This window comes from Cellulosimicrobium sp. KWT-B, from assembly GCF_002127155.1.
Lineage (GTDB): Bacteria > Actinomycetota > Actinomycetes > Actinomycetales > Cellulomonadaceae > Cellulosimicrobium > Cellulosimicrobium funkei.
On the sequence record NZ_NEDO01000004.1, the window covers coordinates 57,672 to 115,342 of the forward strand.

The following is a 57,671-nucleotide window of genomic DNA, read 5'->3' on the forward strand; positions in this document are numbered from 1 at the left end:
CGCGCAGCACCTCGGCCGCCTGCGGCAGCACGTCCGCGAGGTCGCCGACGACCGCGAAGTCCGAGATCTCGAACAGCGGGCACTCCGGGTCGTTGTTCACCGCGACGATCACCTGCGAGGCCTGCATGCCGCCGCGGTGGTGCGGAGCGCCCGAGATGCCCGCGCCGATGTACAGGCGGGGCGCCACGGTGACGCCCGTCTGCCCGACGAACTGGTCGTGCCAGCCCTCGTAGACGGCGTCGCGCGTCGCGCCCACGGCGGCGCCGAGCGCGTCGGCGAGCTCGACCACGGGGCCGAAGTCGCCGTTCGTGCCGCGGCCCCCGGCCACGACGATCGCGGCCTCCCCGAGCGCGGGGCGCCCCGCGCCCGCGGACGCGTCGACCGTGCGGGACACGACGCGCGCCGCGGTCGCCGCCGGGGTCAGCTCGACGCGCAGCGCCTCGACCTCGGTCGCGACGGCGGCGTCCGCCGGCTGCGGCACGACCGAGTTCGCGCGGAGCGTCAGCACCGCCGGGTCGGTGAGGATCTCGCTGCGCACGTCCCACGAGCCCGCGAAGACGCGCTTGTCGGCCACGAGGTGGGTGCCGTCGTCGTGCAGCGCGGAGGCGTCGACGACGAGGCCGGCGCCCGTGAGGAACGCGAGGCGCGCCGCGGCCTCCTTGTTCGGGAACGACGACGTCAGCAGGACGGCGTCGGCGTGCGACGCGCGCGCGGCGGCGGCGAGGACCTCGGCGACGACGGGCGTCAGGTGCAGCGCGTCGCCGGTGACGACCTCCCCGCCCGACGACGGCTCGGCCTGGCGCACGAGCGCGACGCCGTGCGCACCGAGCTGGGCGAGGACGCCGACGCTCGGCGCCTCGAGCGCGACGGCCTCCACGCGCCCCAGCGCGCGGCCGAGGGTGATCAGCTCCAGCACGGGCGTCCGCAGCTCGGTGGCCGCGGAGTCGAGGAGGACGAGGACGGTACGGGCCCCGGGAGTGCTCATGTGCGGACGCCTCTCAGACCAGGTCGTTGCGGATGAGGAACTCGGCGAGGGCGCGGCCGCCCTCGCCCTTGTCGACGACGATCTCGGCGTCGGGGCGCGGCGGTCGCGGCGACGCGTCGAGCACGCGCGTGCGGGCTCCGGCGTCGCCGACGAGCGCGGCGTCGACGCCGAGGTCGGCGAGGCTCCACGCCTCCACGGGGCGCGTGCGCGCCGCCATGATGAGCTTGAAGTTGGGCATGCGCGGGTCGTTCGCATGGTCGGTGACCGACACGACGGCGGGCAGCGGCGCCTCGAGGACCTCCTCGACGCCGTCGAGCTCGCGCGTGACGCGCGCGGTGCGCGCGCCCGGCTCGCCCTCGACCTCGAGCTTCCCGGCCAGCGTGAGCTGCGGCAGGCCGAGCTCGGCCGACAGGAGCGCCGGCACGACGGAGCCCAGGCCGTCGAGCGCGGCCATGCCCGTGACGACGACGTCCACCGGGGCCTCGTCCGCGAGGCGGCGCACCGCGGCGGCGAGCACGCGCGCGGTGCCGAAGTAGTCGGAGCCCGCGATCGCGTCGTCGCTCACGCGCACGCCGCGGTCCGCGCCGAGCTGGAAGGAGCGGCGCACGGCGCCGTCGGCGTCCGGCCCCGCGACGGTGAGCACGACCACCTCGCTGGTCTCGCGCTCCGCCTCCGGCAGCGCCTCCTTGAGGCGCAGCGCGGCCTCGACCGCGTTCTCGTCGAGCTCGTTGAGCGTGCCCTCGTCGGCCCGGCGCACCACGCGGCCGTCCTCGAAGCCCCGGTCGGCGTGGATGTCCGGGACGTACTTCACGGCGACGACGATCCGCATCGGCTGCTCTCCCTGTGCGCTGGGCGGTCGGCCGGAGAGGTACCCGGCCCGCTCCGCCGAAGCCTACCGGCGGGCGACCGGAGGAGCCGGTGACACCCGCCACAATGGACGGGTGCACGAGCCGTCGCCCGACCCGAGACCCGCCCCGCCGACCGCGCCCGGGAGCGTCGACCGGCACGCCCTCGTCCCGCCGCTCGGGGTGCGCCCCGCCGGGGACGGCGTCGACGTCGCCGTGCTCGCGTCGCACGCGACCGCCGTCGAGCTGTGCCTCGTGGACGTCGTCGACCCGGCGCTGCCCGCGCACGACCCGGCGCGCTACCGCGAGCGCCGGGTCCCGCTCGCCGGGCCGGCCTACGGCGTCTGGCACGCGCACGTCCCGGGCGTCCGCCCCGGCCAGCGCTACGGCTTCCGCGTCCACGGCCCGTGGGAGCCCGCGGCCGGGCTGCGCCACAACCCCGCGAAGCTGCTCGTCGACCCGTACGCGCGGGGCCTCGTCGGCGAGCTCGTCGACGACCCGGCGATCCGCGGCCAGGTCGGCGACGACCCGTACGGCCCGCCCGACCCCCGCGACTCGCTGCCGTTCGTCCCGCACGCCGTCGTGGTCGCCGAGCCGGCCGGGACGCTCGCTCCCCGCCCTCGCGTCCCGTGGCGCGACACGGTGGTCTACGAGGCGCACGTGCGCGGGCTCACGCAGCGCCTGGAGGCGCTGCCCGAGCACCTGCGCGGGACGTACGCGGGCGTCGCGCACCCGGTGACGATCGAGCACCTGCGGAGCCTCAGCGTGACCACCGTCGAGCTGCTCCCCGTGCACGCGAACGTGCCGGAGCCGCACCTGCTCGCGAGCGGCCGCACGAACTACTGGGGCTACTCGACGCTCGGGTTCTTCGCGCCCCACGCCGCGTACGCGACGCGCGACGCGCAGGACGCCGGACCGGCCGCCGTCCTCGACGAGGTGCGCGGCATGGTGCACCTGCTGCACGAGGCGGGGATCGAGGTCCTGCTCGACGTCGTGCACAACCACACGTGCGAGGGCGGCGCCGACGGGTACCACCTGTCGTGGCGCGGCCTCGACAACGCCGGGTACTACCTGCACGACGGCGGCACGCCCGCGCGCCTCGCGGACGTCACCGGGACGGGCAACTCGCTCGACTTCCGCCGCCCCGCGGTCGTGCGGGCCGCGCTCGACTCGCTGCGGTACTGGGCCGAGGTCGTCGGGGTCGACGGCTTCCGGTTCGACCTCGCCGTGACGCTGGGCCGCGGCGCGACCGGGTTCGACCCGGACCACCCGTTCCTCGTCGCGCTCCAGACCGACCCGGTGCTGTGCGGGCTCAAGCTCGTCGCCGAGCCGTGGGACGTGGGCCCCGGCGGCTGGCGCACCGGCCAGTTCCCGCCGCCGCTCGCGGAGTGGAACGACCGGTTCCGCGACGCGGCCCGCCAGTTCTGGCTCGCGGACGCGCGCGAGGCGTCGCACGGGCGCCCGGGGCACGGCGTGCGCGACCTCGCGACGCGCCTCGCGGGGTCGGCCGACCTGTTCGGCCACTCGGACCCGCCGCTCGTGCGCGGGCCGGTGGCGTCGGTGAGCTACGTGACCGCGCACGACGGCTTCACGCTCGCCGACCTCGTGGCCTACGACCACAAGCACAACCTCGCGAACGGCGAGAACAACCGGGACGGCACGGACGACAACCGGTCCTGGAACCACGGGCTCGAGGGCCCGGTCACGCCGGACGCCACCGCGGGCGGCGTGCTCGACGGGCTCGGCGTCGAGATCGCCCCGCTGCGGCGCCGTTCGATCCGCAACCTCCTCGCGACGCTCGTGCTCGCCGCGGGCACCCCGATGATCACCGCGGGCGACGAGATGGGCCGCACCCAGCGCGGCAACAACAACGCCTACGTGCAGGACGACGAGACGTCGTGGGTGTCGTGGGACCTGTCCCCGTGGCGCAAGGACCTGCTCGCCACCGCGCGCCACCTCCTCGCGCTGCGGCGCGAGCACCCCGCGCTGCGCCCCGACGCGTTCTTCACCGGCCGCCCGCGCCCGGCGGCGCCGGACGGCCCAGCCGGTGCCGTGTCCGGCGCGGCAGCTGGTGCGGGAGCTGGTGCGGCAGCCGGCACGGGGGCCGGTGGGGAAGGTGGCACGGGGGCCGGCACGGGGGCCGGCACGGCGGCCGGCAGCGGCCAGGGCCCCCGCCCGATGGCGGTGCCCGACCTGGCGTGGTTCGACGCCGGCGGCGGACCGCTGGACCACGGGGCGTGGCACGACCCGGGCGTCCGGACGCTCCAGATGCTGCGCACCGCCCCCGAGCCGGGCGACGCCGACGTGCTCGTCGTGCTCACCGGGGCGCTCGACCCGGTCGACGTGACGCTCCCGGGTCTGCGGGCCCCCGCGGGCGGCGAGCCCGAGCGCTGGGAGCTCGTGTGGGACTCCGACTGGGAGCACCCGGACGACCCGGACCGCTCCCCGGGCGAGAGCGCCGCCCGACCGGGCGACGTCGTCGGGCTCGAGGCGCTGAGCCTGCGCGTGTACGTCTCCCCCACCCCGCCGAGGTAGAGCCGAGGTCACGCGAGGTAGAGGCGTGGTCGCCCGGGGTAGAGCCGTGGTCACGCGAGGTAGAACCGAGGTCCCCGAGGTAGAGCCGTGGTCGTTCATGCCCGCCGAGGTCTGGACACGTGCTCTACTCTTCCCGCATGAGTGACAGCGCGGTCGACTCCTCCCCCACCTCTCCCGCGATCGAGGACCCCGAGGTCGTCGTCGTGGGGGCCGGGCTCTCCGGTCTCGTCGCGGCGACCGAGCTCACGGCCGCGGGTCGCCGGGTGGTCCTCCTCGACCAGGAACCGGCGGCGAGCCTGGGCGGCCAGGCATGGTGGTCGTTCGGCGGGCTCTTCCTCGTCGGCTCTCCCGAGCAGCGGCGCATGGGCGTCACGGACTCCGCCGAGCTCGCGTTCGACGACTGGCTCGGGTCCGCGCAGTTCGCGCCCGGCGCGGACCGCGGCGAGGGCCCCGACCGCCACGGCTACGCGTGGGCGCAGGGCTTCGTCGACTTCGCCGCCGAGGAGATGCGCGGCTGGCTGCACGACAAGGGCGTGCGGTGGTTCCCGCTCGTGCAGTGGGCGGAGCGCGGCGGGTACCCGGTGCGCTCGGGCGCCGACGGGTCCGCCGCCGGCGCGCACGGCAACTCCGTGCCCCGCTTCCACGTCACGTGGGGCACCGGCCCGGGCATCCTCGAGCCGTTCGTCCGCGCCGCCCTGGACGCGCGCGCCGCGGGCCTGCTCGACGTCCGGTTCCGGCACCGGGTCACGTCGCTCGTCGTGACCGACGGCGCGGTGACGGGCGTGCGCGCGGAGGTGCTCGCGCCGTCGGACGCCGGGCGCGGGGTGCCGTCGTCGCGCGACGTCGTCGGGGAGGTCGAGATCGCGGCGAGCGCCATCGTCGTGACCTCGGGCGGCATCGGCGCGAACCACGAGCTCGTGCGCTCGCGCTGGCCGCAGACGGCGGGCCGGCTCCCCGCCCGCATGCTGTCCGGCGTGCCCGACTCGACCGACGGGCTCATGATCGGCGTCGCCGCCGACGCGGGCGCGGCCCTCGTGCACGAGGACCGCATGTGGCACTACCCGGAAGGGATCGCGAACCACTCGCCGGTGTGGACGGACCACGGGATCCGCATCCTGCCGGGACCGAGCTCGCTGTGGCTCGACGCCGACGGCAACCGGCTGCCCGCCCCGCTGTTCCCCGGCTTCGACGCCCTCGGCGCGCTCCAGCACGTCACCGAGCGCGGCGACGACCACTCCTGGTTCGTGCTCAACAAGGCGATCATGGAGTCGGAGTTCGCGCTGTCCGGCTCGGAGCAGAACCCCGACCTCACGGGCAAGGACGTGCGGCTCCTCGCCCAGCGGGTGCTGCCCGGCGCCGTCGGGCCGGTCGCCCGGTTCGCCGAACAGTCGCCGGAGTTCGTGTGGGCCGACACCCCCGAGGAGCTCGCCGCCCGGATGAACGCGCTCGTCGAGGCGACGCCGGGATCGCGCGGGCACGTCGACCCGGCGGCCTTGGCCCGCGTCGTCCGCCTGCGCGACGAGCAGGTCCGCACGGGGCTCGGCAAGGACCCGCAGGTCGTCGCGACGGCGATGGCGCGCCGCTACCGCGTCGACCGGCTCATCCGCGTGTCTCCGCCACGGCCCCTGACGACGCCGAAGGACGGGCCGCTGCTCGCCGTCCGCCTCTCCGTGCTGACGCGCAAGACGCTCGGCGGCCTGTGGACGGACACCTCCGCGCGGGTCCTGCGCGCGGACGGGTCCGTGCTGCCCGGGCTCTGGGCCGCGGGCGAGGCGGCCGGGTTCGGCGGGGGCGGCGTGCACGGCCACCGCGCGCTCGAGGGGACGTTCCTCGGCGGGTGCCTCTACTCCGGCCGTGTCGCGGGCCGCGCGGTCGCCGCCGACCTGGGCTGACCCGGGTAGGGTCGGCGACCATGACCGTGCCCGACGACGCGTCCCCGGCCCCCGCGCCCGGCGCCCCCGCGGCGGTCGACCACCTCGACACCGCCGCGTGCGAGCGCCTGTTCCGCCGCAACGGGCTCCCGCTGCTCGTCGAGGGGCACTCGCTCGACCGCGACGTGTTCGGGCGGTCGGCGCCGTTCCTGCTCGTCGTGCTGCTCGCCGAGCTCTCCGGCGCGGTGCGCTCGGGCTGGCCCGCGTGGGCGAACGCGCTCGCGCTCGTCGGCGCAGCGGCCCTCGTCGCGGCCGCGTACGCGGGGCTCAACGTGGTGCGGGGCCGGCCGTGGTCCACGCTCCCCCAGTCGGTCGGCGTCCCCGAGCTCGCGTTCTTCGTGCTCGTGCCCGCCCTCCTGCCGGTCGTGTTCGGCGGGCAGTGGGGCGACGCCCTGCTCACCGTCGTCGGCAACCTCGTGCTGCTCGGGATCGTGCGCGTCGTCGTGGGGTACGGCGTGCTGTCGTCGCTGTGGTGGGGGCTCGCGCGCGTCACCGACGAGCTCGGCGCCGCCCTGCTGCGGCTCGTGCGCCTGCTGCCGCTGCTGCTCGTGTTCTCCCTCGTGCTCTTCTACAACGCCGAGGTGTGGCAGGTGTTCGACCGCACGCACGGCGTCGCCGACCTCGTGCTCGGCGCGTTCTTCGCGCTGCTCGTCGTGCTGTTCGTCGGGCTGCGCTCGCCCGCGGAGGCGCGCGAGGCGCTCGCAGAGACCGCCGCCCGCCACCCCGGGCACGAGCGTGCGGCGCGCTTCAGCCGCGGCCAGACGGCGAACCTCGCGACGATGATCGCGACGAGCCAGCTCCTCCAGGTCCTCGTCGTGAGCCTCGGCATGGGCGTGTTCTTCATGGCGCTCGGCACGCTCACGGTGACCCCCGAGGTCATGGCGCTGTGGGACGTCGACGGCGGCACCTGGCAGCGCACGCTCTCGCTCGTCGGCGGGGGTGGCGTCGGCGGCGCGGACCTCGTCGTGACGCAGACGCTGCTGCGCGTCTCCGTCGCGATCGCGACGTTCACCGGCCTCTACTACGCCATCTCCGTGCAGGTCGACGCCGTGTACCGCGAGGAGTTCGTGGATGGCATCGAGACCCAGCTCGCCGACGTGCTGTGCGCGCGCTCGCGCTACCTCGACCTCCTCGCCCCACCCCCGTCCGCGAGGTAGAGGCTGCGGGCTCGAGGTAGAGCTCTGTGCGTTCTACCTCGCGGTCGGTGCCTCTATCTCGCGGCGCGTCGCGCGAGCGCGGCCCGGATCCGGCCGAGGAGGAGGTCGGGGTCGGAGAGGTCGTCCCACGTCACCCGCAGGACGAGCCAGCCGGCTTCCACCAGCGCGTCGTGCCGGGCCTTCTCCGCGAGCAGACGGCCCCGCGGGTCGCCGTACTCGCCGCCGGAGTACTTGACGGCTCCGTCGAACTCCACCGCCACACGGAACGTCGTCCACGCGAGGTCCAGCCGGTACGTGCCGCGCCAGGTGGTCGCCGTGTGGTTCGGCTCGGGGTGCGGGAGACCTCCGTCGACCACCAGCCAGCGGACCACGCTCTCCCCCGGCGACTCCGACCGGGCATCTGCCTCGGCGAGCAGCCGACGCGCACGCCGGACGCCGCGCCCACCGGCAGCCGCCCCAGGACCTCCTCGACCCTCCGCACGTCGGCCCCCGCACGGAACCCGGAGTCCGCCACCACGATGCCTGACGTCGCGCTCAGGGAGCGGGCGCAGTCGACGATCGTGCGCTCCAGCGAGGTGACCGGCAGGCCGCCGAGCTCGGCGCGATCTCTCTCGGGCAGTGCCGTCCAGTGCCTGCGGAACCCGGGATCGGTCCGGCGCACGGACGGGTTGCCGAGCTGCGTCACGTGGACCTCGTCCGCGAGGCGCCAGGTCCACAGGCCGTGCAGCACGGCCGCGGTCGAGTGGCTGAACCAGTAGTCCGTCGTCAACCGTCCCGCGAGGGCGACCGCACGCGCGACGACGGCGTCCCGCCGCCGCTGCGCCGGTGAGGCCGCGGGCGGGGGCGGGGCGACGTAGTCACCCTGACGCACCCGGACGAGCGTGCCGCTGCGGACGGCGGCGGCGATCTCCGCGCGCCGCTCCGCCGAGAACCGCACGACCGACGGCAGCGTCGCCGGGGCACGCGCGTCGTCCGCTCGTCCCGGCGGGCGCCCCGCGCTCCGGGGACGGCTCACCGTCCGACGTGCGTGCTCGACCTCGCGTCCGTCCGCGCTCATGGGCTCAGACTGGCCGAGCGCGGTGGCGTGGGCCAGGGGCGACGGCGGATCTGTGGACGACCGTCAGCCGTCCGCCTCGCGCTCGTCACCCACCGCGATTCCGCGAGATAGAGCCTCCGGTCGCGAGGTAGAACCTCCAGGGCTCTACCTCGCGACCGGAGGCTCTACCTCGGCGGGGGGGGTGTCAGGCGTTGGTGACGAGGCCCAGCTCGGCGACGCTCGGGAGGCCGTCGTGGGTCGGGACGACGCGGACGGTGTAGCCGAACGGTCCGGACGCGTCGAGCACGACCTCGCCCGCGAACGCGTAGCGGCCGGCCTCGTACGTCTCGGCCAGCGCGAGCGGCTCGGCCGTGAACTCCTCGATGACGTCGGCCTCGCTGACGCGACCGTGCACGACCTGCACCTGGACGTCCTCGGGGCGCAGGTCGCCCAGCGACACGTACGCGCGGACCGTGAGGCGGTCACCGACCTGCGGCACCTCGCCGATGCCGGCCGAGTCGACGTGGTCGACGCGCACGCGCGACCAGCCGTCGCGCACGGCGTGCTTCCACTGCGCGAGCTCCCGGGCGGGTGCGAGCCCGTCGGCGGCCAGCGCGCGCCCGGCCGCGGCGGCCGGGGCGTACAGGCGCGTGACGTACTCGCCGACCATGCGCGTCGCCTGGACCTTGGGGCCGAGCGTCGCGAGCGTGTGCCGCACCATCTCGAGCCACCGGCCGGGAACGCCGTCGGCGTCGCGGTCGTAGAAGCGGGGCGCGACCTGCTGTTCGACGAGGTCGTAGAGCGCGGCGGCCTCGAGGTCGTCGCGACGGTCCGCGTCCTCGACGCCGTCGGCGGTCGGGATGGCCCAGCCGTTCTCGCCGTCGTACCACTCGTCCCACCACCCGTCGAGGATCGACAGGTTGAGGCCACCGTTGAGCGCCGACTTCATGCCCGACGTCCCGGACGCCTCCAGCGGGCGCAGCGGGTTGTTGAGCCAGACGTCGCAGCCCGGGTAGAGCGACTGCGCCATGGCGATGTCGTAGTTCGGCAGGAAGACGATGCGGTGCCGCACCTCGGGGTCGTCCGTGAAGCGCACGAGCTGCTGGATGAGCCGCTTGCCCTGGTCGTCGGCGGGGTGCGACTTGCCCGCGACGACGAGCTGGACCGGTCGCTCGGGGTGCAGCAGCAGCGCCTTGAGCCGCTCCGGGTCGCGGAGCATGAGCGTGAGCCGCTTGTACGTGGGGACGCGGCGCGCGAACCCGATGGTGAGGACGTCGGGCGAGAGGACGTCGTCGACCCAGCCGAGCTCCGCCGGGGTCGCGCCGCGCTCGCGCCAGGACTTCCGCACGCGGCGGCGCGCCTCGTCGACGAGCCGGCCGCGCATCTCGCGGCGGATCGCCCAGAGCTCGCCGTCGCCGACGGCGCCCTCCCCGTCGCCGCGCAGCCAGCGCGACGACGCGTGCTCGGCCGTGAGCTCGTCGAGCCCGAGCCGCTCGGCCTCGAGGGCCGCGAGAGCCGGGTCGACCCACGTGGGCGAGTGGACGCCGTTCGTCACCGAGGTGATCGGGACCTCGCGGGCGTCGAAGCCCGGCCACAGGCCCTCGAACATGCCGCGCGACACCTCGCCGTGCAGGAGGGAGACGCCGTTCGCCCGCCCGCCGAGGCGCAGGCCCATGACGGCCATGTTGAACACGGTCGGGTCGCCGCCGTCGTAGTCCTCGGCCCCGAGGGCGAGGACGCGCTCGACGGGCAGGCCGTCGACCGCCATGTCGCCGCCGAAGTACTGCGTGACGAGGTCGCGGCCGAACCGGTCGATGCCGGCGGGCACGGGCGTGTGCGTCGTGAAGACCGTCGCGGCGCGGACGGCCTCGAGCGCCGCGTCGAACGTGAGGCCCTGCTCGACGAGCTCGCGGATGCGCTCGACGCCGAGGAACCCCGCGTGGCCCTCGTTGGTGTGGTAGACCTCGGGCTCCGGCGCGCCGGTGAGGCGCGACCACAGGCGCAGCGCGCGCACGCCGCCCACGCCGAGCAGCAGCTCCTGCTGGAGGCGGTGCTCGCCGCCGCCGCCGTAGAGGCGGTCGGTCACCTTGCGCGCGGCCTCGTCGTTGCCGGGCACGTTCGAGTCGAGCAGGAGCAGCGGCACGCGGCCGACGGCCGCGACCCACACGTGCGCGTGGAGCGTGCGACCCCCGGGCAGGGCGAGCGAGACGCGCGCGGGCGTGCCGTCGTCGTCGCGCAGGAGGGTGAGCGGCAGGCCGTCCGGGTCGAGGAGCGGGTACGTCTCGACCTGCCAGCCGTCGCGCGTGAGGGACTGCTTGAAGTAGCCGGCGCCGTAGAGGAGCCCGACGCCGACGATCGGCACGCCGAGGTCGCTCGCGCTCTTCAGGTGGTCGCCGGCGAGGATGCCGAGGCCGCCGGAGTACTGGGGCAGCACCGACGTGATGCCGAACTCGGGCGAGAAGTACGCGATCGCGGCCGGGAGGGAGCCACCGCCCTCCGACGCCTCCGCGGCACGCTGCTGGTACCACAGCGCGTCGTCGAGGTAGTGGCGCAGGTCCGCCGCCGCGGCACGCACGCGCTCGACGAAGGCGCCGTCGGCGGCGAGCTCCGCGAGGCGCTCGGGACCGAGCGCACCGAGCAGCGCGACGGGGTCGCCGTGGACCGCCGCCCACGTCTCGGGGTCGATGCCGGCGAACAGGTCGCGCGTGGGCGCGTGCCAGGACCAGCGCAGGTTGTGCGCGAGCTCGTCCAGGTCGCGCAGCTCGGCGGGCAGCAGGGTGCGGACGGTGAACCGTCGGATGGCTCTCACGGGGACGAGACTACGCAGCCTGGCGCCGGTGCACACCCCCGCGCCGCAACCTGTGTGTAACGCTTGCATGAAATTTCACCCAGGTATCGTGCGCGACCCGTCCGCGACGCGCCGACCCCTCCCCCAGGTGCCTGGCCCCCGTGCCCCTCGATACGTTGTGCGTGTGACGTCGACCCCTCCGGCCCTCGCGCCGCACCGCCCCCGCGCCACCGGTGCCCCTCGCCCCCGAGGCGGCGCCCCCGCCCCCGCCCCCGCCGCACCCGTCGGACGCATCCCCGTGCTCGAGGTGTCGCCCGTCGTCGAGGGCGGCCGGTGGCCCGCCAAGGCCGTCGTCGGCGAGATGGTGCCGATCGAGGCGACCGTCTTCCGGGAGGGCCACGACGCCGTCGCCGCGACCGCCGTCCTCGTCGCGCCCGACGGCACCGAGCGCACGGCGCCCATGGTCGACGTCGCCCCCGGGCTCGACCGGTTCCGCGCCACGCTCCACCCGGACGCGGTCGGCGACTGGTCGCTGCGCGTCGAGGCGTGGAGCGACCCGTACGGCACGTGGGCGCACGACGCGACGGTCAAGGTCGCGGCGGGCGTCGACGTCGAGCTCATGCTCGCCGAGGGCGTGCGGCTCTTCGAGCGCGTCCTCGCCGACGCCGTCCCCCTCCCCGGGCGCGACGGCACGCCCGGCCGCCGGACCCCCGCGGACGAGCGCACGCTCGCCGACGCGCTCGCCGCGCTCGCCGACGCGACCCGCCCCGCCGAGGCCCGGCTCGTTGCCGCGACGTCGCCCGAGGTGCGCGACGTCCTGGAGCGTGCCCCGCTGCGCGACCACGTCACGGCGTCGGCCACGTACCCGCTGCGCGTCGAGCGCCCGCTCGCGCTCGCGGGCGCGTGGTACGAGATGTTCCCGCGCTCCGAGGGCGCCCGGCGGCTCAAGGACGGGCGCTGGCGCTCGGGCACGTTCACCGCGGCCGCGCGCCGTCTGCCCGCGATCGCGGAGATGGGCTTCGACGTCGTCTACCTGACCCCCGTCCACCCCATCGGCACGACGCACCGCAAGGGCCGCAACAACTCCCTCACCGCGCTCCCCGGCGACCCGGGCAGCCCGTACGCCATCGGCTCGAAGGACGGCGGCCACGACGCGATCCACCCCGAGCTCGGCAGCGAGCGCACCTTCCGCGCGTTCGTCAAGGAGGCCCGGCGGCACGGGCTGGAGGTCGCGATCGACCTCGCGCTGCAGTGCTCGCCCGACCACCCGTGGGTCGCCGAGCACCCTGAGTGGTTCACGACGCGCGCCGACGGCTCCATCGCCTACGCGGAGAACCCGCCGAAGAAGTACCAGGACATCTACCCGCTCAACTTCGACAACGACCCCGAGGGCATCTACGCCGAGGTGCTGCGCGTCGTGCGCGTGTGGATCGACCGCGGCGTCACCGCGTTCCGCGTCGACAACCCCCACACCAAGCCGCTCGACTTCTGGGAGTGGCTGCTCGCCGAGGTGCGCGCGACGAACCCCGAGGTCGTGTTCCTCTCCGAGGCGTTCACCAAGCCCGCGATGATGCACACCCTCGCGCGCATCGGGTTCCACCAGTCGTACACGTACTTCACGTGGCGCAACACGCGCGACGAGCTCGCGGAGTACCTCACCGAGGTCTCGGGCGAGGCCGGCGCCTACATGCGCCCGAGCTTCTGGCCCACGACCCACGACATCCTCCCGCCGTACCTCCAGCACGGCGGCGTGGCGGGCTTCGCCGTGCGCGCGGTGCTCGCCGCCCTCGGCGCCCCCACCTGGGGGATCTACTCCGGGTACGAGCTCGTCGAGAACGTGCCGCGCCCGGGCGTCGAGGAGCAGATCGACAACGAGAAGTACGAGTACAAGCCGCGCGACTGGGCGCTCGCCGACGAGATCGGGATCTCGACGCTGCTCGCGCGGCTCAACGAGATCCGTCGGGACCACCCCGCGCTGCGCCAGCTCCGGAACCTCACGGTGCACCCGACGACGAACGACCAGGTGCTCGCGTTCTCGCGCCACCTGCCGGCCGAGCACTCGCCGACCGGCGAGGCGGACACGGTCGTCGTCGTGGTGAACCTCGACCCCCACTCCCCGCAGGAGTCGAACGTGCACCTGGACCTCGCGGCCCTCGGCCTCCCCCCGCTCGCGGACGGCCAGGACCCCTGGGCGCCGTCGTTCGTCGCGCACGACGAGCTGACCGGCGAGAGCTACGGCTGGGGGCAGGACGTGTACGTGCGGCTCGAGCCGCTGCGCCAGGTCGCGCACGTCATCCACGTGAGGGCCTCGTGACGCTCCCCCGGGCCGCGGCCCCGGTCCCCGTGCGGGGACCCGCCGCCGGTCCCGCTCCCGTGCCCCCGCTCACCGCGCCCGTGCCCGTCGCGGCCCTCCCGCCGCGCCGCCAGCCGGCGCCGCCCGTCGAGACGCGCCCCGGGCTGTCCGACGACCCGGACTGGTACCGCACCGCGGTGTTCTACGAGGTGATCGTCCGCGCGTTCTCCGACTCCGACGGCAGCGGGACGGGCGACCTGCGCGGGCTCATCGACCGCCTCGACTACCTCCAGTGGCTCGGCATCGACGCGCTGTGGCTGCCGCCGTTCTACCCGTCGCCCCTGCGCGACGGCGGCTACGACGTGTCCGACTACACCGCGATCGCGCCGCAGTACGGCTCCACGTCGGACTTCGCCGAGCTCGTGAGCGAGGCGCACGCGCGCGGGATGCGCGTCGTCATCGACCTCGTCATGAACCACACGAGCGACCAGCACCCGTGGTTCCAGGCGTCGCGCGCCGACCCGGAGGGCCCCTACGGCGACTTCTACGTGTGGAGCGACGACGACACGCGCTACCAGGACGCGCGCATCATCTTCGTCGACACGGAGACGTCCAACTGGACGTTCGACCCGGTGCGGCGCCAGTTCTTCTGGCACCGCTTCTTCTCCCACCAGCCCGACCTCAACTTCGAGAACCCGCGCGTCGCCGACGCGATGCTCGACGTCGCGCGGTTCTGGCTGCAGATGGGGGTCGACGGGTTCCGCCTCGACGCGGTGCCGTACCTCTACGAGGCCGAGGGCACCAACTGCGAGAACCTCCCGCAGACGCACGAGTTCCTGCGCCGCGTGCGGCGCATGGTCGACACCGAGTTCCCGGGTCGCATCCTCCTCGCCGAGGCGAACCAGTGGCCGCGCGACGTCGTGGACTACTTCGGCACCGAGGAGGAGCCGGAGTGCCACATGTGCTTCCACTTCCCCGTCATGCCGCGCATCTTCTACGCGATCCGCGACCAGCGCGCGAACCAGGTCCTGGAGATCCTCGCCGACACGCCCGACATCCCCCCGGGCGCGCAGTGGAGCACGTTCCTGCGCAACCACGACGAGCTCACGCTCGAGATGGTCTCGACGGAGGAGCGCGCGTCGATGTACGGGTGGTACGCGCCAGACCCGCGCATGCGCGCCAACGTCGGGATCCGCCGTCGGCTGGCGCCCCTGCTCGACAACTCGCGCAAGGAGGTCGAGCTCGCGCACGCGCTCCTGCTCTCGCTCCCGGGCAGCCCGTGCCTGTACTACGGCGACGAGATCGGCATGGGCGACAACATCTGGCTGCCCGACCGCGACGCCGTGCGCACGCCCATGCAGTGGACGCCCGACCGCAACGCCGGGTTCTCCACCGCGGACCCGGGCAAGGTGTACCTGCCGCTCGTGCAGTCGCTCGTGCACCACTACGGCTACGTCAACGTGGAGGCACAGCTCGAGCAGTCGACGTCGCTGCTGCACTGGGTGCACGGCATGCTCAAGGTCCGACGCCGCCACAAGGCGTTCGGCACGGGCGACTTCGTGGCGCTCGAGTGCGACAACGAGTCGATCCTCGCCTTCCTGCGGCGCACGCCCACGGAGACGATCCTGTGCGTGGCGAACCTCTCCGCGACCGCCCGGTCCGCGGCGGTGCACCTGCCGGGGCACGCGGGCGCGACGCTCACCGACGTGTTCGGCGGCGCGCACTTCCCGGCGGTCGGGGACGACGGGCGCGTCGTCATGACCTGGGGCTCGCGCGACTTCTACTGGCTCGTCGTCGGGGGCCCCGAGGGCACGACCCCCTGACGCCCGGCGAGATCGGGCGCGTCGTGGTCGGATGGAGCCTGCCGCCGTCGTGACCCAACGGCGGGGCCCCCGGGCACCCCGGGGCACGACCTGCCGACGACCCGACGACCCAGCCACAGGGAGGCGCGCATGACGCTCCGACGGACGGACCTTCCCTCCTCGGAGCTCATGACGCTCCTCGACGCGTGGCTGCCGGAGCGCCGGTGGTACCCCGTCAAGGGCGTCGCGGTGCGGCACGTGCCGTGGCTGTCGTTCGCGCTCGACGTCCCGGCGACGGCCGGGCAGGACCCGGCGCGGGCCCCGCGCGTCGTCCTCCACCTGCTGCGGCTGCTCGGCGACGGCGTCGACCTCGTCGTGCAGGTGCCGCTCGTCCTCGAGCCGGTCGACGCGTCGCCCGCGGCTCCGGGCGACGTGCACACCCCTGGTGGCGCCGCCCCGTCCGCCGGTCCGGGGCGCGCGCCCGCCGCGCCGCTCGGGACGGTGCACGACGCGGGGGGCGGCGCGACCACCGGGACGGCCTGGCTCGTGCACGACGGCGCCGCGCACCCCGCGTGCTGGGCGGCGCTCCTGGCCGTATCCGACTGGGAGACGACCCCCGCGGGCGGGGGTGCGGGCACCGACCCCTTCGACCTCGCGGGCGGGCGGGCGCTGAGCGTCGAGCAGTCGAACAGCTCGGTGCTGCTGCCCGGCGTCGCCGGCGGCACGATGCTCAAGGTCCTGCGAGCCATCGCGATCGGCCCCAACCCGGACGTGACGATCCCGCGCGCGCTCGCCGCCCAGGGGTGGGCGGGCGTCCCGCGACCGCTCGCCTGGCTCGAGGTGGGCTGGGACGCGACCGACGACCCCGCTGGTCCCGGGCACGCGCCCGACCCGGCGTCGCCCCGGTCGGCGCACCTCGCGATCCTCAGCGAGTTCGTCGACGGCGCGCGCGACGGCTTCGACCTCGCGTGCGCCTACGCCGGGCAGGGGTCGTCGTTCGCCGACCTCGCCGCCGACCTCGGCCGGGTCCTCGCCGACCTGCACGCCGCGCTCCGGCGCGCGTTCGACGTGGGCTCCCCCGTCGACGCGCGCTGGCTCGTCGCCGACCTGCGGCGCCGCTCGGACGAGGCCGTCGCGTCGTCGGGCGCGCTCGGCCGGCGCGCGACCGAGATCGCCGCGTTCTGGGACCGCACGGCCGCGCGGCTCGCGTCCGTCACGCGCGTCCCCGACGCCCTCCCGCGGCTCCAGACCGTCCACGGCGACCTGCACCTCGGGCAGGTGCTGCACGCCCGCCGGTTCGGCTGGAAGGTGCTCGACTTCGAGGGCGAGCCGCTGCGGCCGGTCGCGGAGCGCACGCGCCCCGACCTCGCCCTGCGCGACGTCGCCGGGATCGTGCGCTCGTTCGACTACGCGGCCGCCGTGGGGCGCGCCCCCGACGCCGCGTGGGCCGTCCAGGCGCGCGCCGCGTTCCTCGACGCGTACGAGCGCGCGGACACCGCAGGCGTCGATCACGCGACGTCGGAGGCGCTCGTCCGCGCGCTCACGCTCGACAAGGCGCTCTACGAGGTCGTGTACGAGTCGCGCAACCGTCCCGACTGGGAGCCCATCCCCCTCGCCGCCGTGGACCGCCTCCTCGCGGGCAACGCCTGACGTGCGCGGTCGCCCGGCCGCACGCACCGGACCGTCCGGCGAGCCCGTCCTGTGAGGGTGCGCGGGACGTGGAAAGGTTGCCCCATGACCGGGCCCGCCGCTTCCGCCACCCCGCCCCCCGTCGTCGTGCCGCAGGACGCCCTCGCCGCGGCCGCGGGCGGGCGCACGTTCGACCCGCACGCCGTGCTCGGCCCGCACCTCGCGGACGACGCCGCGGACGCGCGGGCCGTCGTCCGCGTCCTGCGCCCGCTCGCGGACGAGGTCGTCGTCGTCACCGCCGACGGCGAGCACCCGGCGGTGCACGAGCAGGACGGGGTGTGGGCCGCCGTCGTGCCGGTGCACCAGGACGCCGACGGCACCCGGCACGCCCCCGACTACCGCGTCCGCGCCCGCTACGGGCACGAGTCCACGACCGTGGACGACCCCTACCGGTTCCTGCCCACGCTCGGCGACGTCGACCTGCACCTGATCCGCGAGGGCCGGCACGAGGAGCTGTGGCGCGTGCTCGGCGCGAACGTCCGCACCTACCCGAGCGCGCTCGGCGACACGACCGGCACGGCCTTCGCCGTCTGGGCGCCCAACGCGCGCGCGGTCCGCGTCATCGGCGACTTCAACGGCTGGGGACCCACGCACCCGATGCGCTCGCTCGGGTCCACCGGGGTGTGGGAGCTCTTCGTGCCCGGCGTCGTCGCGGGCGCGCGCTACAAGTACGAGATCCTCGGGCCCGACGGCTCGTGGCGCCAGAAGGCCGACCCCCTCGCCAAGGCGGCCGAGGTGCCCCCGGCGACGGCGAGCGTCGTCGTCGAGTCCCGGTACGAGTGGTCCGACGACGCGTGGCTCGCCGAGCGCGCGGCGCACGACCCGCACACGCAGCCGCTCAGCATCTACGAGGTGCACCTCGGCTCGTGGCGCCAGGGCCTGTCCTACCGCGACCTCGCGGAGCAGCTCACGGCGTACGTCGTCGAGCAGGGGTTCACCCACGTCGAGCTCCTGCCCGTCGCCGAGCACCCGTTCGGCGGGTCGTGGGGCTACCAGGTCACGGGCTACTACGCCCCGACGTCCCGGTTCGGCCACCCCGACGACTTCCGCTACCTCGTCGACCGCCTGCACGCCGCAGGGATCGGCGTCGTCGTCGACTGGGTCCCCGCGCACTTCCCGCGCGACGAGTGGGCCCTCGCCCGCTTCGACGGCACGCCCTGCTACGAGCACGCCGACCCGCTGCGCGGCGAGCAGCCCGACTGGGGCACGTACGTCTTCGACTTCGGCCGCAACGAGGTCCGCAACTTCCTCGTCGCCAACGCGACCTACTGGCTCGAGGAGTTCCACGTCGACGCGCTGCGCGTCGACGCCGTCGCGTCCATGCTCTACCTCGACTACTCGCGCGGCCCCGGCCAGTGGCACCCCAACGTGCACGGGGGCCGCGAGAACCTCGAGGCCATCGCGTTCCTCCAGGAGGCCAACGCCACCGCGTACCGGCGCACGCCCGGCGTCATGATGATCGCCGAGGAGTCGACCGCGTGGCCGGGCGTCACCCGGCCCACCTCCGCGGGGGGCCTCGGGTTCGGGCTCAAGTGGAACATGGGCTGGATGAACGACTCCCTGCGCTACGTCGCCGAGGAGCCGATCAACCGCCGGTACCACCACCACGAGATCACGTTCTCCATGGTCTACGCGTACTCCGAGCAGTTCGTGCTCCCCATCAGCCACGACGAGGTCGTGCACGGCAAGGGCTCGCTCTACGGGAAGATGCCGGGCGACGACTGGCAGAAGCGCGCCGGCGTGCGCGCGTTCCTCGCCTACCAGTGGTCGCACCCCGGCAAGCAGCTCCTCTTCATGGGCAGCGAGATCGGCCAGCACTCCGAGTGGAACGAGGGCCGGTCGCTCGACTGGGACGGCCTCGCCGCCGACCCGGGCCGGCAGGGCGTGCAGCGCGTCGTGCGCGACCTCAACGCGCTGTACCGCGCGACCCCGGCCCTGTGGGAGCTCGACCACGACCCCGCAGGGTTCGAGTGGCTCGACGCCGACGACGCCGACCACAACGTCCTCGCCTACGTGCGCCGCGGGCGCGACGGCGGCGAGGTCGCCGTCGTCGTGAACTTCGCCGGGACGCCGCACGAGGGCTACCGCGTCGCGCTGCCGTCCGGCGGCGCGTGGCGCGAGGTCCTCAACACCGACGCGGAGGTCTACGGCGGCTCCGGTGTCGGCAACCTCGGCGAGGTCGCGGCGGAGCCCGTCCCGTGGAAGGGGCGCGCGCACTCCGCGGTCCTGCGCGTCCCGCCGCTCGGCGCGCTGTACCTCGTCCCGTCGCCGAGGTAGAGGCCCGGTCCGCCGAGGTAGAGGCCTGGTCGCCGAGGTAGAGGCCTGGTCCCGCCGACGGCGAGTTGTCGTCACCCTGGGTGGTGGGTGGGGTGGTGGCGCCGGGTCTACCATCCGCCGCTCGTTCCTCGCGGCTCCCGCCAGGCCCGCCACGACCCGGCGTCACCGCCCCACCCACCGGGTTCGTCTCACCCCCGGCGCTGCCTCCTCAGCGCGACGGCAGCCGGTCACCTCGCGGTGACCTCCACGCACGACGGCGGCCGGTCACCTCGCGGTGACCTCCACGCACGACGGCGGCCGGTCACCTCACGGTGACCGGCCGCCGTCGTGCGTGACGCGGGTGCGTCGGTAGAGCGCGGGTGCGTCAGTACAGGCTGATCGCGAGGCGCTGGCGGGCCTTGCCGACGCGGGGGTCGGTGGGGCCCACGACCTCGAAGTAGTCGAGGAGGCGCACGCGGAGCTTCTCCTTGCCGTCCGCGTCGGCGCCGGGCAGCAGGTCGAGGAGCCGGTCGAGGGCGTCGTCCACGTGCCCGCCGAGGAGGTCGAGGTCGGCGATGGCGAGCTGGGCGTCGACGTCCTGCGGTGCGGCGGCCGCCGCGGCGCGGACCGTCGCGAGGTCGGCGTCGCGCGTGCGCTGGAGGAGGCGGACCTGCGCGAGCCCCGCGACGGCGAGCGCGTCGCGCGGGTCCTGCTTGATCGCCTTCTCGTAGGCCGCAACCGCGGCGTCGAGGTCGTCGCGCTCGATCGCGTCGTACGCCTCCTGGTGCAGCGGCGGGAGCTCGGGCTCCGGCTCCGCGGCGGGCTCCGCGGGGCGCTCGGGCTCGCCGTCGGCGCCCTGGGCGGGCGCACGACCGGTCACGCCGTTCGCCTCGGCAGCCTGGAGCACCTGGTCGAGCACGGCGCGCACCTGCTCGACGGGCGCGGCGCCCTGGAACAGCGGCACGGGCTGACCCTGCAGGATCGCGACGACGGTCGGCACGCCCTGGACCTGGAACGCGGCCGTGATCTGCGGGTACGCCTGGGCGTCGACGCGGGCCAGGAGGAAGCGGCCGGCGTACTCGTCGGCCAGCGCGCCGAGGTCGGTGCCGAGCTGCGCGTTCGCCTGGTCCGTCGGGATCCACAGGAGCACGACGACGGGGTACTGCGCCGAGTCCTGGACGAGCTGACCGAACGTCTCGTCCGTGACGTCGACGACGTACCCGCCCGCGGCGGGCGCGCCGCCCTCCTCGCCGGGCGGGGGTGACTGCGGCCTGGTCAGCGCGGACAAGTCGACCGCGCCGCGCACGTCGAACGTGGGCTGGGTGGGTTCGCTCATGGTCGCAATCCTACGGAGCGTCAGGAGTTCGCGACCGACGTCGCGACGTGCTCGTTGCCCACCACGCGGATCTTCTCCTCCGAGCCCGCGGGCGGCACGTAGAGCGCGACGACGTCGACGTACCCGACCTTCAGCACGTTCGTCGGGGCCGCGTCGCCGTACAGCGCCTTGATCGTCTCGGTGTCCGGCGGCACCTGCGCGCCCTCCTCGGCGGTCATCGACTCCTGCGAGGTCATGGCCCCGACCACGAGGGCGCCGCCGTCCGCGGTCCGGACCGCGCGCACGGGCTCGTCGGGGTTGGGCGTGAACGTCAGCGCGTAGGCGCCCGCGGCGGGCTCGAGCGCCGTCGTCCAGTCCTGCGCGCGCTTCGCGAGCAGGGCGCGGAACGAGTCCTCCTCGAAGGAGCCGGCGAACCCGGAGCCACCACCCAGGTTGAGCACGTCGGCGTACTGCGCGACGGCGTCCGTGGGCGTGACGAGCAGGCTCGAGTCGTCGGGCGCGACGTCCTCGCTGCCAATGCTCGGGTCCGCGAAGCTCGGCATGGTGACGCCCGGCAGGAGGCGGACCCAGGCCCAGAGCTGGTAGTCGCCGCGCGCCGTGTCCTGCTCCAGGACGGACAGGCGGGGCGTCTGCAGGTTCTCGGGCTGCACGCTCACGGCGAACGACGTGCGCGGCCAGGTCTGCGTCGTCGGGATGACGACCTGCTGCGCCTCCGTCGGGAGCTCGGTCACGAGGTCGGCGTTGCCGCGCGCGGCCGCGACGGCGAGCTGGCTCGTGCGGATCGCGAGCGCCGGGCCCGTGACGCGGCCCTCGAGCTGGGCCGCGTCGTTGGTCTCGCTCGCCGCCGCGAGCGCGGCGGCGACCGCGTCGAGGACGGCGGTCTCCTGCGCCTCGGTGAGGACGGGCGCGGGCGGGTCCTGCGTGGGGTCGGGCTCGGGCGTCGGGAGGGGTGCGGAGCAGGCAGCGAGCAGGAGCGCGCCGACCAGTCCCCCGGCCACCCCGCCGAGGTGACGACGGGCGCGGCGGGCGCGGGCCGTGTCGCGGGCGGTGCTGGTCATCGGGTGCTGTCCTTCGTCTCGTCCGGGTCGCTCTCGGGTGCGGGCGCCGGGGCGCTCTCGCCGCTGCCGGGCGTGAAGCCCCACGCCCGGCGCCAGGCGTCGGCGCGCGTGCTCGCGCTGTCCTCCGTGGTCGGGTGCGCGCTCGCGTCGACGGTCGGCTGGGCCGCGGTCCGCGGGCGGCGCTCGCCGCGCGCGACGATCGGGATCTGGCCGGTGAGCCACGCGCGGCGCGGCTTCTGGGCGCGGGCCTGCTGCTGCGCGAGGCGGTCGGCCTCCTCGCGCTCGCGCAGCTCGCGTCGCGTGAGCATGCGCACCTGCGCCGTGTCGGTCGGCACCTCGCCGTCGGGCGCGTCGCCGCCGTCGTCCGACGACGTCCCCGCCGTCGTGCCGGCCGGCGCGACCGCCGGGGTCGCGGAGGTCGTGGTGCCGCCCGAGGGCCCGCGGCGGCGCGGGCGCAGGCTCGCCGCCCCGATGCCAAGACCGAGGAGGATGAGCACGGCACCGCCGATGACGCCGGGCCACAGGAACGGCGTCTCGACCTGGCGCGGCCACGAGAGCTCGACGGTGGGGGCGACGGCGTCCTCGCCCACGCCGGCGGCGAGGAGCTGCCAGCGACCGGGCTGGTCGGACCAGCGCAGGCTCGCCGAGCCGGCGCCCGTCGCCTCCTCCAGCCACATGTCGGAGCCGGCGGGGTCGACGCCGACGACGGGGGCCTCCGCCGCCGCGTCGCCCTCGGCGGGCGTCTCGCCCTCGGCCGGGCTCTCCGCGTCGGCGGGTGCCTCGGCGTCGGCCGGGCTCTCGCCCTCCGCGGGCGACTCCCCGTCCGCGGGCGTCTCGCCCTCCGCGGGCTCGTCCTCCGCGGCCGGCGCGTCCACGGCGCGCGTCGCGAGCGCGTCCCAGTCGGACAGGCCCGTGACCAGACCGTGCGGGTCCTCGCCGACCCACCCGGTCACGTCGGCCTCGCGGCCGATCGCGAGGGTGACCTGCTGCTCACCGGGTGCTGTCGCGCGGATCGTCACGTCCTCGGCGACGAGGTCGAGGACCCCGGGCGCGGTGACGAGCACCGTGCCGTCGCCGGTGTACGCCGTGGTCGCCACGACCGTGTCGCTGTCCCGCCAGACGGTGGCGGACGCGACACCGAGGCCGACGGCGACCAGCCCTCCCACGAGCAGGAGGGCGGCGATGATTCGTTGCAGCACCGAGGTTCCCTTCGTCGATCGACGTTCAAGGATAGGTGCGAAACCCCTCGTGGATCGACCGAGACGCCTCGCCTGTGGATCCTCACGAACCGTTCACGTGCCCCTCCCGGGACGGTCTCACCGCTCCCAGGGAACGTCGTGCCCGGCGGCCGAGAGGGCTGCCGTTCCCGCGAGGGAGGACCGCGCGCGCAGCACTGCGACCATCGTCTCACCCCCACCAATCCGGGTATTCAGGACAGCGTGATCCCCGTATCCTGGTCGGAGCACGGCGGGGCCGTGGCACGACCGCCGCGCCCTCCCTCCCCGGGAGGGGACGCCGACCGGCGGCGGAAGCCGCGACGACTCAGCACCGGAGGTCATCGACGTGTCCGACGAGCGCACGCTCTTCCCCATCACGATGCGCGGGTACGACCGCGTCCAGGTCGAGGCCCAGCTCGCGAGGCTGGAGAAGGCCGTGGAGGACGCGCGGGCGCGCGTCGAGGCGGCGGACGCCCGCGCCATGCAGCTCACGAGCGAGCTCAACGACGCCCAGCGCCAGCTCCGCGAGGCGGACCGGCCGTCGTACGCGGGGCTCGGGTCCCGCATCGAGCAGCTTCTGCGCTCGGCGGAGGAGCAGTCGGCGGACATCCTGTCGCAGGCCAACGCCCAGGCGGCCGACATCATGGCCCGCGCGAAGCTCTCGGCGGGCCAGGTCCGGTCCCGCGCCGAGAACGAGGTCGCCGAGCTGCTCAACAGCGCACGCCTGGAGTCGGAGGAGATCCGCTCCACGAGCGCGTCCGAGGCCGAGGGCACGCTGCTCAGCGCCCAGCGCCGCGCGGAGGAGCTGGTCGGCTCCGCGGAGCGCGAGGCCGCGCGCATCCACAGCGCGCTCGCCACGGAGGAGAGCGAGCGCCGCGCGTCGCTCGAGCGCGAGCTCGGCACGCTGCGCGCGACGGCGGAGCGCGAGACCACGGAGCTGCGCGTCACGACCGAGCGCGAGGCCGCGGAGCTCCGCGCGCGCGTCGCGGCGGAGACGGCGGCGCAGCGCGAGGCCGCGGAGCGCGAGTCGGCCGAGCTGCTGGAGAACGCGCGTCGCGAGGCGCAGCGCCAGGTGGACGAGGCGCAGCGCAAGGCGACCGAGGCGGCGAACGCCGTCACGTCCGAGATGGAGACGCTGCGCGACCAGGCCCGCACCGCCCTCGCGGACGCCGAGCTCGAGGTCGTGCGTCGCCGCGAGGAGGCGGAGCGCGAGAACGCCGAGCGTCACGCCGCCGCCAAGGCGGAGACGGAGAAGCTCGTCGCGACGGCCGAGGAGCACGCCGCGGAGGCGGAGAAGCGTGTCGCCCACGCGCTCCAGCAGGCGGAGAAGGTCCGCAGCGAGTCCGACGCGTACGTGAAGGACCTCCTGTCGACGGCGCGCCGGAACGCCGACCAGGTCGTCGCCGAGGCCCGGGCGTTCGCCGACCAGACGGTGAGCGACGCGAAGGCCGAGGCCGAGCAGCAGCGCAACGTCGCCCAGCGCCAGCTCGAGGACCTCACGCGCCAGCACGACTCGATCAACACCTACCTCGACGAGCTCCGTGGTCTCCTCGGCAGCGAGAACGAGGCCACGAAGGCCCCCGCGAAGAAGGCGGTGCCCGCGGGGACGCCCGCCCAGCAGGCGCGCGCCGCGACGCTCATGACGGCCGAGTTCCCGGTCGTCCCGGAGGAGTCCGGGCAGCGGGTCGAGACGGTCGAGGCACCGGCGGAGCGTGGCTCCGCGGCGTCCGCCGACGCCCGGCCGAGCGAGACGAAGCCGACCGGCACGAAGCCGACCGGCGCGAAGTCGGGCGGCACGAAGACGGCCGACGCGAAGCCCGACGCCCCCGCCTCGGCCTGACGCCGTGCCGGCCACCGCGGGCCCGTCGGGTCCCTCGGGGTCCGCTGCCGACGACTGGCGTCGGCAGCGGACCGAGGCCGCCGCGCACCAGCAGCGCGAGCTCGACCGGCAGCGCGCCCGCGAGAGCGACGCGGCCCGGGCCCTGCTCGCCGACTTCGTCGCGCGGGCGCGCGCACGGGGTCTCGCTCCCGAGCCGCTCCGCGCCCGCGCGTTCGACGGCACCGCGACGTACCGCACCCCGCTCCGCGGGTGGTACCTGCGCCGCAACCACAGCGTCGCCGTCGGCGAGGACGGCGAGTTCTACGTGCTCTCGGTGCCCGGCGGCGTGCGCGCGCGCCTGCGGGGGGTCGCGGTCGAACCGTCCGACCCGCCGCTCGTGCTGGGCAAGGGCGGCCGGGACGGCGAGTCGATCGACCTCGCCGACGCGCTCGCGCTCGTGCTCGACGGGCGCTGACGAGCGGTCAGCGGCTCAGACGGTCGCCCGCGCCAGGAGGTCCGCGAGCGCGTCGGCCACCGCGGCGGGGTCCTCGACCGCGCTCATGTGGCCCGCGCCCGTCACCTGCACGAGCTGCGCGGTCGGCGCCGCGGCGACCATGTGCTCCGCCTCCGCCACCGGCGTGACCTGGTCCTCCTCGCCCACGACCACCGCGACCGGCCCCGCGAAGCCCGCGAGGACGGACGTGCGGTCGGGGCGGGCCGCCATCGCCCGCTGCGACCACGCGACGCCGTCGGGCCGCTGCGCACGGATCCACTCCTCGAGCCGCGCGGTCAGGTGCGGGCGCGCGGCCTTGCTCGTCTCGCCGAGGAGCACCCCCGGCATGCCGAGGACCGGCTCGACGGTCTGCGTGCTCTCCGCCTCGTCGGCGATGCGCAGCCGGTTCGCGCGCGCGTCGTCGGAGTCCGCGGTGGACTTGGTGTCCACCAGCCCGAGCCCCGCGACCAGCTCCGGCCGGCGCTCTGCGAGCGCGAGGGCCACGTAGCCGCCCATCGACAGGCCCGCGACGACCGCGCGCGTGATCCCCGCCGCGGCGAGCGCGTCCGCGGTCGCGTCGGCCGCCGCCTCGATCGACGGCGGCTCGCCCCCCAGCGGGCTCGCGCCCAGCCCGGGGAGGTCGACCGCGACGACGGTGGGCTCGCCCGGCAGGGCTTCCGCGACGTCCGCCCACATCCGGTGGTCGAGCGGGAAGCCGTGCAGCAGCACGAGCGGTGTCCCATACCCCTCGCGCAGCGTGAAGGTCTCGAGCGGTGCCGTCGTCACGTGGTCCTCCTCGGGTCGGTCGGGTGCGCGCGGCGCCTCACGCCGCGGCGGGGGTCAGTCGACGACGCCGTCGGACCGGCTCGCGTCGTAGCTCGCCTGGTCCGAGTCGGCCGTGTCGCGGTCGGCCGTGCCGCTCGCGTCGCCGTCCCACGTGGTCGGCAGCGGGAGCGGGAAACCGGGACGCACGTGCCCCACGATCTCGTCGAGCACGCGCCGCACCGACGACTCCCCCACCCACAGGTGCTTGGCGCCCTCGACGCCGATCACCTCGGCGTTCCGCACGCGCGCGAAGCGTCGGCGCGCCTCGTCGGGGCGCAGGTAGTCGTCGAGCTCGGGCACGAGGACCACGAGCGGCTTGCCGAACGCGTCCCAGCGGTCGAGGTCGTCGTCCGTCGCGCGGTGCAGCGGGGGCGAGAGGAGGATCGCGCCCTCCACCGCCGGGTCCGTGCCGTGCTTGAGCGCGAGCTCCGTGCCGAACGACCACCCGACAAGCCACCGGTTCGGAAGGTCGTGGAACTCGGCGAACTCGATCGCCGCCGCGACGTCGAAGCGCTCGGCCTCGCCGCCGTCGAACGCGCCCTCGCTCGTCCCGCGCGGGGACGACGTGCCGCGCGTGTTGAACCGCAGCACGGCGAGGTCCGCGAGCGCCGGCAGACGCCACGCCGCCTTCCGGTAGACGTGGGAGTCCATGTACCCGCCGTGCGTCGGCAGGGGGTGCAGCGTGACGAGGGTCGCGACCGGGTCGCGGTCCGCGGGGAGCGCCAGCTCGCCGACGAGCGTGAGGCCGTCCGCGGTGTGCAGCTCGACGTCCTCTCGCCGCGCGGGCAGGACGCTGAGCGACCGGATGGGGGTCGGCTCCGTCGAGGCTCGGGCGGGATCGGGCGCGGTCTCGGGTGCGGTGCTCATCGTCCCGAGCCTAGTGCGTCTACCGCGGCCGACGGCGGTCGCGCGCCTCCCAGCACGACCTGTGCCAGTGGCGACGGTGGTCGAGCGCGGTCTCGGCCCCGAAGAAGGAGTCGTCCTGCCACGCCACGACGTGCCCGGTGCCGGGCGGGATCTCCTGCTGGCAGCCCGGGCACAGGTAGGTCTTCGCACCGCCGCGCACCGTGCGGACCTGCCACTCGCCGTCGGCTCCCGACTCCCGGCGCGCACCGCCGAGGGCGCGGTCCAGGTCGAGGGGCGCGGGCTCCGCGCCCCAGGGTCGCTTGCGGGACGGTCGACGGGACGGCATGGGCCCATTCTCCCCCGCGGCACCGCCGGGGACCTCCTCGCGGGGCGCTCGCCGGACCACGGAGCGTCGGGCGGCACCGGCCCGCGGAGCGGCAGGGCACCGGGCCCGCGACTCCCAGCGGGCGTCCAGCCGCGACCGCTAGAGTGTCCGGGCCGGTGCTGCACCCGGCGTCCGACCGCGAGGTGGCCCGTCCCCGGGCGCCGACGACCGCCGTCGTGCGGGTGCGGCCCAGACCCGACGGCCCCGCCGTCCCCCCGACCGAAGGACCCTCCTCGTGAAGCACCGCACCCTGCGCGGCGTCGCCGCGCTCACCCTGGGCGCCGCCCTCGTCCTCTCCGGCTGTTCGTCGGAGGGCGGCGGTTCCGACGACGAGACGTCGGCGAGCCCGTCCGCCTCCGACGGCGCGACGTCGTCGCCCGAGGACGTCGCGGCGCTCGAGGCCGTGACGGTCACGGGCGACCCCGGCAGCGAGCCGACCGTCGAGTTCGAGGCCCCGCTCGAGGTCTCGGGCCCGGTCGCGCTCTCGCTCGGGGACGGCGACGGCGACGAGATCGCGAAGGGCCAGGAGGTGACGCTGCACCAGGCCGCGTACTCCGGCACGGACGCGTCCAAGCTTGGCTCCACGTGGGAGGACGACTCGGCGCAGCAGATCGTCCTCGACGACCAGGTGTACCCGCAGCTGCTCGAGGCGGTGGTCGGCAAGAAGGTCGGCACGCGCTTCCTGTTCGCCGCACCGGGGCAGGACGGAAGCGCCGTCCTCACCGTCGCCGAGGTCACCGAGGTCCGGGACGCCCCGGTCGCGCCGGACCCCGCCGACGTGCCGGACCGCGCCGAGGGCGAGGCCGTGACCCCGGCCGAGGGGCTGCCCGTCGTCACGCTCGACGACACGGGCAAGCCGTCCGTCGAGATCCCCGAGGGCTACACCGCGCCGACCGAGCTCGTCGTGCAGCCACTCATCAAGGGCAGCGGCCCCGAGGTCACCGAGGACCAGACGGTCATCGCGCACTACACGGGCTGGAAGCTCGACGGCGAGCAGTTCGACTCGTCGTGGGACCGTGGTGAGCCCTCCACCTTCCCGCTGAGCGGCGTCGTCGCCGGCTGGACCCAGGGCCTCTCCGGCCAGACCGTCGGGAGCCAGGTGCTCCTCGTCATCCCGCCGTCGCTCGGCTACGGCGAGAAGAGCGACACGAACACGAACGAGCTCGCGGGCGAGACGCTCGTCTTCGTCGTGGACATCCTCGCGGCCTACTGACCTGCCGCCGCCTCACGGAGGGCCGCACCCCGCCCGGGGTGCGGCCCTCCGTGCGTCCGGGGCGTGTCGGGCGGGGCGTGGGCGGGTCGTAGGCTCGACGCATGACGGACGCCTCCACGACCTCGGTCCCACCCGTGCCCGACGACGCCCCCGCGACCCCCTCGGCCGCCCCGCCCGAGCGCGAGGTGCTCACGTGGGAGACCTTCGGCGTCGCGGCGCGCGAGCTCGCCGAGCAGGTCGTCGCGAGCGGGTTCCGCCCGGAGGTCGTCGTCGCGGTCGCCCGCGGCGGGCTGCTCCCCGGCGGCGCGGTCGCGTACGCGCTCGGGACCAAGGGCGTCGGCACGCTCAACGTCGAGTTCTACACCGACATCGGCCAGACCCTCACCGACCCGCGGGTGCTGCCGCCCCTCATGGACACGTCCGACCTGCCGGGCGCGCACGTGCTCGTGGTCGACGACGTCGCCGACTCGGGCCGAACGCTCGCCCTGGTCATGGACATGCTCAGCGCCCACGGGGCCGAGGCCCGCTCCGCGGTGCTCTACACGAAGCCGCGCACGATCATCCAGCCGGACTACTCGTGGAAGGACACCGACCTCTGGATCACGTTCCCGTGGTCGGCCGACCCGCCCGTCGAGGGAGCGCAGTCCCGGCCGAACGACTGAGCGGACGGCCGTCGTCGGTCAGCGGGTCCGGAAGGGCGCGAGCGTCGCGCGGACGGCGTCCGCCGCCCCCCAGTCGGGGTCGAACTGCGCGACGACGGCCAGGTGCTGCCGGAGCTGGACGACGGGCAGGCGCTCCCGCCAGTCGTCGTCGAGGCCGGTGAGCTCCGCGTAGAGCCCGAAGAAGGCCCCGGCCTCGGGCGGGGGCGCGGTCGTCCACACGTGGGCCAGGTCGACCTCCGGCCACGTGTAGGAGACGGCCGGGTCGATCAAGGCCGGGCGTCCGTCGGCGGTCGCCATGACGTTCGACGCCCACAGGTCGCCGTGCGTCAGGCAGGCCGGACCTCCCGGCAGTACCTCCGGGAGCCGCGCGCACAGACGCTCGAGCGCGGCGCGGTCCGCGGCGTCGAGGGCGGCGTCGACCCGCGGCTCGTCGAGCCAGCGCAGCAGGCGGTGCTGCGCGAAGAAGTCGAACCCGTCCTCCGTCCAGGTGTTCACCTGCCGACGGCGGCCGAGCCAGCCGTCCCGGTGCCAGCCGAAGCGCTCGCTGCGGGTCGTGGTGTGCACGTGCGCCAGCGAACGGGCGAGGTCTTCCCAGAAGGCCGGCGTCGAGGGCCGCGGGGCGAGCGCTGACAGCACGAGCAGGTCCGGGCCCGCGTGGACGACGTCCGGGGTCTCCAGCCCGGCGGCACGGAGCGCAGCCAGGCCCTCGGCCTCGACCGTGAAGACGTCGTCGCCCGGTGCGTCCGTGTCGAACGCCTTGACGAACAGCGGCGCGCCGTCGACGCACCGGGCCAGCCCGGCCGTCGCGGCGAGCCCGCCGCTCACCGGCTCGACCGAGGTCACGTCGTCGAGCCCTGCGGCGCGCAGCCGCTCCCTGAGCATGCCCATGGCGGGACTATGCCAGACGCCGAGGGCCCGGACCCGCGGTTCTGCGCGGACCCGGGCCCTCGGCGCGAAGGCGGACGAGGGTCAGAAGTCCCAGTTCTTACCGAAAGAGCCTGTAAACCGCGGTATCCTGCGGAGCTCGTCGTGGGCGGGAGGTGTCGTGCCACCTGCGTGCCACTTCGTGATCGGTCGTGTCGGCGGCCTACAGAACGGGCCGATGAACCCCTCTAGGCTGCGCCGAGCGCTCCGCAATGAACGCTGCGAGCTCCTTGCCGGAGAACGTGTGGCCGAAAGAGCGGGCCATGTGGGGTATGAGCAAGGTGGGTCAACGTGACAGTGAGCTCGCCGTCGTGGTCTCGGCAGTAGTCGGCCATGAAGACGAACCCGTTCAGCATCCCGACGACGCTGCGGCCGTCGGGCTCGACGCGTCCATCACGCATCGCCTCGCGCTCGCACCAGCGGGGTTTCGAGGGCTGAGCGCGTTGCCCCCGGAAGCGGTGCCGCGACGACTGTCCGGCAAAATGTCGTCGTCTGCGGAGGCGTCCGCTCCCCCGGGTATGCGGGGGCCCTCTGAGCATCAGCGGCGACCCGTATCGCCACCCACGGTGTCCTTGTCGAGATAACGACGTTACCCATCCCGTCGACGCCGTCGGGCCCGACGGACGGCCCTTCGGCGGACGTGACGGACCCGGGAGCAGGAGACGTCGCACTCGCCCCTGTGTGCGCCGTCTCCTGCTCGCGTGTGGGTCACCGCTCGCGCATGTACACCTTGCGTGCTTGTGCGACGTCGGGGGTCGACACGTAGGCGACTCCCACGTTGAGCTTCTCGATCTCCTGGCTCAGGTCGATTCCCGTGCGCCCGCGGAGGAACCCGCTGACGGCCTTGGACGCGGGAAAGTTGGTGCGGAACACGATCTTGGTCCCGGCATTGCCGAGGACATCCTTATGGAAGTCGTCCACGTTCTGGCTGGCGACGATCACGCCCGCGCCGTACTTGCGACCTTCCTTCATGATCTTCGGCAGGGTGACGTCCTTTGCCATCCGGTGAGCCTCATCGAGCACCACCGCCAACTTCATGGTCCCGTCCTGGCCCCATCGGAACATCTCTCGGTAGACGCGCCGAAGGATGAAGGACGCAGCAACGCGCTGCACTTCCTCCATCAGCTGACTGACATCGATGACCCACCCATTGCGCTCAGACGTCAGGATCTCGAACCGCTCGTTGGTGTCGTCAGCGAAGAGGCCGAAGTCTGTGAACGGCTGAAGGCGAGCCGCCGCGTTCTTGCCCGCCGCGGTTGCCTCCACGTTCTCTAGCGCGGAGACGAACTCCGCCATCGTTGGCGTCCCATCGCCCTGGTTGAGCGCGGTCCACCCTCTTGCTCCGTACGCCTGCTGGAGCGCCTTATAAACATGGTTCCGCTGGATATCGCCCAAGCCAGCCACATGGGCCAGGATCTCGGCGATCTCCCACGCGGTGGTGTTGATCGGACGTCCTGCGGAGACGTCCGGCTCAAACGGGTTGAAGGGCAGGCCTTCCGCGGCGTTGAGAACGAGCGCGCCAGCTGGAGGTTCTGCGGCCATGTCGCCATGGAAGTCGAAGACCATCGAGGGCAGGCCGGACACTTCGAAGTCGCGGATGACCTTTCGCGTGCTCACGGACTTGCCCTGACCGGGGATCCCGAGGATGAACGCGTGCGGGCTGCCCTTCGTGCTGACCGTCCACGTGACCGGCACACCTCCGCTGTCCTCACCGAGAGTCACCACGACCTCGCCCTGTGAGGCCGCCAGTTCGGTGGCTTCCGTTTCGACTCCGTGGGTGGTGAGGTTGGAGAGGTCCTCGCCTGTGTTGGCGACCGGCTGGGCATCCCCCGCACCGGCCGCTTCAGGCATCGTGTCAATGGGAGAGAGCACAGGGACATCGAGGGTCGGACCGACATCCTCGAAGTCGTCAGCCGTCGCACCGGCGGAGCTAATGAGCGGCGTGTCGTTGCCATCGTCATTCGCCACCGCGACGTCCATCTCTCGGTCCAATTCAGCGACGCGGGTGGTGAAGCCGAGCGAAGCGAGGTCCTGGGCCGTGAGGACCGTCATCGGCGTCTCGCCGTACCTCTTTTTGAAGCCGTGACTTCCATCAAGGCTGATGACGTAGCCGCGCGTGGTGATCTCGGCACGCTCCCTGGGTTCATCGATGCGATCGATGTACTTGTGGACGTCTTCGATCTTCGAGATGAGCCCATGACGTGCCGAGCGGTCCGCGTAGTAGTGCAGGAGGCTCGTGAGTCGTGCGCGCTGGAGCTCAGCATCGATGCGGGGCGGGTCTGAGAAGAAGCGTGACTCAAGCAAGCGCTTCGTGTCGTCGAGCTGCTCGACGATCATGTCGGCAAGCGCCTGCGGGAGGCGTGCCTCCTTGCGGGACTTCACCTCGACGCACTCGATCTTGAACGACCGTTGGCCGACCTTGACGAGGAGAAGGTCACATCGACGTGCGGACTCGCCGTCACGAACCGCCGCTCCGAAGATCTCCGGGTGCGCATCGACCGGCACAACGATCAGATCTTCGAGCTCACCCCGGTTTCTGAGGTAGGCCACGAGAGCGGCTAGGGAGACCGCTTCGCGGGCCTGCGTGGTGTTCTCAAGGAGGCGAAGCGCTAGGCGACCCGAGACAACGGACAGTGTCGTGAGCACCTCGCCAACACTCTCACTGACCTCAGCAAGCCCAAGGTCGGACATTGCGCTTTCAAGCAGCCGTTCGACTTCGCGCCGGTGCGTAGTGGTGACGGTGAGGCGGTCACCAATGCCCTCAACGAAGTCTGGTGCGTAGTCAAGGATGAACTGCTCGAGGACGCCCTCACTGAAGAGATCGACGCCAACATACCGATCCAGGTTCACAACCCAGTCGGACCGACGGTGGATCGCCTTTATCAGTGCTCGGCGGTCGCCGTCGAGCACTGCCTGAACCATCGGCACATGCGAGTCGTCGCGGCCGAATCGGCGCGCGACGGCACGCTGGTGCGCCCTGTGGGCGCCGGCAAGCTCACCGCCAGCTCCGACAGCGGGACCGCTGACCCAATACGCCGAGTTACCCCCACTCCTGAAGGCACGAGTCACAATCGGCACCAGCAGCTCGCGGAACGGAGCTCGACGCTCTTGCGGGCTCTCAAATGCGACTGAGGAATCGTATACGTCCTGGATGACGGCGAGATGAGCGAACTTGGGGTCTTCGAGCGCCGCCTCGACACGACGGACACTGAGCGACATTGGAGGAGCGAGGAATGTGCTGTGTCGTGTCGACTCCCGCTCCCGAAGGCGTCGCTGAAGGTCGGCCAGTGCCGGGACCGGTCGAACGTATGCCGCACTGTCCGAGTAGGCGATCACCTCAAGCCGGTGCGGTTCGTCGGGCTCGGTGCCGTCCTCGGGCTCGCCCTGCTGCATGTTCTCGGTGAGCGCACCCGCAGTGAGCTCACCGGAGCCGGGGTTCACGGCGAGGATGCGCAACGACTCGCCAGGGTCGTGTGCGGCTTCATAGGCCCGGAAGCGCTCGGCAACCATCGCGGATGTCGCACGCATCGTGGAGGTTGCCCTGTCGAGCCCCAGCACCGAGCAGATGGACTCCGCTGCAGAGTCACGATCGATATCGCCGGGCGTGAGATAGAGGCCAGAGCCGAACGTTAGCTCCTCCGCGTACACAGCAATTTCATCATTGGCATGAACAACAGCAAACGGCAGGTTGGCGGCCACGACCTGCTCGACGAGACTCGCGTCGAGTCGCGCGGAGCGAGCACCGTTTGGCTTCACTTCGACGAGTTGCTCGGCCCAGGTTCGAAGCACCGCGTCGTGTTCAGCGATCCACGTGATTCGCAGGGGGTGGATGGGGAGAACGATCACGGCCCGCACGTCGGTGTTTGCTCGACGAACGCGGAGCGACACGGTTTCCAGCAAAAGCAACTGCTGGAGTGCCTCGCCAGACGCCGCATCTAGCGCGCGCCGATAAGAGGCTGCGTACGCGCGGGCCGCCTCTCGAAGCGGCTCGTTCCACGCGACCGACTCGGCCGTGTTCCGCTGCTTGTCCGCCCCAAGGATCTCGAGGAACTCAGCACGGGCAGTGCGGAGAGCGCGCGGCAGTTGCTCCAACTCGACGCCCTCACCGCCGTCCTCAAGCCTGACACCAAATTCGCCGGTCAACTCATAGTGCTTCGCGACCCGTGGTGACGTAACTGCGGCGCGCTGCATGCGGACGAGGAGGTCGCTGACCCGCACCTGGATCGCGCGACGGTTACCCAGACGGAGGCCGAAGACCTGTCCGTCCAGGTCCCACGAGACAAGATCCTCGGTGAGGTCGTCCTGCCCGGCGAGCACGGCGCGCAGCACTGCTTCGGGAACGCTCGGTGCCGCGGCCCGACGGAGCTTGGACGACGTGCCTCCATCAAGAACAACCTGGAACTCTTCGCTGTCGACGTCGGCCGACTCATCAGTCTCGAGGAGGAGCTCCTCTCCGTGCTCACCGATCGGGATCACGGACACTACAAAGCGGCTGCCGTGTTCGAGAGTGTCAGCCTCGGCTTCGACCTTGATGGTTGCGCGTCGGAGCGCACCCTTGACCTGGCGGGTCGCCAGTGGTTCCTCGTCCTCAGTCCGCAGGTCGGAGGGCTGTCGCACCTCAAGGCGCCACTTGGCAACAGAGTCGACGTTTCGCGGCTCCGTGCGCCACTTCACGACGATAGGCGCACCTCCCTCGGACACGCGCAAGATGAGCTGCCCATCGGCGCCGAGCTCAAGCTTGGACGATCTTTCGACGGAGCCGTCGATCTTCCTGAACGGCTCCACCACCAGCGAGACGAGGTCGCGGTGCACAGTTGCCGTGAACTGCCAGTGATCGAAGGTCAGGTTAGCGGCGACCAGGCCCTCCGCCCAGTCACGTGGGTTGGTGAGCACGGCGCCAAGATTGTCGAGGTACCGGCGAAGACTGCCTCGCCACGAACCGTCCTCAAGTCCCGCGTAGGTCAGGCGCTCGTCGATGCTCGCGGCGGGACGCGTCGGCCGACTGATGGCACGCGCTGCGATGCGGTTCTGCTCAAGGCGGCTCTCGAGGTCGGGACCGAGATCCGGGATGAGGCCCACTCGCCAGAGGTTTCGGCCGAACGCCTGAATGCTCGGGTCGGCGGCCAACTCGGCCAGGAACTCCACCCAAGCCTCGCGGTGTTGCGGCGCAAGGTGTCGCCGATAGCGCCGAGCCAGGTCCCGCGCTTGCTCACGCCCGATCTGGGCGAGCAAGCGCTCCTCCGACCGACGGTAGAGATCGATCGTGGCAAGCCGCCGAAAGGAATTGTCCAGTGAGCTCGCGGCGTGGCCCTGGCCTGCAGGCACCAGGAGCAGGATGGCTGCGCCCTTGCGGTTCCGCAGCTCGATCGCGCGCTCAGGCGCAATCTCGCCCTCTCCTCGAGGAGTGCTGCGAAGCACGCTGACGTTGACTCCAGGTGCCAGGGGCCCGGCCAGCGTGGCCGCGAGCTCGGCGGCTACGGAGTCTTCGATGTCATCGATTCGAACACAGTGTCCAGGCTCTGCATCCTTCACGAGCTCGCTGAGCTCAGCGGCGAGTGCCGCGATCAGGAGGCGTCTTCCAGTCCCCGTCACTTGTAGGCCCCTCTCGGGTTGGTCACAAACTGAGCGGAGAAGTCGTCCGACAGTCCCTCGAAGCAGCCAAGGAGCTTCAGCTGACGTGTGAACGCCGTCAGGTTCTCGGCTGCCCCCGCGCGGGTGTCTGCGGAATCGAGGCTCACCGGCGGTCGATCAATCAGGACTCCGAAGCGGCTCTCGAGCCGACGCAGAACCTCGCGAATCGGCAGCTTGTCCCGGACGGTCTGGCCGGCATTGTCGGTGAAGCACAGGCTGAGGAGAGTGGTCAGCACTTCGTCGGACGGGGCGTAACGCCACGTCGACCGAGCGCGGAGGTTGCCGGAGAGGATCCCATAGGATTTCGTGATCCCCCCGGTGGAGTGGAACCACTTCACTTGGTTCTCAAGGCCACGCCCCCGGAGGCCTTCGACGAGGACGGCGCTCAGGCGATCGATTTGCGTGAGACCAGGCGTTTTGCGCAGGTCATCAATGAACGTCCGGCCCTCGGAATCCTCATCTAGGCTCGCATAAATTGTGTTGAGCTGGAGCCCTAGTGCAATCTCGGCTGCTGGGTCCGATGTCAGCCCAGCGAGATCAGCTAGCAGCTGCTCGGCCGAGTCGTCCGAGACCTGGGCGTTAATCACAGGGACGACTTCGCTGATCGCGCGAATCAGCAGCCGGTCGCGGAAGAAGGTGCGCATCACCTCAAGGTCGCGGATGACCGCCATACGAGAGATCTCGTCTGATGCGCTCCCGCGCCGCCGCACGAAGTCGCAGTACATCTCAGACTGGTTCGCCGAGAGGTCGACAGGTTCGCCGGAGAGGAGCCCTCGCAGCACGCGGGCGGTGATCAGGGGAAGCTGGAACAGGCGCAGGGCGATGACGGCGCTGACGTGCGCGAACGCTTCCGCGACCGGCATGCTCGGGCCGTATGCCCTCAGGAACGCCACAAGATCGTGGCCGATCGGTTCTGCTGCCTGGGGGACCGGCAGCGGGACGCCCTGGCGTTCCCGCGTCAGGTTCTGGCTGCCGTCGAACCCTTCGATGAACCGGAGAGCTAGCAGGGTGTCGATGTCGATGGGGGTGGTGCCGTCGTAACGCGGTTGGTGCCACGGTGAGACGCCGAGGTCGACCCCCTGTCCGAAGGTGGAGACGAACAGCCCCTCGGCCTCGGCTGTGGGGTTGGCCGACCCAGCGGACTCGAGGACCCGCAGGACGGCTTGGTAAGTGAGGGCGTCGGCGCGGCGGTTGCGCGAGGCGGTCTTTGGAAGCCCGCTGCGGTAGGCAGCGATCGTGAGCGGCCGAATGTAGCCCATCTGGAGATCGCTTCGGCGAAGACCCAAACGCTCTTCCTTAAGAATCGATGCGCGAACCCAGCCATCAAGAATGTCCCTGCCACGTTCGCTGTCAAAGCCAACGAGCTTGTCCGAGTTCTGCAGCTTTGTGAGGTAGTGATAGTAGGCGCGGGTGTCCGTGCGTGACGAGGCCACACGCCCACGCTTGACCGCCATCTCAAGGATGCGCGTGATCATGCGATCGATGTCGGTGTCGTTGAGCTCGACCGGAATCACGGTCGGCGTCGCGAGCGAGTTGAACGGCTTCGTGAGTGAAAAGCTCATCGCGCGGACTCCAACTCGATCAGGTCGCCGTGAACACGAGCACTGACGACAGACCCGGAAGAGTCGACAACCCGTGCGGTACGGGAAGGCTGACGGCTGAGCTGGTTCACAAAGGAGTCGATCTCCTGCCGGATAGCGTCCGAAGCCGTGTCACCGACGAGTTCGCCGTCGGCAGCGCGCAAAATGATCTCCGCCGTGTCGAGCGTCAGCGACAGGCGTGGGCCGGATTGGTGACTGAGCAGAAGCTGGTCGGGCATCGACTCGATGAATGGGCTTTGCGTTCGAGGAACGGTCACGGTGAACTCCTCTGCAGCGACCGTGTGGAGGATCGCCCAAGCCGCGCCGTCGGCACCGCTACTCATCGCGAGCCCGGAGTCGAGGTAGCCGAAAGCACCTGTGATGCGACTGATGCCGAGCAGCAGGCGGTCACGTGTGGTCTCGGGGCCGTGCCCCATAAGCATCTCGAGGAAGTCGGGAAGGTATCGATAGACGCGAACGTCTCCCGGATCGATCTCGTCGTCCTTTACGGCACCGACTCCGAAGTAAACCGCGCGGGCGATGCTGCTCACCGAGTTCAGGTGGCGTGTTGCTGGGTTGCGCAGAAGCTCGCGGCGGAGGCGGTCGACTGCCGGGGCCGCAACGGCACTCGGGTCGACGTCGGCCCACTCGCTGACGAGGTAGTCGTCGGTCTTCCGCGAGAACGCAAGGTCGTGGGTCAGTGCCTCATCCATATAAAGCGCGCTGCGGCCTTGCTGCTCCCACTCGTGGACGTCCTCGCAGCTGCGGTTACCGGTGATGAGCCACGCAGCCGCGGACCGAACGTCGCGGAACGTCGCGCGTCGACGTCGGCGAAGGTGGCTGATCTGTATTAGCTCGTCGAACGTCTTGGCGCCCGCGCTTGCGAGTAGGTTCCGGTTGGCAAGAAGAGGACACGATGACTGGGCGAGGCAGCCCTTGCAGGTGTCCCAGAGCGCCTCGTCGGTCAGCTCGTCGAGAGCTCGCCCGGCGAGTCCGGGCGACGATCCCATCCTAGCGAGGCTTCGGCGTTTGAGATCGACGAGGGCAAGCGCGCCCGGGACGGATGTGTCGTCTGATTGGTCCTCAATCGCGAACGCCCACTCCTCATACTTATCGGAGTAGTCGGTAAAGAACTGGAGCATCCGTCCGTCATTGACGGCGATGAGTGCCGTCCCGCTACCCTCGGTCTGGACCGGGTCGAGGGCCCGGCGGACGAGCTCATCTGAGGTGAGGTCGCCATGCGACTCGCTCGCGTCGTACACAGCGATGAAGGAGTGCCCGTCAAGGCGAAGACACCAGCCCGCCGCGTCCGCATAGATCTCTTCAGCGCCGCGTCCTCGAAGTCCCTCGCCAAGTTTCACGAGGACGGACGTCTTGCCGTCACCGGGGTTGCCGCTTAGCAGCACCACCTCGAACTCGCGGTCGAGGACACGCGGTATGAGTTCTGAGTCGAGCAGAGTTTCGACGTAGGTCGTTTTTGCGAAGTCGTCGTCAAGGCCGCGGTTGCCCGCGTTTCCGCCACTCGCAGCCCGGTACAAGCGCCGAATGAGCGGCACGGCTGGGTTGACGAGGCGCGCCAGCGCGGGCGGCTCGTCGTCGTTGTCGGTGCCGTCTGTGGAGGGAGTGCCTGGTGCTGGAGTCGCTTGCGTGCTCTGGACGAGAGTCTTGAAGTCTCGCGCAGAGGGCGGTCGGCCGTTCTCATCTTCTGTCAGCGCAGCGAGGAAGGCGTCGAGCAGTCTGCGACCAGACTCACCCCAACCGGAAATTTCATTCTCGGTCGGCGGCAGCAACGTCACTGATCCTGGCTCGACTCGCACGGCGACGCGACCGAGCATCGCGAAGGCCATGCTCGCAGCGAAACTAAAGAGGTCGCTCGCGGGTGTCGACGGTCGCCTTCCCGCCACCTCGGGCGCCGCGAACTTGGGGCTCCAGCCTTCGGCAGGGTCACCGGCCGCGACGGAGAGCCCGAAGTCGATCAGCTTCGCCTCTCCGCTGCCATCCGTGGAGACGATGATGTTGGCAGGGGTGACGTCGCCGTGCACGAGGTGCTTGCTATGGATGTACTCCAACGCCTCCAGCACCCGGACCGCGATCGTGCGAACCTCCTCCACCTCACGATCGATGCCCACGACGGCGAGGCTCTCGCCCTCGACGTACTCGGAGACGAGGAAGTGCGGCTCACGGTCGACCGCGACGTCGTAGACGCGCCCGCAGTTCTCGTGGCGCAGGGCGTCGGCTGCCCGGTACTCCTTGCGAAGCTCACCGGGGATGCCATGGAAGAACTGCTTAAGGACCTTGGTGTGCTCAGCCTGTCGGTCGTAGACCTTCCAGCTTCGGGCGTAGCCTCCGCGCCCGAGCTCAGCCTTGATCTCGTAGCGACCCGCGACAACGCCCCCGACCGAGAAATCCTCGGCGACTGGCTCGTCCTCGACAACGGGCACGGCAGTCGGCCCAGGGGCAAGCGCCTCGGCGAGTTCGTTTGCATCTGGTCGGTTGGCAGGCTTCTGCGAGAGTCCTCGCACAAGCTGCTCGGTCCACGGGAAGGCCGCCAGCACTTCACTGGAGACATCGGCCAGAGAGATTTCGGTGGCCGGCTTGCCGAGTAGCCAGGTGCACAGAGACAGGGTGAGGCTGTAGACATCTGACTTGGGTGTGGCAGATCCAACGTCTGCGGCCGACTCGGGTGCGCGATAGTCCTCGCTGATGTCGTAGTCAGGTGCCCATCGCGCGACGGTCATCTCCCCGCTGATCCGGGCCAGGTGGAAGTCGCTGAACATGACGCGCATTCGACGTCCCAGCCAGATTCGGCGTGGGTGCAACGCCCGATGGACGAGTCCCTGCTCATGGACGTCGGCCAGAGCCATGAACGCGTCACGCACCACGTCGCGCGCAACCTGGTCCTCAAGCTTGCCGCCGGTTCGCTCGGGGCCGGGCCTTCTGATCGCGTCCTCGAGCGTCCCGCCCTCCTTGGGCGGAACGACGGGCACCACGAAGAGCTCATGTGCCGCGCTCTCGAAGAACGGGCGCGCGTGCCACGTCCGTCCGAGGTCCGCGAGCCGGTTCAGGGCGACCGTCTCTCGTCGGAGGAACTCCTTGGGGTCGCCCAGTTCTTCTAACCGGCGAATCGGGTAGCCCTTCAGAACCACCTCTTGCCCATCGACGCCCCTTGCCAGATATGCCTGTTCGACACCCGGGACGTCGAGGCGAGAGATGATCGCGTAGTCGCCGATCCGGTCGCGCTTGTCAGCAGGCTGCAGGCCGTCGAGGTAGGCGCGCACAGTCCGATGGACATCGCCGAGCGGCGGCTCTCGCCTGTCGAGGTTACGCATCTCCTTCGCTGCGACTTCGAGCATCCAGATTCGCTCGTCATAGTCATGGTTGCGTCCACCAGTAACTCGGGCACGTTCGTTGGAGAGCACGACGGCGGGCAGCACTCGCTTGCCACGAAGCTCCCGGTACCCCTTCGCCTTGTCGCGCAGGAGGCCAGCGATCTTGCGGGCGAGTTGACCGACACGGTTGAGTGGGTTCGGTCGAGCCTCATCATTGACGAGCCACCAGTTGTCGTCGGCGACGATGCGAGGTCCCCAGGACTTCTCGTCGAGGACGAAGATCAGGCTCTTGCCGACGACGATGAGGTCCACGTCGTCGCGAGCATCTCCAGCCAGCTTCCGGCCGGCGTAGACGACCCAGTCGGCTGGCAGTTCCTCGGCGAGCCGCTCCGCGGTCTTCTGTTCGCCGGGACCGACATACTCGCCCATGACCTTGAGCTCAGCCATGTCTAGACCTCCGGGAAGTCGTCGGGCCACACCCAGCGGCGCAGCATGTCTTGCGGGAGACTCCGGACGCGCTCGAGGTAGGCGTTGTCCTTGGAGTAGGTGATGACCAGCTGGTCCTTGGCACGTGTCGTGCCGACGTACCCCACGCGGCCCTGAACCTGGGACTCGTCGCTCGCGTCGTCGGGAAGGTCCTCAAGCCCAACGAGGAAGACGACGTCGAAGTCGAGCCCCTTCGCGGAATGGACGGTCATCACCTTGACCGTCGGCTCCGATAGGTCCAGATCTTCGTGTTCTTGTGCGTACAGGCGACGTACAGGCACCTTGGCCGCCTCCAGCGCCGCGGTGATCTTGCCGATGTTCCACTTGCGCGTCAGGAGCACACCGATGTCTTGGGGTGCACGTTCACCCGTACGCACGAGATCAGAAATGTCTCGGGCGACCGCAGCAGCCTGCTCTTTGACCGAATCACACCACACCATGTCAACAGGTTCGCCATCGAACCCCAGCTCAGCGCTTGAAACGCTGCTACCCGGGCCGAGAGCAGACGTCACTGTCAAGATCTGGTGAGTTGACCGGTAGGGGCGCTGGAGTTCGACGCGCTGGGCCGACGTCAGAGCACGGGTCTGGCGAGTCAGAACGCTGGCCTGACCGTAGAGAGCTTGTTTGGGGTCGCCGGCCAGGACCGCACCACCGCGGCCCGGACGCACTGCAGCTGCCGCAAACTCGACCCAGCCCGCGTAGAAGTCCTGTGCCTCGTCAATCAGTAACGCATCGACACGCGGATTTGAGCGCAACGCCGGCAACGCTTTTGATACCGCTCGATCGATTGCTGCATCACCAGTGAGCGGGATTCTGTGGCCCAGCCGCGCGGCGAACTTCCCGAAGGTCGTGACGCCGATGTTCGGGAACGGTCCAACCAGTGAGCGCAGGTACCCCACCAACATGTTGTTAAAGCACAGCACCTGGATTTCCCAGTCCGGATGCGCAAGTGCGAGTGTTTTTGCACGGGCGGCGAGCACGAGAGTCTTGCCGCTGCCAGGCGGGCCGGTCACGATCGTTATGCCGTCCGCGGCGCCAGTGACCACCCGCTCCTGCGAGCGATCCAGCTTGAGGCGTGCGAACGCTCGGCCACGGGCGCCCGCGTCCTGCATGGCCGAACGGAGGGGAAGCTTCACCACGACGGCCGGTCGGTAGGCGTCGGTGAGGTCACGCGCGACCAGCTCGTCGATCGGCCGAGGGCGGAGCGTGCTGATCCAGTGACCAGCAGCGGCATCGTCAAGGGTCAGGCTCTGGCGATCCGATCCGGCGGCGTGTGGGTTGATGACGCGCCTCTCGATGAGTACCCGTCGGATGGCGGGAACCTCGTCGCGAAGCACCGCAACCTCGCGGTTGAGGTCGACCATCGCCTGCGACGATCCATCGGAGAGTGCGAGAGCAACGACTCCGAGCTGTAGATGGTGACCCACAATCGGGGGTCGTAGGCCGCTCGCGTCCGTATGTACGGCGAAACCGTGCCGCTCGAGGGCCTTGACCGCGGACGAGATCGGTTCGTCGACAGTTGCTGACCCGCCGTGCTCCCTCACACCTTCTCGCTTTCCCGCCGAAGATACCCCGTGCCACGTTGCTGGGGCATAGTTCGTCGAGCGTACGGGCCCGTCGGGCATGGACGTTGCGAAGCTGTCCAATTTCACCCGCTCACGAAGGTTGTCGCGTAGGTTCGTGCTCGCCACGGGCTTGACGTTGTGCGTCACTGCTTCGGCCCAGCCACGCCGCCTCCTGCGGTGTCGATGAAATGCAGCAGTGCGGCGGCCCCGTCCGCGCTCCCGCCGCCCGCACGGTACCTGTCGACCACGTTGGTCACCGACGTGTAGCGGGAGCCGGTCGAGTAGATCGCTTCGATGATGCACAACGCCAGGCTCCCGCGTGGCCCTCCTGGGTCGCCCACAGCTCTGGCTCGCCGAGGTACGTCCTGCAGAAGTTAACCAGGGCGTCGGCGTCGTACTGAGTGATCGTCATTTTGCTGCCTTCGCACGTCGCGAGGGTGCTCCAAGGAGCGTGGCGCCGTCGTCCATCCTCAAGCCATCTCGGTCACGTCGGTGCGTTCGAGCTCTCCGAGCGCGGCTGCGACACCGACGGACTCGGGACCCCTAATCACCTTCGCGACCAGCTCCTCACGTTCTGCCTCTGGGAGTGTCATCGACGCCGCAAGCAGGCCGGCAAATGAGTCCACTCCTCCTTGCTCCGAGTCCTCGTGGAATGCCCAGCGGAAGTCCACGTCCCGAGTCGTCAGCTCGACCGTCGAGCGACCGCCGTCACGCTGAGGGCCTCGCGAGCGCACATAGCGGACATGCTCGAGAGGAACCGAGTGCTCGATCTTCCCCTCCTGGCGGAACGTATTCGCTCTCGCGGTGAGGACGCGCCGATCTGTCACCGCGACGAAGACTGCCGGCTTCTCAAGATCGAGGCGCTCAAGCAGGTTCTGCCCGATGCCCTTGACGACGTCGCCCTCGTGCAGGTCGAAGGGAAAGCCAAGGCCGACCAGAGCCTCTCCGTCCTCGAGTATCCACCGCAGCACTCGAAGCTGGGCTGCCGGGTCCAGCGCCTTCGGACCGGCAACGACTCTGGGTATATCGAGCGGGGAAGCGGGCGGGCGGAGCGAGTCTGCCAGCGGTGCTACTGCCGCTAGCAGCTGAGCCGCGGTCAGCTGGGCAGCCTTGGTGTCCTTCCTCTTCTTTGTGAGAGGCACAGTGGATCTCCCAGGAAGCTCCGCGATGACCCGGAGCTCGCGCGCCAGCTCCGAAATGAGGCGAGTCGCCTCGGGAACGGCCGCCTCCACCTCTGTCCGGGTCTCCCTGACGATGGCGTTGACGAGCAGTGCTTCGTTGGCGTCGTCGGGTCCGATCGCGCGTGCCCGACCCGCGTGGAGAGCCTGGTACGAGGTCCATGCCTTGAACGCCGAGAGTAGGGCGTACGCGTCGAATGCGATCGCTTCGGCGTTGGCGTCGAGATACTCGCGGCGACGTCGCACATCGAGTCGGTCGATCTGCTTAATGTGCGCGCCAACATTCCGCCGATACAGCTCACGCTGAGCGCGCAGGTCAGCGCCCTTGCCCGAGATCTTGTCCCACAGCGTCCCGGTGACCGCTCCTGCCTCGCGTGCCAGTGACACAACCGAGTCAGTTTCGTCAACGAGACCCGTGAGTTCGGACCACTGTTCGCGGCGGATCGTCAGGAGCACCTGGCTCGTCAGCGCGATGTTCGTGCTGATGAGCCCGGAGATGTAGTTGAGCTGCATCTGGATGGCGATCATCGCCACGGCGGGGCCTACCGCAGCCAGCGCTCCTGCGGCAGTCACGGTGCTCACGGGAACGAACCTCGCCTGCGCGACGAGCTTGCCGTTGGAGAACACGGCGCCCAGGTTCGCGCCATCCTTCACCGCCAGCGTCGCGCCTTTGTTGAGGAGCGCCTGTGTCGCAGACGTGACCCGGTACAGACCCTGAGCGCTCGCGGCGACGTTGGCGAGATTGCCGCCCACAGTAGCGAGGTTCCCGAGTCCGCCAAGTGCCGTCGCCAGTTCGTGACGATCAACTGCCGGGACAAGTCCGAAGTCCATGACCTCAAGCCCATCCGGGACGTCACCGAAGACAACTGCCGTTCCCGGGACCACCTCGACCAGGGTGGTCGATGAGGTGATGGCAACCTCTGTTTCGAGCCCGTCGACATCTCCCTGCGTCTCAGTCTCGCCGATGTTGGGGGCGTCCGAGTCGTGTTGCACATCTACTCCTCTTCGCGCGCGAGCGGTCACGATGAGCCCTCGCTGGCCATGACTTTATGGCAGCGAAGACTCGTCGTGTCCAAGGCCGGCGCCTGGCTTCATTCCACGTCGGCCCGGACGACACGAAGGATCCCCGGATTGCCCGGCTTGACGGCACACCTGCATGCCAGACCACCCACTTGGAGGCTGTCATGGGAACGCAGAGCGTCGAGGGGCGCGAGGCCAAGCTCGCCGCGGTGCACGTCAAGCTCACCAAGGCTGTCGGCGCGCTCGTCACCGGTGAGGGCTGGAAGCGTGCGCTCGAGTTCGCCGCGAAGTTCCGGTCTCGCACGAAGTGGCATGACCTCGATGGCATGCCGACCCAGAATCGATGTCGGCGGGGTACCCCGTCGACGCCTCTAATGTGTGCGCGTGCCACCTGCGTGCCACTCCGAACGAGTACTGCTGACCATCGATGACCTCCTGTATCGACCGCGGAGGCACGCGAACAGGCCCGGAACCGCGAGATTCCGCGGTTCCGGGCCTCTGACCAGCCTGTTCAGGAGGACTGGCTCCCGAGGAGTCTCAGAAGTCCCAGTCGTCGTCCTCGGTGTTCACGGCCTTGCCGATGACGTACGACGAGCCGGACCCGGAGAAGAAGTCGTGGTTCTCGTCGGCGTTCGGCGACAGCGCGGAGAGGATCGCCGGGTTGACGTCCGTCTCGTCCTTGGGGAAGAGCGCCTCGTAGCCGAGGTTCATGAGCGCCTTGTTGGCGTTGTACCGCAGGAACTTCTTGACGTCCTCGGTCAGCCCGACGCCGTCGTAGAGGTCCTCCGTGTACTGCACCTCGTTCTCGTACAGCTCGAAGAGCAGCTCGAACGTGTACGCCTTGAGCTCGTCGCGCTCCTCCGGGGAGAGCTTCTCGAGACCCTTCTGGAACTTGTAGCCGATGTAGTACCCGTGCACGGCCTCGTCGCGGATGATGAGGCGGATGAGGTCGGCCGTGTTCGTCAGCTTGGCGCGCGACGACCAGTACATGGGCAGGTAGAAGCCGGAGTAGAAGAGGAACGACTCGAGCAGCGTGCTCGCGACCTTGCGCTTGAGCGGCGAGTCGCCCTTGTAGTACTCCATGACGATCTCGGCCTTGCGCTGGAGGTTCGGGTTCTCCTCCGACCAGCGGAACGCGTCGTCGATCTCGCGCGTGGAGCACAGCGTCGAGAAGATCGACGAGTAGCTCTTGGCGTGCACCGACTCCATGAACGCGATGTTGGTGTACACCGCCTCCTCGTGCGGCGTGATCGCGTCGGGGATGAGCGACACCGCGCCGACCGTGCCCTGGATCGTGTCCAGCAGCGTCAGGCCGGTGAACACGCGCATCGTGAGCTCCTGCTCCTGCGCGGTGAGCGTGTTCCACGACTGGATGTCGTTCGACACCGGCACCTTCTCGGGCAGCCAGAAGTTCCCGACGAGGCGGTCCCACACCTCGAGGTCCTTCTCGTCCTCGAGACGGTTCCAGTTGATCGCGCTCACGCGATCGATGAGCTTGAGCTTCCCCGTGGGCGACATCTGCCTTCTTCTCTCCTGCTGACCCCGGACCGACCGGGACGACTTCGTGGGACCGAACCCCGCGCCGTCGGCCACGCCTCTCCGAGAGGGTGGCCGACGGCACCGGGCATCGAGGCAACCGGTAGTTGCCTCAGGCGACTACAGCATGCAGCTGACGCAACCCTCGACCTCCGTGCCCTCCAGGGCCATCTGACGGAGGCGGATGTAGTAGAGCGTCTTGATGCCCTTGCGCCACGCGTAGATCTGCGCGCGGTTGACGTCGCGCGTCGTGACCGTGTCCTTGAAGAACAGCGTGAGGCTGAGCCCCTGGTCGACGTGCTGCGTCGCGGCGGCGTACGTGTCGATGATCTTCTCGTAGCCGATCTCGTACGCGTCCTCGTAGTACTCGAGGTTGTCGTTCGTCAGGTAGGGCGCCGGGTAGTAGACGCGCCCGATCTTGCCCTCCTTGCGGATCTCGATCTTCGACGGCACCGGGTGGATCGAGGACGTCGAGTTGTTGATGTAGGAGATCGAGCCCGTCGGCGGGACGGCCTGGAGGTTCTGGTTGTAGATCCCGTGCTCCATGACCGAGGCCTTGAGGGCCGCCCAGTCGTCCTGGGTCGGGATGTGCACGCCGGCGTCGGCGAAGAGCCGGCGCACGCGCTCGGTCGCGGGCTCCCACACGCGGTCGGTGTACTTGTCGAAGTACTCCCCCGTCGCGTACTTCGAGTCCTCGAAGCCGCCGAACGCACGCCCGCGCTCGATCGCGAGGCGGTTCGACGCCGCGATCGCGTGGTAGGCGACCGTGTAGAAGTAGATGTTCGTGAAGTCGATGCCCTCCTCGGACCCGTAGTGGATCCGCTCGCGCGCGAGGTAGCCGTGGAGGTTCATCTGGCCGAGACCGATCGCGTGGCCGGACTCGTTGGCCCGCTTGACCGACGGCACCGACTCGATGCTCGTCTGGTCGGAGACCGCGGTGAGCGCGCGGATCGCGGTGTCGATCGTCTTCGCGAAGTCGGGCGAGTCCATCGTCTTGGCGATGTTCAGCGAGCCGAGGTTGCAGGAGATGTCGCGGCCGACGTGGTCGTACGAGAGGTCCTCGTTGAACGTCGACGGCGTCGAGACCTGGAGGATCTCCGAGCACAGGTTCGAGTGGGTGATGCGGCCCTTGATCGGGTTCGCCTTGTTCACCGTGTCCTCGAACATGATGTACGGGTAGCCGGACTCGAACTGGAGCTCGGCGATCGTCTGGAAGAAGTCGCGCGCCTTGATCTTCGTCTTGCGGATGCGCGAGTCGTCGACCATCTCGTCGTACTTCTCGGTGATCGAGATGTCGGCGAACGGCTTGCCGTAGACGCGCTCGACGTCGTACGGCGAGAAGAGGTACATGTCCTCGTTCTTCTTCGCGAGCTCGAACGTGATGTCCGGGATCACGACGCCGAGCGACAGCGTCTTGATGCGGATCTTCTCGTCCGCGTTCTCGCGCTTGGTGTCGAGGAACCGCATGATGTCGGGGTGGTGCGCGTGCAGGTACACGGCACCGGCGCCCTGGCGCGCGCCGAGCTGGTTCGCGTAGGAGAACGAGTCCTCGAGCAGCTTCATCACGGGGATGACGCCGGACGACTGGTTCTCGATGTGCTTGATAGGCGCGCCGTGCTCGCGGATGTTCGACAGGAGCAGGGCGACGCCGCCGCCGCGCTTGGAGAGCTGCAGCGCGGAGTTGATGCCGCGCGCGATGGACTCCATGTTGTCCTCGATGCGCAGCAGGAAGCAGGACACGGGCTCGCCGCGCTGCGCCTTGCCGACGTTGAGGAACGTGGGGGTCGCGGGCTGGAAGCGGCCCGAGATGACCTCCTCGACGATGTCCAGCGCCGCCTGCTCGTTGCCGTCGGCGAGGCCGAGCGCAACCATGCAGACGCGGTCCTCGAAGCGCTCGAGGTAGCGCTTCCCGTCGAACGTCTTGAGCGTGTACGACGTGTAGTACTTGAAGGCGCCGAGGAACGTCTCGAAGCGGAACTTCTTCGCGTAGGCGAACTCGAACAGCGACTTCACGAACTCGCGGTCGTACTTCGCGAGGACGGCCGGGTCGTAGTACTTGTTCTCGACGAGGTAGTCCAGCTTCTCCGCGAGGTCGTGGAAGAAGACGGTGTTCTGGTTGACGTGCTGCAGGAAGTACTGCCGCGCGGCCTCACGGTCCTTGTCGAACTGGATCTCGCCGTTCGGGCCGTAGAGGTTGAGCATCGCGTTGAGCGCGTGGAAGTCGAGCTGGGTGCTCGCGAGCGGCACCTCGGTGACGGTGCCACCACCTGCCACGCTCACGCCGGAATCCGTGACTGTCGTTGCCAAAATCGTCCCAATCCGTCGCGGACGCGCGCGGCGTCCTCGGCTGTTCCCAGGAGTTCGAAGGCGTACAGGTAGGGCACCTGGCACTTCGCGGAGATGATGTCGCCGGCGATGCAGTAGGCCTCGCCGAAGTTGGTGTTGCCGGCGGCGATGACGCCGCGGATCAACGACCGGTTGTGCACGTCGTTGAGGAACTTCACGACCTGGCGCGGGACGGCACCGCCCTCGTTGCCGCCCCCGTAGGTCGGGACCATGAGCACGTACGGTTCCTCGACGCGCAGGAAGCCCTCGGTCGGACGCAGCGGGATGCGCTGGACGTCCATGCCGAGGGCCGGCAGGTCGAGCCGCTGGACGAACCGGTGCGTGTTCTCGCTGACGCTGGAGAAGTACACGAGCGACCCCACGGGGACGCACCTCCGTCCTGCCCTGCTCCGCCTGCTTCCGTACGGGTTTCCGGGCGCCTCGCGGCGCCACGGGGAGGCCGGTCAGGCGACGACCGGCGAGACCTTCTGCGCGAGGGCGGTGATCTGGTCGGGGCGGAACCCGGACCAGTGCTCGTCCCCGGCGACGACCACGGGAGCCTGCAGGTAGCCGAGCCCGCGCACGAGCTCGAGCGCCTCGGCGTCCTGGGTGATGTCCACGACGGAGTACTCGATGCCCTTCTTGTCGAGAGCCCGGTACGTCGCGTCGCACTGGACGCAGGCCGGCTTGCTGTAGACCGTGACGCTCATGGGGGTGGCTCCTCGTCTCGCGCTCTCGTCCGGGACGGTCCTCGGGGAGGGAGAAACATCTCTGACCTCGAAGGACACCGGTGGAACTACGTCTGTGTGATTCGCCAGGAGGCCTCCGGCCCCCTGGGTGTGCAACCACTATACCTAGTGGTCGAGACCGTGCCACTGCACTAGATGTCGTGGTGGAACTTCACCCCGGCGGGTGTGCTAGGCGCCATGGATCCATGGTCCCAGCCCCCTCTGACACTCCCCCGCAGCGCTCGTCCACAGCCCGTCGTCCACCGATCCGACCGGCCCGGAACGGCGTCTTCCCGCGGACGGCGGGACGCCGTCCACAGGGTGGGGACGACGTCGGTCCACACCCTGTGCGGAGCCGTCGAGCCCTTCCACCGGCCTGCACCCGCCCTCCTGAGGATGCGCCACGGCCCGCGCGAATCAGCCCAATCCGGACACGACGGTCGGTGAACTCGTCGGCGTGTCGTGCTTCTTCGGCGTGTCGCACCGCGCGCCGCGCCCGTGCGACAAAGGTCACCCCTCGCTGACGGCCCGCCCGACGACCGCGCTCGACCGGAGGCGTGGTCACGGACGAGCGCACGAAGGCCCGCCCGGCGGACCGGGCGGGCCTGTGGGAGCGAGACGGCTCAGGCGGTCTCGTCGACCGTGGGGAGCTCGTTCGACGTCGCGAGCCGGCGGTACCAGTGCGCGGAGTCCTTCCACGTGCGCTCGAGCGTGTCGTAGTCGACGCGGATGATCCCGAAGCGGCGCTCGTACCCGTAGCCCCACTCGAAGTTGTCGAGCAGGGACCACGCGAAGTACCCGCGCACGTCGGCGCCCGCGTCGATCGCGGCGCCCACGGCGTCGACGTGGTCGTGCAGGTAGGCGACACGGCGGTCGTCATGCACGCGGGGGGTCCCGTCGGCGTCGACCGTGACCTCGTCGGCGAACGCGGCGCCGTTCTCGGTGACCATCATCGGCTGGTGCGGGTACGTCGTCGCCACGGACACGAGCAGCTCGGTCATGCCGGCGGGCTCGATGTTCCAGCCCATGGCGGTGTACGGGCCGGGCTGCTGGACGAACTCCACGTCGTCGACGCCGATCCACGGGCTGTGGCTCGACGCGCCGTGGCCGTCGTTCTCGGACCGCTCGCCCTCGCCGGAGAAGTGGCGCACGCGCACGGTCGAGTAGTAGTTGACGCCGAGGATCGACAGCGGCTGGCGCACCGTCTCGAGGTCACCCTCCCGCACGAACGACCAGTCGCTCACGTGCGCGGTGTCGGCGAGCAGGTCGGCGGGGTACTCGCCGTCGAGCATGGGCGCGAGGAACGCGCGGTTGGCGAGCGCGTCGATCTTGCGCACCGCGTCGAGGTCCGCGGCCGACGACGGGTCGTCGGGCCGGATGACGTGCAGGTTGAGCGTGACGGACGTCTTCGCGTCCTCGCCGAGCTCGTCGCGGATCGCCTGGACGGCGAGGCCGTGCGCGAGGTTGAGGTGGTGCACGGCCGCGAGCGCCGCGGCGGGCTCGGTGCGGCCGGGCGCGTGCACGCCGGAGCCGTAGCCGAGGTAGGCGGAGCACCACGGCTCGTTGAGCGTCGTCCAGGTGTCGATCCGGTCGCCGAGCTCGCGCGCCATGTGGCGGGCGTACTCGGCGAACGCGTACGCGGTGTCGCGGTTCGCCCAGCCCCCGGCGTCCTCGAGCTCCTGCGGGAGGTCCCAGTGGTAGAGCGTGACGACGGGCTTGACGCCCTTCTCGAGCAGCGCGTCGACGAGGCGCGAGTAGAACGCGACGCCCTCGGGGTTGAGCGGGCCGGTACCGCCCGGCTGCACGCGCGACCACGAGATGGAGAACCGGTACGCGCCGAGGCCGAGGTCGGCGATGTGCTGCACGTCCTCCTGCCACCGGTGGTAGTGGTCGTCCGCGACGTCGCCCGTGTCGCCGTTGAGCGTGCGGCCCGGGGTGTGGGAGTACGTGTCCCAGATGGACGGCGTGCGGCCGCCCTCGGCGGCGGCGCCCTCGATCTGGTAGGCGGCGGTCGCGGAGCCCCAGAGGAAGTCGGTCGGGAACGTGCGGCGGCCCGACGACGCGGGCGCGGCCTGCGCGTCGACGGCGACGGGGGCGGTGGTGTCGGTGGTCACGAGGGTCCTCGCTGGTCGGTCGTCGGACGACGTGGTCCGCGACGGTGGTCGGGTCGGTGGCCGGCGCGACGACGCCGGACGGACGCGCCATGGGAGCGCTTCCATGGTGCGTCCGCCCAGGATACGTCCTCAGCCGAGGTCGAGAGTCACGCTCGTCGCGCCGTGCGCCTCGGCCGTCACCGCACCGGCCCGCACGGACCAGGCCGCGGGGGCGTCGTCGGACGAGACGGTGAGCGTCGCGCCCGACCGGCGCACGCGGAACGTGGCCCCCGCCGCGCCGTCCGACGGCGGGACGACCACGAGCTCGTCGTACCCGTCGGGCAGCTCGAACGCGTGCAGCGTGACGCCGTCGGCCCAGGCGTAGTCCGGCCGGTCGGTGCGGGCGCCGACCGGCAGGACGGTGCCCGGGCGCACGAGCACCGGGAGCGAGTCGAACCCGTGGGTCTCGGTGACCCAGCGCGGGCCGGTCACGGTCTCGCTCAGGGCGGGGCCGTCGTCGGGCTGGACGAGACGCGTCCACGTGCCCTCCGGCACGTAGTACTCCACGCGGCCGTCCGCGCGGAACACCGGCGCGACGAGGAGCGCGTCGCCCAGCAGGTACTGCGTGTCCGCGGTGTACCCGGCGCGGTCGTGCGGGAGCTCGAGCACGAGCGGCCGCATCATCGGCACGCCGTCGGTGTGCGCCTCCTCGGCCACCCGCCCCAGGTACGGCATGAGCGAGAGCTTGAGGTGCGTGAACTTGCGCGTCACGTCGACGGCCTCGTCGTCGAACGCCCACGGGACCCGGACCGAGCCCGAGCCGTGCAGGCGCGAGTGCGACGACAGCAGACCGAACGCCGTCCAGCGCTTGAACACGCCCGGGTCCGGCGTGCCCTCGAAGCCGCCCATGTCGTGGCTCCAGTAGCCGAAGCCCGACATCGACATCGACAGACCGCCGCGCAGCGACTCGGCCATCGACGCGTACGTCGAGTCGCAGTCGCCGCCCCAGTGCACGGGGAACTGCTGGCCGCCCGCCGTCGCGGACCGCGCGAACAGCACCGCCTCGCCCTCGCCGCGCTTGCGCTCGAGCAGCCGGAAGACCGCCTCGTTGTAGAGCTGGGCGTAGTAGTTGTGCATCTTGCGCGGGTCGGAGCCGTCGTGCCACGCGATGCCGTCGACGGGGATCCGCTCGCCGAAGTCGGTCTTGAAGCAGTCGACGCCCTGGTCGAGCAGGCCCTCGAGCTTGCCCACGTACCACGCGGTCGCGTCGGGGTTGGTGAAGTCCACCAGCCCCATGCCCGCCTGCCACAGGTCCCACTGCCACACGGACCCGTCCTCGCGCTGCACGAGGAAGCCCTGCTCCGCGGCCTCCGCGAAGAGGGGCGAGCGCTGCGCGACGTACGGGTTGATCCACACGCACACCTTGAGCCCGCGGTCGTGCAGGCGCCGGAGCATGCCCTCGGGGTCGGGGAACGTGCGCGGGTCCCACTCGAAGTCGACCCACTGGTACTCGCGCATCCAGAAGCAGTCGAAGTGGAACACCGACAGCGGCAGGTCGCGCTCGGCCATGCCGTCGATGAAGCCGTTCACGGTCTGCTCGTCGTAGCTCGTCGTGAACGACGTCGTGAGCCACAGCCCGAACGACCACGCCGGCACGCGCGCGGGGCGGCCCGTCAGCGCCGTGTACCGGCGCAGCACGTCCTTGGGCGTCGGGCCCTGGATGACCAGGTACTCCAGCGACTGCCCCTCGACGGAGAACTGGACGCGCGTGTTCACCTCGGAGGCGACCTCGAACGAGACCTTCTCCGGGTGCTCGACGAACACCCCGTAGCCCTTGGTCGTGAGGTAGAGCGGCACGGACTTGTACGCCTGCTCGCTCGACGTCCCGCCGTCCTCGTTCCAGATGTCCACGACCTGGCCGTTCTTGACGAACGGGCCGAACCGCTCCCCCAGGCCGTAGACGAGCTCGCCCGGCTCGAGCGCGAGCTGCTCGTGCGTCCACGCGCCGCCGTCGTCCGACGTGACGTGCCCGACCGACTTCGGCAGCGAGGAGGTCAGCACCTCGCCGTCCGCCTCGAAGTCCACCCGCCAGCGGTCGCCCCGGTGCACGCGCACGGCGAGGTCCTTGGACCGCAGGACGGCGACGTCGTCGTGCACCTCGACCTCGGGCCGGAACCCGGGCTCGCCGGTCACCTGGAACGCCGGGCCCCGGCGCACCGCGCCCTGGTGGTGCTCGACGCGCACGCGGATCACACCGGGTGCGGGCGAGGAGTACGTCGTCGTGAGCATCGGGCGGTTGAGGGTGTCGCCACGGCCGCGGATCTTCGCCGTCGGCGCGTACACGGTGAGCGTGCCGGCCGCCTCGTCCGCGCGGACGTCGTCGACCTCGACCGCGTAGAGCGGGTGCATGCCCGGTCGGACCTGCCAGTACCCGTCGGTGAACTTCATGGGTGGTGCTTCCTTCGTCGGTGCGTATCGGTGTCTCGGGGCGTCAGGCCGGAGGCCTCACTTGACGGCGCCGGCCGTCACGCCGCGGGTGAGGGTGCGCTGGAAGATGAGGAAGAAGATCAGCGCGGGGATCAGCGAGACGAGCGCACCCGCGTTGGTCGTCGGGGCGTCCATCATCCGGTCGCCCTGGAGCGACGCGAGCGCGATGGGGATCGTCTGGGTGTCGTTGGTCGTGAGCATGACCAGCGGGATGAAGAACTCGTTCCACGTCCAGATGAAGAAGAAGATCATGAGGACGCCGAGCGTCGGCCGGACGATCGGGTAGACGACCTGCCACAGGATGCGCCAGCGGCCGGCGCCGTCGAGCTGCGCCGCCTCGAGGAGCGCGGGCGGGAACGTCCCGAGAACGGACGAGAGCAGGTAGGTGCCGAACGCCGCCTGGATGACCGTGAAGATGATGATGATCGACCACTGCGAGTTCGACAGGCCGACCTTCTGCGCCATGTCGAACAGCGGGTAGATGAGCGCCTCCTGCGGCAGCATGTTCGCCACGAGGAACAGCGTGACGATCCACAGCCGGCCCTTGATGCGGCCGACGCCGATCGCGTACGCGCTGAGGAGCGACAGGAGCGTGCCGAACACGGCGACGAGCGCGGAGATGAAGACGGAGTTCCAGAGCTTCTGCGGGAAGTTCGTGCGCGTCCAGAAGTTCTGCACGCCGTCGAGGTAGAGCTCGCTCGGGAGGCTCAGCGGCCCGTCCTGGGAGTACTCGGCCGGGGACTTGAACGCGTTGAGCACCATGATGACGAACGGCGACAGCATGAGGAGCGCGACGAGCACCGCCGCGGCGAGCACGAACCAGCGGCCGATCCCGCGGCGGTAGCGCTCGTCCTGCCGTGTGGCGCGCAGGGCGCGGCGGGGGCGGGACGCGCCGGCGCCCGGCGCCACGGCGTCCGCGGGGGTGGTGGTGACGGTGGACATCAGCGGCCCTCCTGCTCACGACGCTCGGCGCGGCTCTGCAGCGCGAGGATCACGACGGCGACGACGATGATGACGAGGGTGAGCACGGTCGCCACCGCGGCGCCGTAGCCGACCTTCGACTTGTCGAAGAAGTTCAGGTACGAGTAGTAGCTCGGGACGAGCGTGGAGCTCTCGGGGCCGCCGCGCGTGAGCACGTAGATGGGCCCGAAGACCTTGAGCGCCGCGACGGTGCAGGTGAGCGTGACGACGAACGTCTCGGGGCGGATCTGCGGGATCGTGATGGCCCCGAAGCGCCGCCACCAGCCGGCGCCGTCGAGCTCGGCGGCCTCGTAGAGCTCGGGGTCCACGCGCTGGAGCGCGGACATGAAGATGACCACCGGGTAGCCGATCTGCACCCAGATGAGCACGAGCATGACGCTCGGCAGCGCGGTCGAGGTGTCGCCCAGCCAGTTCGGCGGGTTCTCGACCCCGATCCCGCGCAGCATGACGTTGAGCGCGCCGGTCTGGGCGTTGAGGATCCAGTTCCACAGCACGCCGGCCACGGCGACGGGGAGGATCTGCGGCAGGTAGTACGTCGCGCGCAGGAACGCCGCGACGCGCGGCCCGAACCGGCGGCCGAGGTAGTCGAACAGCACGGCGGCGAGCACGAGGCCGACGAGCGTCGGCACGACGACCATCGCGAGGATCATCGCGATGGAGTTCTGGAACGAGGTCCAGAACGCCGAGTCGTGCATCAGGTCGGCGTAGTTCCCCAGCCCGTACCAGCGCATCGGCGCCATGCCGCCGCGCCACTTGAACAGGCTGTAGTAGACGTTCATCGCGAACGGGTAGCCGATCACGACGACGAACGCCACCGCGCCGGGCAGGAGGTAGGGCAGGTACGGGAGCCAGGCGGGCCGGCGACGACGGCGGCGTGCCGCGGTCGCGCGCGACGCCTCGCGCGCGGGTCCGGGCCCGGCCTCGGGCACGGTGTCGGTGCGGGTGGTCATGACGGTCTCTTTCGCGGGAGGTCCTCGGGCGGTGCTCGGGTGGTGCCCGGGCGGCCGGCCGACGCAGGTGCCGGCCGGCCGCCCGGGACGGGCGGTTCCGCTCAGCTGTCGAGCAGGTCCGCCTTGCCGTCCACGTAGGCGGACTCGAGGCCGTCGAGCACCTCGGTCGGCGACTTCGACTGGTTGATGAGGGACTGGAGCTCGCTGACGATCACGTCGTAGTAGCCGGGCACGGGCCAGTCGGGGTAGAACGCGAGGCCGTCGTCGTCGAGGATCGCCTGGAAGTTCTCGGTGAGCTGCTGCGTGCGCTCGTCCGTGATGACGGACGCGTCACCGGCGACGGGCAGGCCGCCCTTCTCCGCGAGGATGTTCTGCACCTCGGGGCGCAGCGTGACGTCGATGAACTCCTCGGCGAGGTCGGGCGAGTCCGCGTTCGCGGGGACGACCCACAGGTTGCCGGACGAGCCGACCTGGAGCGTGTTGCCGGGGAAGTTGAACTGGCCCCAGTCGGCGTCCATCTCCTCGACGATGCGGCCGAACCACCACGAGCCGGAGACCATCATCGGGTAGGTGCCGTTGATGAACGAGACGCCCATGTCCTCGGCGGTGAGCGCCGCGGAGTCGGACGCGACGTAGCCGTCCTTGATCCAGGAGTCGAGCGTCTCGGTCGCCTGCGTCATCTCGGGACCGTGGAAGTCGGGGTCGCCGTCGAAGAGCTGGTACTGGTCGATGAAGTCGCGATCGGAGTTCGCGAGCACGAGCTCGTACCAGAGCTGGCCCATCGGGTACTCGGCACCGGCCTCGGCGAGCGGCGTGACGCCCTGGGCCTTGAACGCCTGCATGACGGTCTCGAGCTCCTCGAGCGTCGTCGGCACCTCGAGCCCGTACTGGGCGAACATGTCCTTGTTGTAGTAGACCTGCACGAACTCGCCGTAGTTCGGGACGCCGTACCACTCGCCCGAGCCCATGAGGCCCTGGTCGTCGTAGGTCGCGGTCGTCTGGAGCGAGCCGCTGAGCTTCTCGTCCCAGCCGCGCTCGGTCGCCGCGTCGGTGAGCGGGGTCAGCAGGCCCTGCGCGGCGAGCTGGCCGGCGGTCGCGTTGCCCTTGTTGTACTCCATGACGTCCGGCACGTCGTCGCCGGTGAGGACGATCTTGGCGTTCTTCTGGATCTGCTCGAACGTCTGCTTCTCGACGACGACGTCGACGTCCGGGTTCTCCTCCTCGAAGATCTCGATCGCCTTGGCCCAGGCCTGGCCCATGGCCGAGTCCTCGTTCTCGTAGTGCCAGATCGTCAGGGTCTGGTCGTCGGACCCGCCGCTGCCGCCGGAGCTCCCGCACGCCCCGAGGGCGAGTGGGAGCGCTGCCACGGCAGCGACGAGCGAGATCTTCCGGGATCGCAGCATGTGCGTGTCCTCCTCATCGAGTTCCGGCGGGGGCCGGAGGGCGGCCGGGCGTCGCCCGGCCGGTCGGTGTTCAGCGAGCCGCGGGCTCGGGGTCGTCGTCCGGTGCCCGGCCGGCCGCGGGGGCGACGCTGCTGCCGGGCTCGAGGACGCACGGGATGAGCACGTTCGGTGTGCTCGGACGGGAGCCGTCCACGAGGGACAGCAGCTTCTGCACGCCCAGGCGGCCGAGCTCGGCCCCGGGGGCGTGCATGGTGGTGAGCGGCGGGTTGCTCATCTCCCCGACG

The 57,671-nt window shown here is 71.2% G+C and carries 37 protein-coding genes (2 of these 37 cut by a window edge); 11 read left to right on the plus strand and 26 right to left on the minus strand.

The genetic code is table 11. The features are described 5' to 3' along the window. Together B9L22_RS13115 and B9L22_RS13120 are read right to left on the minus strand one after the other, a co-directional pair. Positions 1–985, minus strand: partial view of an electron transfer flavoprotein subunit alpha/FixB family protein gene (locus B9L22_RS13115; protein WP_085387578.1) — the 5' portion only. Its footprint begins 23 nt before the window's first position; the window shows 985 of its 1,008 coding nt (coding positions 1–985); its start codon is at positions 983–985; the stop codon falls past the left edge of the window. Positions 986–998: 13 nt separating this feature from the next. Then, positions 999–1,814: an electron transfer flavoprotein subunit beta/FixA family protein gene (locus B9L22_RS13120; protein ID WP_034655378.1), complete on the minus strand. Its 816-nt coding sequence runs from the start codon at positions 1,812–1,814 to the stop codon at positions 999–1,001. A 112-nt stretch (positions 1,815–1,926) separates the two neighbouring features. Here B9L22_RS13120 and glgX point away from each other — a divergent pair, with 112 nt between their 5' ends. The 3 genes from glgX (at position 1,927) to B9L22_RS13135 (ending at position 7,453) form a co-directional block, all read left to right on the plus strand. Beyond that, positions 1,927–4,365, plus strand: coding sequence for a glycogen debranching protein GlgX (gene glgX / locus B9L22_RS13125; RefSeq protein WP_369824832.1), 2,439 nt, complete (start codon positions 1,927–1,929; stop codon positions 4,363–4,365). 137 nt (positions 4,366–4,502) lie between these two features. Continuing rightward, a complete protein-coding gene (locus B9L22_RS13130) occupies positions 4,503–6,257 on the plus strand; it encodes an FAD-binding dehydrogenase (RefSeq protein WP_086150732.1) in 1,755 nt (584 codons plus the stop codon). Between the two features lie 20 nt (positions 6,258–6,277). Beyond that, positions 6,278–7,453, plus strand: a complete 1,176-nt coding sequence (locus B9L22_RS13135) for a hypothetical protein (RefSeq protein WP_086150733.1) — start codon at positions 6,278–6,280, stop codon at positions 7,451–7,453. A 53-nt stretch (positions 7,454–7,506) separates the two neighbouring features. Here B9L22_RS13135 and B9L22_RS13140 read toward each other — a convergent pair whose 3' ends face one another. Both B9L22_RS13140 and glgP read right to left on the minus strand, forming a co-directional pair. Then, positions 7,507–7,824 carry a hypothetical protein gene (locus tag B9L22_RS13140; RefSeq protein ID WP_086150734.1) on the minus strand — a complete coding sequence of 106 codons (318 nt, stop codon included), beginning with the start codon at positions 7,822–7,824 and terminating at the stop codon, positions 7,507–7,509. 870 nt (positions 7,825–8,694) lie between these two features. Further along, positions 8,695–11,298 carry an alpha-glucan family phosphorylase gene (gene glgP, locus B9L22_RS13150; RefSeq protein WP_086150736.1) on the minus strand — a complete coding sequence of 868 codons (2,604 nt, stop codon included), beginning with the start codon at positions 11,296–11,298 and terminating at the stop codon, positions 8,695–8,697. 163 nt (positions 11,299–11,461) lie between these two features. Here glgP and B9L22_RS13155 point away from each other — a divergent pair, with 163 nt between their 5' ends. The 4 genes from B9L22_RS13155 to glgB all read left to right on the plus strand — a co-directional run bounded on the left by B9L22_RS13155 (position 11,462) and on the right by glgB (position 19,338). Further along, entirely contained in the window at positions 11,462–13,591 is a 2,130-nt protein-coding gene (locus tag B9L22_RS13155; protein WP_369824833.1) for a maltotransferase domain-containing protein, read from the plus strand. A gap of 59 nt (positions 13,592–13,650) precedes the next feature. Next, complete coding sequence (gene treS, locus B9L22_RS13160) at positions 13,651–15,393, plus strand: maltose alpha-D-glucosyltransferase (protein WP_369824848.1); 1,743 nt, start codon at positions 13,651–13,653, stop codon at positions 15,391–15,393. A gap of 129 nt (positions 15,394–15,522) precedes the next feature. After that, positions 15,523–17,022: a hypothetical protein gene (locus B9L22_RS13165; RefSeq protein ID WP_086150739.1), complete on the plus strand. Its 1,500-nt coding sequence runs from the start codon at positions 15,523–15,525 to the stop codon at positions 17,020–17,022. Positions 17,023–17,106: 84 nt separating this feature from the next. Next, complete coding sequence (glgB, locus tag B9L22_RS13170) at positions 17,107–19,338, plus strand: 1,4-alpha-glucan branching protein GlgB (RefSeq protein WP_086150740.1); 2,232 nt, start codon at positions 17,107–17,109, stop codon at positions 19,336–19,338. Positions 19,339–19,702: 364 nt separating this feature from the next. On the opposite strand, the gene B9L22_RS13175 is transcribed toward glgB, so the two are convergent. The 3 genes from B9L22_RS13175 to B9L22_RS13185 are packed head-to-tail and all read right to left on the minus strand — an operon-like array spanning position 19,703 to position 22,910. After that, positions 19,703–20,653, minus strand: a complete 951-nt coding sequence (locus B9L22_RS13175) for a tetratricopeptide repeat protein (protein WP_034653561.1) — start codon at positions 20,651–20,653, stop codon at positions 19,703–19,705. Positions 20,654–20,673: 20 nt separating this feature from the next. Next, positions 20,674–21,711 (minus strand): hypothetical protein, encoded by a 1,038-nt coding sequence (locus tag B9L22_RS13180; RefSeq protein ID WP_086150741.1) that lies wholly within the window; start codon positions 21,709–21,711, stop codon positions 20,674–20,676. Further along, positions 21,708–22,910: a hypothetical protein gene (locus B9L22_RS13185; RefSeq protein ID WP_086150742.1), complete on the minus strand. Its 1,203-nt coding sequence runs from the start codon at positions 22,908–22,910 to the stop codon at positions 21,708–21,710. Before B9L22_RS13185 ends, B9L22_RS13180 begins: the two co-directional genes overlap by 4 nt. A gap of 364 nt (positions 22,911–23,274) precedes the next feature. Between B9L22_RS13185 and B9L22_RS13190 the strand changes: the two genes are divergently transcribed. Together B9L22_RS13190 and B9L22_RS13195 are read left to right on the plus strand one after the other, a co-directional pair. Continuing rightward, positions 23,275–24,768, plus strand: a complete 1,494-nt coding sequence (locus B9L22_RS13190; protein ID WP_086150743.1) for a hypothetical protein — start codon at positions 23,275–23,277, stop codon at positions 24,766–24,768. 4 nt (positions 24,769–24,772) lie between these two features. Beyond that, positions 24,773–25,222, plus strand: coding sequence for a hypothetical protein (locus tag B9L22_RS13195; RefSeq protein WP_086150744.1), 450 nt, complete (start codon positions 24,773–24,775; stop codon positions 25,220–25,222). A gap of 15 nt (positions 25,223–25,237) precedes the next feature. On the opposite strand, the gene B9L22_RS13200 is transcribed toward B9L22_RS13195, so the two are convergent. Genes B9L22_RS13200 through B9L22_RS13210 form a run of 3 tightly spaced genes read right to left on the minus strand, consistent with a single transcriptional unit; the run spans position 25,238 to position 27,257 of the window. Further along, positions 25,238–26,026 (minus strand): alpha/beta fold hydrolase, encoded by a 789-nt coding sequence (locus B9L22_RS13200; RefSeq protein ID WP_086150745.1) that lies wholly within the window; start codon positions 26,024–26,026, stop codon positions 25,238–25,240. 54 nt (positions 26,027–26,080) lie between these two features. Further along, a complete protein-coding gene (locus B9L22_RS13205; protein ID WP_051027859.1) occupies positions 26,081–26,932 on the minus strand; it encodes an alpha/beta hydrolase in 852 nt (283 codons plus the stop codon). Between the two features lie 19 nt (positions 26,933–26,951). After that, the gene (locus B9L22_RS13210; RefSeq protein ID WP_034653528.1) at positions 26,952–27,257 is read right to left on the minus strand and encodes a hypothetical protein; all 306 of its coding nucleotides are present in this window, start codon (positions 27,255–27,257) and stop codon (positions 26,952–26,954) included. Between the two features lie 274 nt (positions 27,258–27,531). On the opposite strand from B9L22_RS13210, the gene B9L22_RS13215 reads away from it, so the two are divergent. Both B9L22_RS13215 and B9L22_RS13220 read left to right on the plus strand, forming a co-directional pair. Further along, positions 27,532–28,509 (plus strand): FKBP-type peptidyl-prolyl cis-trans isomerase, encoded by a 978-nt coding sequence (locus tag B9L22_RS13215; RefSeq protein WP_086150746.1) that lies wholly within the window; start codon positions 27,532–27,534, stop codon positions 28,507–28,509. A 101-nt stretch (positions 28,510–28,610) separates the two neighbouring features. Further along, positions 28,611–29,171: a phosphoribosyltransferase gene (locus B9L22_RS13220; protein ID WP_086150747.1), complete on the plus strand. Its 561-nt coding sequence runs from the start codon at positions 28,611–28,613 to the stop codon at positions 29,169–29,171. An 18-nt stretch (positions 29,172–29,189) separates the two neighbouring features. On the opposite strand, the gene B9L22_RS13225 is transcribed toward B9L22_RS13220, so the two are convergent. From B9L22_RS13225 to B9L22_RS13310, 16 genes are all read right to left on the minus strand, one after another. Beyond that, positions 29,190–30,059, minus strand: a complete 870-nt coding sequence (locus B9L22_RS13225; RefSeq protein WP_086150748.1) for a fructosamine kinase family protein — start codon at positions 30,057–30,059, stop codon at positions 29,190–29,192. A 744-nt stretch (positions 30,060–30,803) separates the two neighbouring features. After that, a complete protein-coding gene (locus B9L22_RS13230) occupies positions 30,804–35,687 on the minus strand; it encodes an ATP-binding protein (protein ID WP_143317302.1) in 4,884 nt (1,627 codons plus the stop codon). Next, a complete protein-coding gene (locus tag B9L22_RS13240; RefSeq protein ID WP_086150751.1) occupies positions 35,684–37,288 on the minus strand; it encodes a hypothetical protein in 1,605 nt (534 codons plus the stop codon). Before B9L22_RS13240 ends, B9L22_RS13230 begins: the two co-directional genes overlap by 4 nt. Then, on the minus strand, positions 37,285–41,082 hold the full coding sequence (locus B9L22_RS13245) for a protein kinase (protein ID WP_086150752.1): 3,798 nt from the start codon (positions 41,080–41,082) through the stop codon (positions 37,285–37,287). Before B9L22_RS13245 ends, B9L22_RS13240 begins: the two co-directional genes overlap by 4 nt. A 2-nt stretch (positions 41,083–41,084) precedes the next feature. Then, entirely contained in the window at positions 41,085–42,485 is a 1,401-nt protein-coding gene (locus B9L22_RS13250) for a 3'-5' exonuclease (RefSeq protein ID WP_158097209.1), read from the minus strand. 671 nt (positions 42,486–43,156) lie between these two features. Further along, positions 43,157–44,857: a hypothetical protein gene (locus B9L22_RS13260; RefSeq protein ID WP_086150755.1), complete on the minus strand. Its 1,701-nt coding sequence runs from the start codon at positions 44,855–44,857 to the stop codon at positions 43,157–43,159. Between the two features lie 564 nt (positions 44,858–45,421). After that, positions 45,422–46,402, minus strand: a complete 981-nt coding sequence (gene nrdF / locus B9L22_RS13265; RefSeq protein ID WP_021480852.1) for a class 1b ribonucleoside-diphosphate reductase subunit beta — start codon at positions 46,400–46,402, stop codon at positions 45,422–45,424. 138 nt (positions 46,403–46,540) lie between these two features. Further along, complete coding sequence (nrdE, locus tag B9L22_RS13270) at positions 46,541–48,727, minus strand: class 1b ribonucleoside-diphosphate reductase subunit alpha (RefSeq protein WP_076406009.1); 2,187 nt, start codon at positions 48,725–48,727, stop codon at positions 46,541–46,543. After that, on the minus strand, positions 48,697–49,128 hold the full coding sequence (gene nrdI, locus B9L22_RS13275) for a class Ib ribonucleoside-diphosphate reductase assembly flavoprotein NrdI (protein ID WP_021480850.1): 432 nt from the start codon (positions 49,126–49,128) through the stop codon (positions 48,697–48,699). Before nrdI ends, nrdE begins: the two co-directional genes overlap by 31 nt. 81 nt (positions 49,129–49,209) lie before the next feature. Beyond that, positions 49,210–49,455, minus strand: coding sequence for a glutaredoxin-like protein NrdH (nrdH, locus tag B9L22_RS13280; RefSeq protein WP_021480849.1), 246 nt, complete (start codon positions 49,453–49,455; stop codon positions 49,210–49,212). Between the two features lie 641 nt (positions 49,456–50,096). Beyond that, positions 50,097–51,587, minus strand: a complete 1,491-nt coding sequence (locus B9L22_RS13285; RefSeq protein WP_255376909.1) for a GH1 family beta-glucosidase — start codon at positions 51,585–51,587, stop codon at positions 50,097–50,099. 129 nt (positions 51,588–51,716) lie between these two features. Further along, positions 51,717–54,014: an alpha-xylosidase gene (gene yicI / locus B9L22_RS13290; RefSeq protein ID WP_086150757.1), complete on the minus strand. Its 2,298-nt coding sequence runs from the start codon at positions 54,012–54,014 to the stop codon at positions 51,717–51,719. A gap of 57 nt (positions 54,015–54,071) precedes the next feature. Continuing rightward, entirely contained in the window at positions 54,072–54,995 is a 924-nt protein-coding gene (locus B9L22_RS13295) for a carbohydrate ABC transporter permease (RefSeq protein WP_083711944.1), read from the minus strand. Next, the gene (locus B9L22_RS13300; RefSeq protein ID WP_081599874.1) at positions 54,995–55,984 is read right to left on the minus strand and encodes a carbohydrate ABC transporter permease; all 990 of its coding nucleotides are present in this window, start codon (positions 55,982–55,984) and stop codon (positions 54,995–54,997) included. The genes B9L22_RS13295 and B9L22_RS13300 overlap by 1 nt, the downstream gene beginning before the upstream one ends. 101 nt (positions 55,985–56,085) lie before the next feature. Continuing rightward, positions 56,086–57,387 (minus strand): ABC transporter substrate-binding protein, encoded by a 1,302-nt coding sequence (locus B9L22_RS13305; protein WP_086150758.1) that lies wholly within the window; start codon positions 57,385–57,387, stop codon positions 56,086–56,088. Positions 57,388–57,457: 70 nt separating this feature from the next. Beyond that, on the minus strand, positions 57,458–57,671 hold the end of the coding sequence (locus B9L22_RS13310; RefSeq protein WP_198947303.1) for a LacI family DNA-binding transcriptional regulator. It continues 830 nt past the right edge of the window; only the last 214 of its 1,044 coding nucleotides appear in the window; the start codon falls outside the window, past its right edge; it ends in the stop codon at positions 57,458–57,460.

What these genes read in the sequence shown, in the direction of transcription:
- B9L22_RS13120 (WP_034655378.1), bottom strand. Translation starts at nt 1,814, where the DNA reads ATGCGGATCGTCGTCGCCGTGAAGTACGTCCCGGACATCCACGCCGAC.
- B9L22_RS13130 (WP_086150732.1), top strand. Translation starts at nt 4,503, where the DNA reads ATGAGTGACAGCGCGGTCGACTCCTCCCCCACCTCTCCCGCGATCGAG.
- B9L22_RS13135 (WP_086150733.1), top strand. Translation starts at nt 6,278, where the DNA reads ATGACCGTGCCCGACGACGCGTCCCCGGCCCCCGCGCCCGGCGCCCCC.
- B9L22_RS13165 (WP_086150739.1), top strand. Translation starts at nt 15,523, where the DNA reads ATGACGCTCCGACGGACGGACCTTCCCTCCTCGGAGCTCATGACGCTC.
- glgB (WP_086150740.1), top strand. Translation starts at nt 17,107, where the DNA reads ATGACCGGGCCCGCCGCTTCCGCCACCCCGCCCCCCGTCGTCGTGCCG.
- B9L22_RS13175 (WP_034653561.1), bottom strand. Translation starts at nt 20,653, where the DNA reads ATGAGCGAACCCACCCAGCCCACGTTCGACGTGCGCGGCGCGGTCGAC.
- B9L22_RS13180 (WP_086150741.1), bottom strand. Translation starts at nt 21,711, where the DNA reads ATGACCAGCACCGCCCGCGACACGGCCCGCGCCCGCCGCGCCCGTCGT.
- B9L22_RS13205 (WP_051027859.1), bottom strand. Translation starts at nt 26,932, where the DNA reads ATGAGCACCGCACCCGAGACCGCGCCCGATCCCGCCCGAGCCTCGACG.
- B9L22_RS13210 (WP_034653528.1), bottom strand. Translation starts at nt 27,257, where the DNA reads ATGCCGTCCCGTCGACCGTCCCGCAAGCGACCCTGGGGCGCGGAGCCC.
- B9L22_RS13220 (WP_086150747.1), top strand. Translation starts at nt 28,611, where the DNA reads ATGACGGACGCCTCCACGACCTCGGTCCCACCCGTGCCCGACGACGCC.
- B9L22_RS13225 (WP_086150748.1), bottom strand. Translation starts at nt 30,059, where the DNA reads ATGGGCATGCTCAGGGAGCGGCTGCGCGCCGCAGGGCTCGACGACGTG.
- B9L22_RS13240 (WP_086150751.1), bottom strand. Translation starts at nt 37,288, where the DNA reads ATGAGCTTTTCACTCACGAAGCCGTTCAACTCGCTCGCGACGCCGACC.
- B9L22_RS13245 (WP_086150752.1), bottom strand. Translation starts at nt 41,082, where the DNA reads ATGGCTGAGCTCAAGGTCATGGGCGAGTATGTCGGTCCCGGCGAACAG.
- B9L22_RS13250 (WP_158097209.1), bottom strand. Translation starts at nt 42,485, where the DNA reads ATGGTCGACCTCAACCGCGAGGTTGCGGTGCTTCGCGACGAGGTTCCC.
- nrdF (WP_021480852.1), bottom strand. Translation starts at nt 46,402, where the DNA reads ATGTCGCCCACGGGGAAGCTCAAGCTCATCGATCGCGTGAGCGCGATC.
- nrdH (WP_021480849.1), bottom strand. Translation starts at nt 49,455, where the DNA reads ATGAGCGTCACGGTCTACAGCAAGCCGGCCTGCGTCCAGTGCGACGCG.
- yicI (WP_086150757.1), bottom strand. Translation starts at nt 54,014, where the DNA reads ATGAAGTTCACCGACGGGTACTGGCAGGTCCGACCGGGCATGCACCCG.
- B9L22_RS13295 (WP_083711944.1), bottom strand. Translation starts at nt 54,995, where the DNA reads ATGTCCACCGTCACCACCACCCCCGCGGACGCCGTGGCGCCGGGCGCC.
- B9L22_RS13300 (WP_081599874.1), bottom strand. Translation starts at nt 55,984, where the DNA reads ATGACCACCCGCACCGACACCGTGCCCGAGGCCGGGCCCGGACCCGCG.
- B9L22_RS13305 (WP_086150758.1), bottom strand. Translation starts at nt 57,387, where the DNA reads ATGCTGCGATCCCGGAAGATCTCGCTCGTCGCTGCCGTGGCAGCGCTC.